This is a genomic window from Streptomyces sp. NPDC093795 (genome assembly GCF_044764665.1).
Taxonomy (GTDB): domain Bacteria; phylum Actinomycetota; class Actinomycetes; order Streptomycetales; family Streptomycetaceae; genus Streptomyces.
This window is the reverse complement of sequence record NZ_JBIWIO010000015.1, coordinates 111,831-167,548: the sequence shown is the minus strand read 5'-3', so window position 1 is coordinate 167,548 and position 55,718 is coordinate 111,831. Positions and strand designations below refer to the sequence as shown.

General features: G+C 72.9%; 52 protein-coding genes and 1 riboswitch (2 of these 53 cut by a window edge). Of the genes, 24 read left to right on the top strand and 28 right to left on the bottom strand.

Features of this window, described 5'->3' with window-relative positions; genetic code table 11:
* On the bottom strand, positions 1-1,079 hold the 5' portion of the coding sequence (locus tag ACIRB7_RS32195; RefSeq protein ID WP_403605880.1) for a CynX/NimT family MFS transporter. Its footprint begins 313 nt before the window's first position; the window shows 1,079 of its 1,392 coding nt (coding positions 1-1,079); the start codon lies at positions 1,077-1,079; its stop codon lies off the left edge, out of view.
* 79 nt (positions 1,080-1,158) lie between these two features.
* On the opposite strand from ACIRB7_RS32195, the gene ACIRB7_RS32190 reads away from it, so the two are divergent.
* On the top strand, positions 1,159-1,944 hold the full coding sequence (locus ACIRB7_RS32190; RefSeq protein WP_403605877.1) for a FadR/GntR family transcriptional regulator: 786 nt from the start codon (positions 1,159-1,161) through the stop codon (positions 1,942-1,944).
* Here ACIRB7_RS32190 and ACIRB7_RS32185 read toward each other — a convergent pair.
* The 5 genes from ACIRB7_RS32185 to ACIRB7_RS32165 all read right to left on the bottom strand — a co-directional run bounded on the left by ACIRB7_RS32185 (position 1,913) and on the right by ACIRB7_RS32165 (position 12,007).
* Positions 1,913-2,299, bottom strand: a complete 387-nt coding sequence (locus tag ACIRB7_RS32185; RefSeq protein WP_403605874.1) for a hypothetical protein — start codon at positions 2,297-2,299, stop codon at positions 1,913-1,915. The genes ACIRB7_RS32190 and ACIRB7_RS32185 overlap by 32 nt on opposite strands.
* Positions 2,300-2,473: 174 nt before the next feature.
* Positions 2,474-3,250, bottom strand: coding sequence for an enoyl-ACP reductase FabI (fabI, locus tag ACIRB7_RS32180; protein WP_351212707.1), 777 nt, complete (start codon positions 3,248-3,250; stop codon positions 2,474-2,476).
* Between the two features lie 4 nt (positions 3,251-3,254).
* Positions 3,255-3,959, bottom strand: a complete 705-nt coding sequence (gene fabG / locus ACIRB7_RS32175) for a 3-oxoacyl-[acyl-carrier-protein] reductase (RefSeq protein ID WP_351212709.1) — start codon at positions 3,957-3,959, stop codon at positions 3,255-3,257.
* Positions 3,960-4,149: 190 nt separating this feature from the next.
* Entirely contained in the window at positions 4,150-5,925 is a 1,776-nt protein-coding gene (locus tag ACIRB7_RS32170) for a hypothetical protein (protein ID WP_403605871.1), read from the bottom strand.
* 1 nt (position 5,926) lies between these two features.
* On the bottom strand, positions 5,927-12,007 hold the full coding sequence (locus ACIRB7_RS32165) for a hypothetical protein (protein ID WP_403605868.1): 6,081 nt from the start codon (positions 12,005-12,007) through the stop codon (positions 5,927-5,929).
* A gap of 200 nt (positions 12,008-12,207) precedes the next feature.
* Between ACIRB7_RS32165 and ACIRB7_RS32160 the strand changes: the two genes are divergently transcribed.
* The 3 genes from ACIRB7_RS32160 (at position 12,208) to tyrS (ending at position 16,457) form a co-directional block, all read left to right on the top strand.
* The gene (locus tag ACIRB7_RS32160) at positions 12,208-13,731 is read left to right on the top strand and encodes a TldD/PmbA family protein (RefSeq protein WP_351212715.1); all 1,524 of its coding nucleotides are present in this window, start codon (positions 12,208-12,210) and stop codon (positions 13,729-13,731) included.
* Entirely contained in the window at positions 13,728-15,119 is a 1,392-nt protein-coding gene (locus ACIRB7_RS32155) for a metallopeptidase TldD-related protein (RefSeq protein WP_403605865.1), read from the top strand. The genes ACIRB7_RS32160 and ACIRB7_RS32155 overlap by 4 nt, the downstream gene beginning before the upstream one ends.
* Before the next feature lie 63 nt (positions 15,120-15,182).
* The gene (gene tyrS / locus ACIRB7_RS32150; RefSeq protein ID WP_403605862.1) at positions 15,183-16,457 is read left to right on the top strand and encodes a tyrosine--tRNA ligase; all 1,275 of its coding nucleotides are present in this window, start codon (positions 15,183-15,185) and stop codon (positions 16,455-16,457) included.
* 82 nt (positions 16,458-16,539) lie between these two features.
* On the opposite strand, the gene ACIRB7_RS32145 is transcribed toward tyrS, so the two are convergent.
* Positions 16,540-16,815, bottom strand: a complete 276-nt coding sequence (locus ACIRB7_RS32145) for a GlsB/YeaQ/YmgE family stress response membrane protein (protein WP_403605860.1) — start codon at positions 16,813-16,815, stop codon at positions 16,540-16,542.
* Positions 16,816-16,985: 170 nt separating this feature from the next.
* On the opposite strand from ACIRB7_RS32145, the gene ACIRB7_RS32140 reads away from it, so the two are divergent.
* Positions 16,986-17,312, top strand: coding sequence for a DUF3099 domain-containing protein (locus tag ACIRB7_RS32140; RefSeq protein WP_403605857.1), 327 nt, complete (start codon positions 16,986-16,988; stop codon positions 17,310-17,312).
* A 137-nt stretch (positions 17,313-17,449) separates the two neighbouring features.
* Entirely contained in the window at positions 17,450-17,680 is a 231-nt protein-coding gene (locus tag ACIRB7_RS32135) for a hypothetical protein (protein WP_403605955.1), read from the top strand.
* Positions 17,681-17,719: 39 nt separating this feature from the next.
* On the opposite strand, the gene moaA is transcribed toward ACIRB7_RS32135, so the two are convergent.
* The 3 genes from moaA to ACIRB7_RS32120 all read right to left on the bottom strand — a co-directional run bounded on the left by moaA (position 17,720) and on the right by ACIRB7_RS32120 (position 20,885).
* Positions 17,720-18,709 (bottom strand): GTP 3',8-cyclase MoaA, encoded by a 990-nt coding sequence (moaA, locus tag ACIRB7_RS32130; protein WP_403605854.1) that lies wholly within the window; start codon positions 18,707-18,709, stop codon positions 17,720-17,722.
* Positions 18,710-18,873: 164 nt separating this feature from the next.
* On the bottom strand, positions 18,874-20,514 hold the full coding sequence (locus ACIRB7_RS32125; RefSeq protein WP_403605851.1) for a cation acetate symporter: 1,641 nt from the start codon (positions 20,512-20,514) through the stop codon (positions 18,874-18,876).
* A complete protein-coding gene (locus ACIRB7_RS32120; RefSeq protein WP_403605848.1) occupies positions 20,511-20,885 on the bottom strand; it encodes a DUF485 domain-containing protein in 375 nt (124 codons plus the stop codon). Before ACIRB7_RS32120 ends, ACIRB7_RS32125 begins: the two co-directional genes overlap by 4 nt.
* A 273-nt stretch (positions 20,886-21,158) precedes the next feature.
* Between ACIRB7_RS32120 and ACIRB7_RS32115 the strand changes: the two genes are divergently transcribed.
* Together ACIRB7_RS32115 and ACIRB7_RS32110 are read left to right on the top strand one after the other, a co-directional pair.
* Entirely contained in the window at positions 21,159-22,697 is a 1,539-nt protein-coding gene (locus tag ACIRB7_RS32115; RefSeq protein ID WP_403605845.1) for a S8 family peptidase, read from the top strand.
* 94 nt (positions 22,698-22,791) lie between these two features.
* Positions 22,792-24,093 carry a CoA transferase gene (locus ACIRB7_RS32110; RefSeq protein ID WP_403605842.1) on the top strand — a complete coding sequence of 434 codons (1,302 nt, stop codon included), beginning with the start codon at positions 22,792-22,794 and terminating at the stop codon, positions 24,091-24,093.
* Positions 24,094-24,141: 48 nt separating this feature from the next.
* Here the strand turns inward: ACIRB7_RS32110 and ACIRB7_RS32105 are convergent, their stop codons facing one another.
* From ACIRB7_RS32105 to ACIRB7_RS32070, 8 genes are all read right to left on the bottom strand, one after another.
* The gene (locus tag ACIRB7_RS32105; RefSeq protein WP_403605840.1) at positions 24,142-25,185 is read right to left on the bottom strand and encodes a zinc-dependent alcohol dehydrogenase family protein; all 1,044 of its coding nucleotides are present in this window, start codon (positions 25,183-25,185) and stop codon (positions 24,142-24,144) included.
* 18 nt (positions 25,186-25,203) lie between these two features.
* The gene (locus ACIRB7_RS32100) at positions 25,204-25,884 is read right to left on the bottom strand and encodes a lysoplasmalogenase (RefSeq protein WP_403605837.1); all 681 of its coding nucleotides are present in this window, start codon (positions 25,882-25,884) and stop codon (positions 25,204-25,206) included.
* Positions 25,881-26,837: a sterol desaturase family protein gene (locus tag ACIRB7_RS32095; RefSeq protein ID WP_403605834.1), complete on the bottom strand. Its 957-nt coding sequence runs from the start codon at positions 26,835-26,837 to the stop codon at positions 25,881-25,883. Before ACIRB7_RS32095 ends, ACIRB7_RS32100 begins: the two co-directional genes overlap by 4 nt.
* Positions 26,838-26,946: 109 nt before the next feature.
* Complete coding sequence (locus tag ACIRB7_RS32090; RefSeq protein ID WP_403605831.1) at positions 26,947-27,672, bottom strand: VIT family protein; 726 nt, start codon at positions 27,670-27,672, stop codon at positions 26,947-26,949.
* A gap of 24 nt (positions 27,673-27,696) precedes the next feature.
* The gene (locus ACIRB7_RS32085) at positions 27,697-28,920 is read right to left on the bottom strand and encodes an amidohydrolase family protein (RefSeq protein ID WP_403605828.1); all 1,224 of its coding nucleotides are present in this window, start codon (positions 28,918-28,920) and stop codon (positions 27,697-27,699) included.
* On the bottom strand, positions 28,920-30,263 hold the full coding sequence (locus ACIRB7_RS32080) for an amidohydrolase family protein (protein WP_403605825.1): 1,344 nt from the start codon (positions 30,261-30,263) through the stop codon (positions 28,920-28,922). The genes ACIRB7_RS32085 and ACIRB7_RS32080 overlap by 1 nt, the downstream gene beginning before the upstream one ends.
* Positions 30,264-30,275: 12 nt before the next feature.
* On the bottom strand, positions 30,276-31,160 hold the full coding sequence (locus tag ACIRB7_RS32075) for an SDR family NAD(P)-dependent oxidoreductase (protein ID WP_403605822.1): 885 nt from the start codon (positions 31,158-31,160) through the stop codon (positions 30,276-30,278).
* Positions 31,160-31,957: an acetoacetate decarboxylase family protein gene (locus tag ACIRB7_RS32070; protein WP_403605819.1), complete on the bottom strand. Its 798-nt coding sequence runs from the start codon at positions 31,955-31,957 to the stop codon at positions 31,160-31,162. Before ACIRB7_RS32070 ends, ACIRB7_RS32075 begins: the two co-directional genes overlap by 1 nt.
* 96 nt (positions 31,958-32,053) lie before the next feature.
* On the opposite strand from ACIRB7_RS32070, the gene ACIRB7_RS32065 reads away from it, so the two are divergent.
* The 6 genes from ACIRB7_RS32065 (at position 32,054) to ACIRB7_RS32040 (ending at position 37,508) form a co-directional block, all read left to right on the top strand.
* Positions 32,054-32,722 (top strand): TetR/AcrR family transcriptional regulator, encoded by a 669-nt coding sequence (locus tag ACIRB7_RS32065; RefSeq protein ID WP_403605816.1) that lies wholly within the window; start codon positions 32,054-32,056, stop codon positions 32,720-32,722.
* Complete coding sequence (locus tag ACIRB7_RS32060) at positions 32,719-33,705, top strand: DEDDh family exonuclease (protein WP_403605813.1); 987 nt, start codon at positions 32,719-32,721, stop codon at positions 33,703-33,705. The genes ACIRB7_RS32065 and ACIRB7_RS32060 overlap by 4 nt, the downstream gene beginning before the upstream one ends.
* A 63-nt stretch (positions 33,706-33,768) precedes the next feature.
* Positions 33,769-34,002 (top strand): hypothetical protein, encoded by a 234-nt coding sequence (locus ACIRB7_RS32055; protein ID WP_351212757.1) that lies wholly within the window; start codon positions 33,769-33,771, stop codon positions 34,000-34,002.
* A gap of 105 nt (positions 34,003-34,107) precedes the next feature.
* Entirely contained in the window at positions 34,108-34,923 is an 816-nt protein-coding gene (locus tag ACIRB7_RS32050; RefSeq protein WP_403605810.1) for an SURF1 family protein, read from the top strand.
* Positions 34,924-34,957: 34 nt separating this feature from the next.
* Complete coding sequence (locus tag ACIRB7_RS32045) at positions 34,958-36,748, top strand: glycoside hydrolase family 15 protein (protein ID WP_403605807.1); 1,791 nt, start codon at positions 34,958-34,960, stop codon at positions 36,746-36,748.
* A gap of 4 nt (positions 36,749-36,752) precedes the next feature.
* Entirely contained in the window at positions 36,753-37,508 is a 756-nt protein-coding gene (locus tag ACIRB7_RS32040) for an SDR family oxidoreductase (protein WP_403605804.1), read from the top strand.
* A gap of 47 nt (positions 37,509-37,555) precedes the next feature.
* Here the strand turns inward: ACIRB7_RS32040 and amaP are convergent, their stop codons facing one another.
* Genes amaP through ACIRB7_RS32015 form a run of 5 tightly spaced genes read right to left on the bottom strand, consistent with a single transcriptional unit; the run spans position 37,556 to position 39,843 of the window.
* Complete coding sequence (gene amaP / locus ACIRB7_RS32035; protein WP_403605801.1) at positions 37,556-38,143, bottom strand: alkaline shock response membrane anchor protein AmaP; 588 nt, start codon at positions 38,141-38,143, stop codon at positions 37,556-37,558.
* A gap of 5 nt (positions 38,144-38,148) precedes the next feature.
* Positions 38,149-38,769 (bottom strand): DUF6286 domain-containing protein, encoded by a 621-nt coding sequence (locus ACIRB7_RS32030; protein ID WP_403605798.1) that lies wholly within the window; start codon positions 38,767-38,769, stop codon positions 38,149-38,151.
* Positions 38,766-39,122, bottom strand: a complete 357-nt coding sequence (locus ACIRB7_RS32025) for a hypothetical protein (protein ID WP_403605795.1) — start codon at positions 39,120-39,122, stop codon at positions 38,766-38,768. Before ACIRB7_RS32025 ends, ACIRB7_RS32030 begins: the two co-directional genes overlap by 4 nt.
* A gap of 3 nt (positions 39,123-39,125) precedes the next feature.
* Positions 39,126-39,317: a hypothetical protein gene (locus ACIRB7_RS32020; RefSeq protein ID WP_403605792.1), complete on the bottom strand. Its 192-nt coding sequence runs from the start codon at positions 39,315-39,317 to the stop codon at positions 39,126-39,128.
* A gap of 52 nt (positions 39,318-39,369) precedes the next feature.
* Positions 39,370-39,843 carry an Asp23/Gls24 family envelope stress response protein gene (locus tag ACIRB7_RS32015; protein ID WP_403605789.1) on the bottom strand — a complete coding sequence of 158 codons (474 nt, stop codon included), beginning with the start codon at positions 39,841-39,843 and terminating at the stop codon, positions 39,370-39,372.
* A gap of 93 nt (positions 39,844-39,936) precedes the next feature.
* Between ACIRB7_RS32015 and ACIRB7_RS32010 the strand changes: the two genes are divergently transcribed.
* Positions 39,937-40,581, top strand: coding sequence for a hypothetical protein (locus ACIRB7_RS32010; protein ID WP_403605786.1), 645 nt, complete (start codon positions 39,937-39,939; stop codon positions 40,579-40,581).
* Between the two features lie 9 nt (positions 40,582-40,590).
* Here ACIRB7_RS32010 and ACIRB7_RS32005 read toward each other — a convergent pair whose 3' ends face one another.
* The 3 genes from ACIRB7_RS32005 to ACIRB7_RS31995 form a co-directional block, all read right to left on the bottom strand.
* The gene (locus ACIRB7_RS32005; protein WP_403605783.1) at positions 40,591-41,391 is read right to left on the bottom strand and encodes an enoyl-CoA hydratase/isomerase family protein; all 801 of its coding nucleotides are present in this window, start codon (positions 41,389-41,391) and stop codon (positions 40,591-40,593) included.
* 128 nt (positions 41,392-41,519) lie between these two features.
* Positions 41,520-41,741 (bottom strand): helix-turn-helix domain-containing protein, encoded by a 222-nt coding sequence (locus ACIRB7_RS32000; protein ID WP_005477683.1) that lies wholly within the window; start codon positions 41,739-41,741, stop codon positions 41,520-41,522.
* 364 nt (positions 41,742-42,105) lie between these two features.
* Entirely contained in the window at positions 42,106-43,704 is a 1,599-nt protein-coding gene (locus ACIRB7_RS31995; RefSeq protein ID WP_403605780.1) for an ABC-F family ATP-binding cassette domain-containing protein, read from the bottom strand.
* Between the two features lie 265 nt (positions 43,705-43,969).
* Here ACIRB7_RS31995 and ACIRB7_RS31990 point away from each other — a divergent pair, with 265 nt between their 5' ends.
* Both ACIRB7_RS31990 and ACIRB7_RS31985 read left to right on the top strand, forming a co-directional pair.
* Positions 43,970-44,860, top strand: a complete 891-nt coding sequence (locus ACIRB7_RS31990; RefSeq protein ID WP_403605777.1) for a neutral zinc metallopeptidase — start codon at positions 43,970-43,972, stop codon at positions 44,858-44,860.
* 68 nt (positions 44,861-44,928) lie between these two features.
* A complete protein-coding gene (locus tag ACIRB7_RS31985; protein WP_403605774.1) occupies positions 44,929-45,330 on the top strand; it encodes a VOC family protein in 402 nt (133 codons plus the stop codon).
* Positions 45,331-45,337: 7 nt separating this feature from the next.
* On the opposite strand, the gene ACIRB7_RS31980 is transcribed toward ACIRB7_RS31985, so the two are convergent.
* Both ACIRB7_RS31980 and ACIRB7_RS31975 read right to left on the bottom strand, forming a co-directional pair.
* Positions 45,338-46,759, bottom strand: a complete 1,422-nt coding sequence (locus tag ACIRB7_RS31980) for a hypothetical protein (protein WP_403605771.1) — start codon at positions 46,757-46,759, stop codon at positions 45,338-45,340.
* Between the two features lie 137 nt (positions 46,760-46,896).
* Positions 46,897-48,024: an alpha/beta hydrolase gene (locus ACIRB7_RS31975; protein WP_403605768.1), complete on the bottom strand. Its 1,128-nt coding sequence runs from the start codon at positions 48,022-48,024 to the stop codon at positions 46,897-46,899.
* A gap of 439 nt (positions 48,025-48,463) precedes the next feature.
* Here ACIRB7_RS31975 and ACIRB7_RS31970 point away from each other — a divergent pair, with 439 nt between their 5' ends.
* From ACIRB7_RS31970 to ACIRB7_RS31940, 7 genes are all read left to right on the top strand, one after another.
* Positions 48,464-49,732, top strand: coding sequence for an anion permease (locus ACIRB7_RS31970; protein WP_403605765.1), 1,269 nt, complete (start codon positions 48,464-48,466; stop codon positions 49,730-49,732).
* A gap of 12 nt (positions 49,733-49,744) precedes the next feature.
* Positions 49,745-49,966 (top strand): hypothetical protein, encoded by a 222-nt coding sequence (locus ACIRB7_RS31965; RefSeq protein ID WP_073806560.1) that lies wholly within the window; start codon positions 49,745-49,747, stop codon positions 49,964-49,966.
* A 121-nt stretch (positions 49,967-50,087) separates the two neighbouring features.
* Positions 50,088-50,220: riboswitch (cobalamin riboswitch) on the top strand.
* A gap of 33 nt (positions 50,221-50,253) precedes the next feature.
* Positions 50,254-51,237, top strand: a complete 984-nt coding sequence (locus ACIRB7_RS31960) for a cobalamin biosynthesis protein (protein ID WP_403605762.1) — start codon at positions 50,254-50,256, stop codon at positions 51,235-51,237.
* Positions 51,234-52,742 (top strand): cobyric acid synthase, encoded by a 1,509-nt coding sequence (locus ACIRB7_RS31955; RefSeq protein WP_403605759.1) that lies wholly within the window; start codon positions 51,234-51,236, stop codon positions 52,740-52,742. Before ACIRB7_RS31960 ends, ACIRB7_RS31955 begins: the two co-directional genes overlap by 4 nt.
* Positions 52,743-52,950: 208 nt before the next feature.
* The gene (locus ACIRB7_RS31950; protein WP_403605756.1) at positions 52,951-54,996 is read left to right on the top strand and encodes a putative cobaltochelatase; all 2,046 of its coding nucleotides are present in this window, start codon (positions 52,951-52,953) and stop codon (positions 54,994-54,996) included.
* On the top strand, positions 54,996-55,604 hold the full coding sequence (gene cobO, locus ACIRB7_RS31945) for a cob(I)yrinic acid a,c-diamide adenosyltransferase (protein ID WP_403605753.1): 609 nt from the start codon (positions 54,996-54,998) through the stop codon (positions 55,602-55,604). The genes ACIRB7_RS31950 and cobO overlap by 1 nt, the downstream gene beginning before the upstream one ends.
* Positions 55,598-55,718, top strand: the 5' portion of a protein-coding gene (locus ACIRB7_RS31940) for a cobyrinate a,c-diamide synthase (protein ID WP_403605750.1). It continues 1,292 nt past the right edge of the window; 121 of the gene's 1,413 nt are visible here — the first part of the coding sequence; it begins with the start codon at positions 55,598-55,600; its stop codon lies off the right edge, out of view. Before cobO ends, ACIRB7_RS31940 begins: the two co-directional genes overlap by 7 nt.

The window sequence follows — 55,718 nt, the reverse complement described above, 5'->3', positions numbered from 1 at the left end:
CCGGTGTACCCGCCGAGGCCGCAGAGGCCGAGGGCGACGACGATCGGGCCCTGGTTCCGCATCCGGGTGGCGAGCCGGGGGATGACGAAGGCGAGCGGCACGCCCATGACCATGGTGACGGCGAGGAGCACGCCCGCGGTGGAGGCGGGGACGCCGGCGTCACGGAAGATCTGCGGCATCCAGCCCATGGTGATGTAGGCGCCGGTGGCCTGGAGGCCGAAGAAGCAGCCGAGGGCCCAGGCGGTACGGCTGCGGGTGACGCGCGGCGGGGCGGCGGCCTCGGTCGGGGGCGTGGGAGTGGCGTTCGTTGCGGGCGCGGCCTTCGCCGTCGGCGTGGCCTTCGCCGTCGGGGTGGCCTTCGCCGTCGGGGAGCTCGCGGTCGTGGCCGTGCGCTCCCCCGTACGGCCCGAGTCGGCGCGGTCGCGCAGGAGGGGGATCCAGGGCAGGACGGCGAGCGCGGCGACGCCCGCCCAGACGCCGAGTCCGACACGCCAGTCCCCGCCGAGGGCCTCCGTCATCGGCACGGTCGCGGCCGCGGCGACGGAGGTCCCGAGGGCGAGCGCCATGGAGTAGAGGCCGGTCATGCTGCCGACGCGGTCGGGGAAGTACCGCTTCACGATGACGGGCATCAGGACGTTGCTGACGGCGATGCCCATCAGGGCGAGGGCGCTGGCGGCGAGGAAGCCGGCGGTGCCGCCCGCGAAGGGCCGCAGGACGAGGCCCGTGAAGATCGCGGCCATGCCCGCGCAGACCACGGCGACGGGGCCGAAGCGGCGGGCGAGGCGCGGGGCCGTGATGCCGAAGACCGCGAAGCAGAGCGGCGGTACGGAGGTGAGGACGCCGGCAACGCTGCCGCTCATGTGGAGGCCCTCGCTGACCTCTTCGAGGAGGGCGCCGAGGCTGGTGATGGCGGGGCGCAGGTTCAGCGCGGCCAGGACGAGTCCAACGGTGACGAGGCCGAGGGTCCAGCGGTGCGCGGGGGCGGCGGGGGCCGTTCCGGGTGGTTCCGTGGCGGCCGCCGGGGCGGTGGTCCTGGCCGTTCGGGCGGCAGGTTCGAGGGTCTTCGGCTCGTCAGGCATGAGGCCATCATAGAATCATGGGATGATTGGTTGTCCAATCTCGAACGACCAGTCCCCAGATGAAGTGGGAAGGTGCTCCATGGCCCTCGGTCACCCCCGGCGCGCAGGCCTCTCCGATCAGGTGATCGCCGAGCTGCGGAACCAGATCACCTCCGGCGAGTGGCCCGTCGGTTCACGCATCCCGACCGAGCCCGAGCTGGTCGAGCAGCTGGGAGTGGCCCGTAACACCGTGCGCGAGGCGGTGCGGGCACTCGCCCACAACGGGCTGCTCGACATCCGCCAGGGCTCCGGTACGTACGTCATCGCCACCAGCGAACTGGCGGGCGTCATGCACCGGCGCTTCGCCGGCTCCGACCCCCGGCACGTGGCCGAACTGCGCTCGACCCTGGAGTCGGCGGCGGCGCGGTTCGCGGCGGCGCGGCGCACCGAGCGGGACCTGAAGCAGCTCGACGCGCTGCTCGTACGGCGCGAGGAGGCGTGGGAGTCCGGTGACGCGGATCGGTTCGTGACCGTCGACGCGGCCTTCCACCACGCGGTCGTCGCCGCCTCGGGGAACGAGGTGCTCACGGAGCTCTACGCCGACCTGGGCGATGTGCTGCGGGAGTGGCTGCGCGACGACGTGGGGCAGGTGCTGCGGCCCGAGAACCACATGGACCACGCGCGTCTGGTGGACGCGATCCGGGACGGCGACGCGGAGCGCGCCGGTACCGAGGCGGCCGGCTACCCCTTCATGTGCCTGCGGAGCCAGGAGGCGGGGCCGGTCGCGGAGACGGTCACGGAGCCGGTCAAGGGGGCTGTCACGGAGGCGGGCAGGGCGGCCGTCGCGGAGGCGGTCACGGAGTCTGGTCCGCCGGCTGGTGCGTGACCCAGGCGGACCGGACCTCCTTCCAGCAGCGGCCGGTGACCTGGGTGTGCGCGGCGGGTTCGACGTCCACGGGGGCGCTGTCGCTGTCGACGTCCCACCAGCGCTCGCACTCGACGTGGAGGCGGACCCGGTCGGTGTCCGGGTACGGGTTGTGGCAGTGGGCCGTGACGCGGGAGCCCTGGACGACGGTGCGGCAGGAGGCGCCGAAGTTCTCCCTCTCCTCGGCCGCGGGGGCGGTGACGGGGAGTTCCTCGGTCGGGGCGGGGGCCGCCCGTACCTCCGCGGCGACGGCTATCCCGGTCAGCAGGACGGCCACGGAGGCGAACGCTCCGAAGCCGTCGCGTATCGCGTGCATGCCCGTACCTCCTCCCCGTCCGTCACAGGAACCGCAGTAGCAGGAACTTCACGCTCTGCCCCAGTCTGGGGTGATTCGCGCTACTTTTCGAGTCGGGCAGGAGTTGCGGAACGGCGAAGGCCGTGGTCCGCCCCGAGGGGCGGGCCCACGGCCCTCTGCGGCTACGGGAGGTCGCTACGCGCCGATCGCGTGCAGACCGCCGTCGACGTGGATGATCTCGCCCGTCGTCTTCGGGAACCAGTCGGAGAGCAGCGCGACGATGCCGCGGCCGGCCGGCTCCGGGTCGGTGAGGTCCCACACCAGCGGGGAGCGGCTGTCCCAGACGGAGGCGAGCCCGTCGAAGCCCGGGATGGACTTGGCGGCCATCGAGCCGAGCGGACCCGCCGAGATCAGGTTGCAGCGGATGTCCTGCTTGCCCAGGTCACGCGCCATGTAGCGGCTGGTGGCCTCCAGGGCGGCCTTGGCCGGGCCCATCCAGTCGTACTGCGGCCAGGCGTACTGCGCGTCGAAGGTGAGACCGACGACGGAGCCGCCCTCGTTCATCAGCGGCAGCAGTGCCATCGTCAGCGACTTCAGGGAGAAGGCGGAGACGTGCATGGCGGTGGCCACGGACTCGAACGGGGTGTTGAGGAAGTTGCCGCCGAGCGCGTCCTGCGGCGCGAAGCCGATGGAGTGCACGATGCCGTCGAGGCGGTCGCCCAGGTGCTCGCGGACCTGGCCCTCGAGACGGGCGAGGTGCTCGTCGTTCGAGACGTCGAGCTCCAGGACCTTGACCTTGTCGGGGTGGGGCAGCTTCTTGGCGATGCGCTCGGTCAGCGTCGGCCGCGGCCAGGCGGTGAGAATGATCTCCGCACCCTGCTCCTGGGCCAGCTTCGCGGCGTGGAAGGCGATGGAGGACTCCATCAGCACGCCCGTGATCAGGATGCGCTTGCCCTCGAGAATTCCGCTCATGTGATCAGTGACCCATGCCCAATCCGCCGTCAACCGGGATGACGGCTCCAGTGATGTACGAGGCGTCGTCGGAGGCGAGGAACCTCACCGCGGCGGCGATCTCCGCGGGCTGCGCGTAGCGGCCCAGCGGCACCTGGGACACGATGCCCGCGCGCTGCTCGTCGGTGAGCACCGCGGTCATGTCGGTGTCGACGAAACCGGGGGCGACGACGTTGAAGGTGATGTTGCGGGAGCCCAGCTCACGCGCGAGGGAACGGGCGAAGCCGACCAGGCCGGCCTTGGAGGCGGCGTAGTTGGCCTGGCCCGCGGAGCCCAGCAGACCGACTACCGAGGAGATCAGGACGACGCGGCCCTTCTTGGCGCGCAGCATCGCTCGGTTGGCACGCTTGACGACCCGGAAGGTGCCGGTGAGGTTGGTGTCGACGACGGACGTGAAGTCGTCCTCGGACATCCGCATGAGGAGCTGGTCCTTCGTCACGCCGGCGTTGGCCACGAGGACCTCCACCGGGCCGTGCTTCTCCTCGATCTCCTTGTACGCCTGCTCCACCTGCTCACCGTCGGTGATGTCGCACCTCACGGCCAGGAAGCCCTCGGGCGGCTCGCCGGAGCGGTACGTGATCGCGACCTTGTCGCCGGCTTCGGCGAACGCGCGGGCGATGGCGAGGCCGATGCCCCGGTTTCCTCCGGTGACGAGAACCGAGCGGCTCAACGGATCACCCTTTCGATAGCGGTCTGGTAGCCGAAAACCTATCGGTAACGCCCCCGGCATGGGGAATCCAGCTCCGACAGTGGCGTAGGGGCGTCACTGTCGGGTCCCTACAGCTCGGAGGCGGTACGGGGCGGCCGCCCGCCGCTCCCCCCGGGGCCGGGCGCCGTCCCTGACGTGGCCCTCCGTGGACCTACGGGGCCCGGAGGTCCGCCCGGGAGAGTTCGGCGCACAGCTCGTCGAGTGTCCGGTCGTACAGCACGGACCGGTGCGCGAGCACGTTCCTCGCGGTGACGAGGAGCCGCAGGAGCCGCGCGTCGGCCGGGGGGAGGGCGAGGGCTCCGCTGACATGGGCCCTGAGCAGCTCGCCCACCTGCAGTTCCAGGAAGGCCCGCTCCGGGGCGGCGCCCAAGTGGGCGGGGGGACGGTCGGCGTACTCGGCGACGAGTGCGGCGACCGGCCGGTTGAGGTGGCCGAGCGCCCGTACGGCGAGGCGCTGCCGGGCCTCCTCGATCCAGGGCGCGAGGACCCGCTGCTGTGCCTGGGAGACCAGGGCGTTGAGGCGGGCCCGGACGTCGGCGTCGCCGGGGGCGGCCGCGGGGGCGGCGTGCGCTGGCTGTGGTGCCGGTGCCTGTGGTGCCTGTGGTGCCTGTGCCGACTGTGCCACCGGGGCCGCCGGGTGCCAGACGGCCACGTGCGCGCGGAGCCGGCCCTCCCAGGAGACGACGGCGCCCGTCGCCCACGCCTGGCGGAGTTCCGCGCCCGGCCGCAGCAGGGCGCCGATCCTCCGCAGCGGCGGGCAGTCGGCCGGGGTGGGGACGGGCGTCCGTGCGAGGCAGTGTCCGAGGGCGGCGGCGAGGGTGTGCTGCGAGCCGTCCCACTCCGCGGCGAGCAGCCGGGCGAGCTCCAGGTCGGGGCCGCAGATCTCGACCACGGTCTCGGTCCGCACCGCACGGTGGATGCGCTCCCTCAGCGGGTCGCGGTCGCGGCCGGAGGTATCGGGCCCGTGGTCGAGGATCGGCGCGATCGCGGTGGCCGTGTCGAGCCGGCCGAGCGCGCCCCACCACCAGTGCACGGCCGTGTCGCCGAGGCCGTGCCGGAGTTCGTCCGGGAGCGATTCCGGCAGGTCACGGAGGCGGGCGACGACCAGGAGCCGGGGGCGCTCACCCGGCGGGAGCCCGGCCGCCCTGACGGCGGCTGCGAGCGACCGGAACAGCCGCTCGACGGCGACGCCGGGTGGGGCGGTGCCGGGACCGGTGACGGGTCCGGGCCCGGGTCCCGTGCCGCCTCCCGCAGGCGCGCCCGTGCCCGTACCGCTGCCGCCTCCCGCACGCGCGCCCGTGCCGGGGCCGGGCACCGTGCCCGTACCCCTGCCGGAACCCGCACGCGCCCCCGCGTCGTCGGCGTTCTCCGCCCACGCGCGGATGCCGACGACCGGGCGGCGGGTGCGGTCGGGGGCGACCAGGGTCGCGATCGCCTCGTCCGCGCCGACCGAGAGTTCCTTGCCGAGGCGGGCGAGGAGGCCGTGCGGGTCGTGTCGGGGGGCGGAGCGCTCCTCCCGGGGCGCCGGTACGCGCGGCGGTCGGCCCTCGAGGGACCAGCCGAGGTCGAGGTCGAAGCCGTCGTCGGGCAGGTCGAGGTAGGGGAGTTCGTCGGCGTCCGCCCACCAGTCCCCTTCCCCTTCCCTCCCCCACTCCCCCGCCGTGTCCTCCGTAGCCGGCTCCGGCGCCGCTTCGCGCGCGCGTGGGGACGCCGGGGCGGGTACGTCCACGCGTACCGGACTGCCGAACAGCGCCCCCCGGTACAGCTCGTCCGCGAGCCCCGACTCCACCATGGCGTCGGTGACCAGCCACAGGCAGTTGAGCCCGGCCGCGAGGTCGGCGGCGACGCCGCGCAACTGCCCCCGTACACCTGGCAGATCGCCCGGGTTCACGGCACGCGTCACCGCGCGGGTCTCCGCCTCCGTCACCTCACTTCTCCCCGGCGGCCGCCCGGGACCGCACCGCGCGGTACGTCACCGGTTCCACCGCGAACCCGTCGGGCGTCTCGTCGAGGACGCCGAGCTGGCCCAGGTGGTGCAGCCAGGCGTCGGTGTCCGCGTCGGTGAGTTCGACCGCCGCCGCCACGTCGTCGCGCGGCACGCCCTGCCCCTCCCCCACATAGCCCGTCCAGGCCGCCAGGAGGTCCAGGTCACGTGCGTCGAGCCCGGAGAGCCGCAGGTGCTCCTCGATGTTGCGGGGGCCCGCGATGAGGGCCCGTATCCGCTCGACGGCGTTGTCGAGGGTCGCCCCGTGCACGGACACGTCCGTCACGGCGGCCTCCATCCAGCGGGGCCAGCCACCGGTCGCGGAGACGAGCCGGTCGCGGTCCTCGCGGGAGACGAAGGGGCATTCCGACCAGGCGCGCAGGGCGTCCGCCGTCCACCGCTCGGGGCGCAGCCACCGTACGGACAGCTCCTCGTGCCCGTCGTCGGCGGCGAGTTCGGCGAGGCCGGCCGCGTCGGCGAGGACCACGACGGAGCGGTTCTCGTTGCCGCCGCTGCGCCGCTCGGTCTGCCGGACGAGACGGTCGGCGGCGGGCCCGGCGTGGACGAACAGGGAGCGGACGGTCTCGCGCAGCTCGGCGGGGGCGGCGCCGCGCAGGTCCGCGACGATCACATGGGCCTTGCGGCGGCGGCTCTTGAGGAGGGCGGCGAGGTCCTCCCCGTGGGTGTACGGGACGACGTCGACGCCCCGGTTCACGGCGAAGGCGGTGACCGCCTGGCGGACGAGTTCGGGCCGGTGGAGCGCGGTGGTGCCGATGATGCTGACGCCGGACTGGGCGGTCTCGTGGAGCTGTTCCTCGGTGAGCGGGCTGTACGTCTGCACATGGCGGGCGTCGCGGCCGAGGATGCGCCGGGCGGCGTGCGGGTTGTAGTCGTAGGGCAGGCCGAATTCCGTCTCGCGGAGTTCGAGTTCGAGCTCCTCGCGGGTGCCCAGCATGTTGACGACGTTGGGGCTGCGGACGGCGAAGCGGGAGCGGTCGCCGAGCTGGATGAGCAGACCGAGGCCGACCATCTCGGTGAGGAAGATCTGCGCCTGCTTGGCGCTGAGCATCTCGAAGCCCTCCGGCCACGCCTCCCGGGCCTCCTGGAGCAGTTCGCTCGCGGAGTAGTCGCCGCGGTAGCTGTCCTTGAGGCTGCGCAGGGCGATGACGAGGGCGAGGACCCGGTAGCGGTCCTCCAGGTTGATGGTGAAGCGGAGCCGCTCGGCGATCTGACGGCGTACGGTCTCCGAGGCGGCGACCTTCTGGACGTCGTCCTCGGTGATCCGGACCGGGCTCCCGGACCAGGTGTACGGGCGGTCGTGGAGGACGCGGACGAGTTCGCGGCAGAAGATCTGCACCAGGTTGGCCTGGTAGTTGGTGATGGCGAGGATCCGCCAGACCAGCTCGGGCCGTTCGAAGAAGTAGCCGAGCGCGGCCATCGGTTCGGTGACGAGCCGGACGGCGGCCTGGGTGCCGAGCGGGCCGACGAGGACGTCGGGGCCGCCGTGCACGGTGGAGACGTTGGAGAGGTGTCCGAAGCGCTGGACCTGGTGGAGACCCGCGAAGACGATCTTGAAGCGGCGCTCGGTCTGCTCCATCAGGCGCTGGAAGTGCATGACGTTGGGGAACGTCGACTCGCTGCCGACGCGGTAGGCGCGGCGCGAGTCGGTGTTGAGGAAGGCGTCCGCCTCGTCCGCGAGGACCAGGATCCGCCGGGTGTCGTCCTCCTCCAGCCAGGCCTGGATGTTGCGGACGACGACGTCGGGGTTGGCCTGTTCCGACATCTTGTTGTTGAAGACACCCTTGCGCTTGAGGTCCTCGACCAGCCGGCTCCAGATCCGGTCGGGGGCCTCCGCGTGGCCGATCTCCGCCTTCAACAGGTCGAGGTAGACGGCGACATGGGCGTCGGCGCGGCTCGGGAAGATCTCCGCGACCCGGCGCAGCAGCGCGGACTTGCCGAGCTGGCGTCCCCCGTAGAGGAACATGCCGCCCTCGCGGCCCATGACCTCCCGCATCTCCTCGTCGCGGCCGTAGAACACCTCGGGCGGGACGAGGCCCGCGACGAACGGCGTGTACGGGTTGTACGCGGCCCAGGGCAGCGTCACCCGCTGGAGCGAGCGGAAGGAACCGGGGGCCCGGGCGGCCATCCAGCCCATCACGGCGGAGTCGACGACCAGCGCCTGCTGGGCGAAGGAGCGGGCGGACTCGGCGAGGCCGCGCCGTCCCTCCAGGCCGAGCGGGTGGAGGTAGAGCACGATGTTGGCGCCGACGTCGGCGTCCTCCAGGTGGGCGAGCGGCCCGTCGGCGGGCTGCTCCTCCCAGATGAGCAGGACGGTGTACGAGGAGGCCCGGGAGCCGAGCGCGGCGACGTACCCGGCGCGTTCGGCGACCCGCGCGCGCACCTTGAAGCGGCGCATGCCCTGGCCGAGGGCGGCCCGCTCGGCCGACACCTGGCCCGGGGAGACGTCGAGGCCGAGGACCCGCAGCAGCCGGGAGAGGTGCTGGGGCAGTTCGCCGCGGCGTCCCTGCGGGGTGCAGAGGGCCGCCCACGACTCCAGGCCGTTGCCCGCCGCGGGGGTGAGCGAGGCGTCGGGGTCGCTGTAGTGGTTCGCCCACCAGTCGGCGTCGACGCCCTCGCCGCCGGCCTTCGGCGCGGCGGGCGCGGTGACGCCGCCGAGGAACGCGGCCAGTTCGGAGCCGTCGTCGGCGGGCCGCGCCGGCAGCGGCTTGTGGCTCGTCGCCAGGGCGAGGAACTCCTGTGCCGTGACCGTGTCCCCCTCGTCGATGAGGCGGGCGATCCGGTCGTGGTCCCCGGCGGACAGCGGCCGGTCGGGGCGGGAGCGCAGCAGGGCGAGGTTCTCGCGGAGCTGCCGGGTGTAGTCCTCGACGAGGGTGACGAGCTCCGCCTCCAGGGTGCGCAGCGAGTCCACGGCGAAGCGGTAGCGGCCCGACTCCTCGCCGTCGACGAACTCCTGGAGGCGGCCGACGAACTCCCTCTCCTCGTCGGCGGCCAGCTGGTTGAGCGTCCGCATCTGGGCGAGCAGCCCGGCCGCCGCGCGATGGCGCTCGGCGACCTCACGCCGCCAGTCCTCGTGGCCCTGCGCGAGCCTCCGGGCCGCCGATTCGCCCCACTCGGGGTCGGTGCAGCCGTACTCCTCGGGCTCGCTCTCGACGGCCGCGATCAGCGCTCTCGCGAGGTGCAGGTCGCCGTCGCCGAGGTAGCGGACGAGCGCGTACTCGGCGTCGGCGGGCGTCAGGAGGGCGGCGATGCGGCGGGCCGCCCTGGGGTCGGCGAAGTCGGGGTCGCCCAGGGCGTCCCGGGGCAGGTCGGGCAGCCGGAGGAGGCAGTCGGCGGGCGGGACGGGGCCGCCGTTCTCGCGGAGCTGGTCGGCCGCCGTGTCCTCGGACCGTACGTGCTCGCCGGTGAGCCAGGACCGCAGCAGCGCCAGCGCCGCGCCTCCCGTGCCGGCCGGGGCGGGCTCCTCGGCGACGTCCCGGAGGACCGAGGCCAGTTCGGGGATGCCGCGGTCGCTCACGCCCTGGTGCGGGCGGGCGGCGGCGTGGGCGGCCTCGGCGCGCATGAGGAGCTCGCCGACGGACCGGCAGGCGGTGTGCAGCTGCCGGAGCGCGCCGGCGGTGATCGGTTCCTTGGCCTGCTTCGACGTACGGAACAGGGCGTCGGTGTCCTCGATGAGCCGGTCGATGTCCTCCGCCCGCCACAGCTCCTCGCCCAGGGCGCGGAAGCCGGGCGCACCGGCGTACTGCGCGGGGCTCTGGCCGGACCACTCGATGACCTCGTTCAACGCGTGGCGCACCGGGCCCGACGGGCCGACGAGGTACTGGAGCACCTGGGACGCCCGCTGGTACTTCATCTTGCGGCGCGGCAGGTCGTCGAGCAGCTGCCGGGCGGTGAGGCCGATCTCCTCGCGGGTGGCGGCCTCCTGGCCCTCGGCGCTGCCCTGGAGCATGCCGGGCTCGAAGACGCGGCCGTCCCTGACGGCGGCGACGAGCACGGTGAGCAGCTGCTGCCAAGGCGCGGTCAGCCCGGACGGCATGACGAAACCGCTGATCAGGCCGTGCGCCCACCGTGCGGTGAGTCCGGTGCGCAGGGCGGCCGCGAGGGCCACGAGATGGGCCTCGCGGTCCTGCGCGGCGAGGGCGGGGTCGAGCTCGTGCGCCATCTGTACGGGGGTGGCCTCGCTGTCCGAGACGCAGCTGAACGCGGCGGCGGCGAAGGCGAGGGTCCGCGCCCGGACGTCACCCTCGCGGGAGGCCACGGTCATCCAGTACGCCTCGGCGACCCGACCGTCCCGCAGCAGCCTGCCGACGGGCGGCTCACCGCCGGTCTCCCAGGGCGCGTACGGGTCCCAGTCGGCCGCCCCGAGCCCGGAGGGCCAGGGCTCGTCCTCGACGGGGAGGGGGGCGGGGGTAGGGGCGGGGGCGGGGGGCGACGCCTGGAGGGGGGCGGGGGCGGGGGTCAGGGCCTGAGCGGGTACGGGGGGCGGGGCCTGAGCCGGTGCCGGGGTCGGGGCGGGGGCCTGAGCCAGTACGGGGGTGGGGGCCGAAGCCTGAGCCGGTACGGGAGCCAGGGCCGGGACCTGGGCCGGGGCGGGCGCGGGGGCCGGGGCGGGGGCGGGGACCTGGGCCGGGGCCGGAACGGGCGTCGGGGCCGGGGCTGCGGCCGGGGTCGTGGTGGCCGCCGCCGTCGAGGCGGGCAGGAGGGCCGGGGGCGGCGGTTCCACCGCGCGGCGGACGGCCTCGATCGCGGAGGCGCCCACCCGGGCCCGGCCCGTCAACGCGGCCGCGTCACCGGTGCCGTGCTCGGTCCGCCCCGACGGGAGCGCCTCCCCGGAGCCCGGGTGCGGGTCCGGGGCAGCGCCCGGGTCCGGGGCAGCATCCAGGTCCGGGGCCGGGGCCGAACCCGCACCCGAGTCCTGGTCAGCGTCCGGGTTCGGGCCCTGGCCCTGGTCCTGACCGGCCGTCTCTGCCGTGCGTACGGCACCGGGTTCCGGGCGGTGCGCCGCGGGCGGGGCCCCGGCGGGTTCCTCCCCCGCCGGGGCACCGAGTTCGCGCAGTTGGGTCTCGGTGCGTTCGAGGTGGCGGCGGAGGTCGGCCGCCTCCTCCTCGTCGTCGGCCCACTCCAGGAGTTCGGCGTACCGGCTCGCCTTGCGGCGCAGGGCGTCGGCCTGTTCCGCCCGTGCCTCCCGCAGCTGGGTCAGTTCGGCGCCCGCGTCGGCGTAGCCGAGGCCCGGCCCCCAGGTGACCCCCTCGGCGGCGAGCGCGGCGGCGAGCCGCTCGCGCTCCTCCGTCCAGGCGGCAAGCCCTTCGCCGGGGGCGTCGACGGGGAGGAGCCCGGCTTCGACGGCGTCCGCCGCACCGCGCAGGACGACGGCCAGCCGCTCGCCGGACCGCTTCAGGAGGTCGAGCGACGCGGGGAGGTCGGCCAGGGGTCGGGGTCCGGACACGGGAACGGCATCCTCACACTCGGGGTTCGTCGTCGGGGAGCCGGAGGGGGAGGCGGGCGACGAGGCGGAGCCGGAGGGGGACTCGAAGCGCGGGCCTATCTCGTGCGCGTCCGGCGGCGGGCTGCTGTCCGCAGCTGTCTGCAACGCCGCCTCGTGCTCCGTCGCCAGCGGCCCGACCGGGAGCCGGCTCGTGGCGGGCAGGAGCATGCCGTACAGCGCGCAGCGGGCGAGCGGCGGGTCGAGCACCCCGAGCATGGCGAGGAGTTCGTCGAGAGTGGGGTCCGTCAGAGCGCGCTGCGAGAACCCGTATTCGGTGTGGAGCGCCTTCACCGCCCAGACGAGCCCGCAGGCGGCGATGCTCGTCAACTGTCCCTGCTGCGCCTTGGCGAGCCGCACCCGGGCCGCGTGCAGTTCCCGCCGCGAGGGCGGGGACGGCGGCCGGTCCGACGTGTGGGCGTGTTTGTCGCCCCGTAAGCAGTGGTGCCAGGTCAGCAGGGATCTGAGTGCATCCTCGTCCAGCGACGACAGCCAGGACCTGACTCCGTTCACCCACCCGTGCATGGCGTCGATCATCTCATCCGATCGACGCGGGTGCTATGCCCGTGCTCTATTCCGACGCCTCAATACGCCGACGACGCAGGCGGGTTGGCGTGGGTCACACCGCGGGCGCACCTCAATGCGCCGACTCCGCGGCCCGTCCCATGATTGACTTCCGGGACAGTTCGACCCCCGCCTTACGATCGCCGAGAGCGAGGCCGCTCGTGGTCCATCAGATCGACCCTACGTTCGTCGCGCTGCCCCTGCGGGCGCTCGCCGACGCGGCGCTCGCCCGAGCGCGCGCGCTCGGCGCCGAGCACGCGGACTTCCGTCTGGAGCGGGTGCGCAGCGCCTCGTGGCGGCTGCGTGACGCCAAACCGTCCGGTTCCTCGGACACCACGGACCTCGGCTACGCGGTGCGGGTGGTGCACGGCGGGGCCTGGGGGTTCGCGTCCGGGGTCGACCTGACCATGGACGGGGCCGCGAAGGTCGCTTCGCAGGCGGTCGCCATGGCCAAGCTGTCGGCGAAGGTGATCGCGGCGGCCGGCTCGGACGAACGAGTGGAGCTGGCCGAGGAGCCGGTGCACGAGGAGCGCACCTGGGTCTCCTCGTACGAGATCGATCCCTTCTCCATCCCCGGCGAGGAGAAGAGCGCGCTGCTCGCCGACTGGAGCGCGCGGCTGCTGCGGGCGGACGGCGTGGCCCATGTGGACGCCTCGCTGCTCACCGTCCACGAGAACAAGTTCTACGCGGACACGGCGGGAACGGTCACCACGCAGCAGCGGGTCCGGCTGCATCCGCAGCTCACCGCGGTCGCCGTCGACGAGACGACCGGTGAGTTCGACTCGATGCGGACGATCGCGCCGCCGGTCGGGCGGGGCTGGGAGTACCTGACGGGCACCGGCTGGGACTGGGACAAGGAGCTGGACGAGATCCCGGGGCTGCTCGCCGAGAAGATGCGGGCGCCGAGCGTCGAGGCGGGGCGGTACGACCTGGTCGTGGACCCGTCGAACCTCTGGCTGACGATCCACGAGTCGATCGGGCACGCCACCGAGCTGGACCGGGCTCTGGGCTACGAGGCGGCGTACGCGGGCACGTCCTTCGCCACCTTCGACCAGCTGGGCAAGCTGGCGTACGGCTCCTCGATCATGAACGTGACGGGTGACAGGACCGCCGAGCACGGGCTCGCGACGGTCGGGTTCGACGACGAGGGCGTCGAGGCGCAGAGCTGGGACCTGGTGAAGGACGGCACGCTCGTCGGCTACCAGCTGGACCGGCGGATCGCGAAGCTCACGGGCCTCGGCCGGTCGAACGGCTGCGCGTTCGCCGACTCCCCCGCGCACGTGCCGGTGCAGCGGATGGCGAACGTCTCGCTCCAGCCGGACCCGGGCGGTCTGTCGACGGAGGACCTGATCGGGGGTGTGGAGCGGGGCATCTACGTGGTCGGTGACCGGTCCTGGTCGATCGACATGCAGCGCTACAACTTCCAGTTCACCGGGCAGCGGTTCTTCCGCATCGAGAACGGCCGGCTCGCCGGGCAGCTGCGGGACGTGGCGTACCAGGCGACGACCACCGACTTCTGGGGCTCGATGGAGCAGGTCGGCGGCCCGCAGACGTACGTCCTCGGCGGCGCCTTCAACTGCGGCAAGGCCCAGCCGGGCCAGGTCGCGGCGGTCTCCCACGGCTGTCCGTCCGCCCTTTTCCGCGGCGTCAACATCTTGAACACCACGCAGGAGGCCGGACGATGAGCCGCGTCAGCAAGCCGTACGAGATCGTCGAGCGGGCCCTCGAGCTGTCCCGCGCCGACGGCTGTGTCGTCATCGCCGACGAGGAGTCCTCGGCCAATCTGCGCTGGGCGGGCAACGCGCTCACCACCAACGGCGTCACCCGCGGCCGTACGCTCACGGTGATCGCGACCGTCGACGGCGCGCAGGGCACCGCCTCCGGTGTCGTCTCGCGGTCCGCGGTGACCGCCGACGACCTGGAGCCCCTGGTCCGGGCCGCCGAGGCCGCCGCGCGTGCCGCGGGGCCCGCCGAGGACGCCCAGCCGCTGGTGGCGGACGTGCCCTCGTCCCCCGACTTCACGGACGCCCCGGCGGAGACCACCTCCGCCGTCTTCGCCGACTTCGCCCCGGCGCTCGGCGAGGCCTTCGCCCGCGCCCGGGCCGGCGGCCGTGAGCTGTACGGCTTCGCCAACCACGAGCTGACCTCCGCCTACCTGGGTACGTCCACGGGCCTGCGGCTCCGTCACGACCAGCCCAACGGGACCCTGGAGCTGAACGCCAAGTCCCCGGACCGTTCGCGGTCCGCCTGGGCCGGCCGCTCGACCCGGGACTTCAAGGACGTCGACCCGGCGGCCCTCGACGCGGAGCTCGCGACCCGTCTCGGCTGGGCGGAGCGGCGGATCGAGCTGCCCGCCGGGCGGTACGAGACGCTGCTGCCGCCGACGGCCGTGGCCGACCTGCTGATCTACCAGCTGTGGTCGTCGACGGCCCGGGACGCGGTGGAGGGCCGTACGGTCTTCTCCAAGCCCGGCGGCGGCACCCGGATCGGCGAGACCCTCTCCCCGCTGCCGCTGACCCTGCGCAGCGACCCGAACGAGCCGGGTCTTGAGTCCGCGCCGTTCGTGATCGCGCACTCCTCGGGCGACGACTCCTCCGTCTTCGACAACGGCCTGCCGATCGCGCCGACGGACTGGGTACGGGACGGGAAGCTGGAGCGCCTGATCACCACCCGGCACTCGGCGGAACTCACTCGGTTGCCCGTGGCGCCCGTGGCGGGGAACCTGATCCTGGACGGTGGCGGCGAGCGTTCCCTCGAGGAGATGGTCGCCTCCACGGAGCGCGGGCTGCTTCTCACCTGCCTCTGGTACATCCGCGAGGTCGACCCGGCGACGCTGCTGCTCACCGGTCTGACCCGGGACGGCGTCTACCTCGTGGAGAACGGCGAGGTGGTCGGCGAGGTGAACAACTTCCGGTTCAACGAGTCGCCGGTGGACCTGCTGTCGCGGGCCTCGGAGGCGGGCCGGACGGAGAAGACGCTGCCGCGCGAGTGGAGCGACTGGTTCACCCGGGCCGCGATGCCCGCCCTGCGGATCCCCGACTTCAACATGAGCTCGGTCAGCAAGGGGGTCTGACCCACCTAGACTGAGACAACTATTGGCCACAGGCATCACAAGCATCACAGGGAGACGGACGACGTGACCGACATCGTCGACGAGCTGAAGTGGCGTGGGCTCTTCGCCCAGTCCACCGATGAGGACGCACTGCGCAAGGCTCTCGCGGACGGTCCCGTCACCTTCTATTGCGGTTTCGACCCGACCGCGGCCAGTCTCCACGTCGGCCACCTGGTCCAGGTCCTCACCGTCCGCCGGCTCCAGCAGGCCGGACACCGGCCGCTGGCGCTGGTCGGCGGGGCCACCGGTCAGATCGGTGACCCGCGGCCGACGGCCGAGCGCACCCTGAACGACCCCGAGACGGTCGCGAACTGGGTGAACCGGCTGCGGACGCAGATCGAGCCGTTCCTCTCCTTCGAGGGGGAGAACGCGGCGGTCATGGTGAACAACCTGGACTGGACCGCCGGGATGTCGGCGATCGAGTTCCTGCGGGACATCGGCAAGCACTTCCGGGTCAACAAGATGCTGACCAAGGACTCCGTCGCCCGGCGTCTGGAGTCCGAGCAGGGCATCAGCTACACCGAGTTCAGCTACCAGCTGCTCCAGGCCATGGACTTCCGGGAGCTGTACCGCCGCTACGGCTGCACGCTCCAGCAGGGCGGCTCGGACCAGTGGGGCAACCTGGTGGCCGGTCTCGACCTGATCCACCGCCTGGAGCCGGGCGCGGAGGTGCACGCCCTCGCGACCCCGCTGATGGTCAAGGCGGACGGCACCAAGTTCGGCAAGACCGAGAGCGGGGCCGTCTGGCTCGACCCGGAGATGACGACGCCGTACGCGTTCTACCAGTTCTGGCTGAACGTGGACGACCGGGACGTCTCGACGTACATGCGGATCCTGTCCTTCAGGTCCCGCGAGGAGCTGGAGGAGCTGGAGCAGCAGACCGCCGAGCGGCCGCAGGCGCGTGCCGCGCAGCGGGCGCTCGCCGAGGAGCTCACCACCCTGGTGCACGGCGCCGAGCAGTGCGCGGCCGTCATCAACGCCTCCAAGGCGCTGTTCGGGCAGGGCGACCTGGCCGAGCTGGACGAGGCGACGCTGGCCGCCGCCCTCTCGGAGCTGCCGCACGCCCGGGTGTCCGCGCTCGGTCAGGTGGTGGACCTGTTCACCGAGGTCGGGCTCGCGCCGAGCAGGTCGGGAGCGCGTCGCACGGTGAAGGAGGGCGGGGCCTACGTGAACAACGTGAAGGTGACCGCCGAGGACGCCGAGGTGACGGCGGAGGAGCTGCTGCACGGCCGCTGGCTGGTGCTGCGGCGCGGCAAGAAGAACCTGGCGGCGATCGAGTTCGCCGGCGCGGAGGGCTGAGGGCCGCCCTCGGCCCCCGTACGCCGGAAGGCCCGGTACGGCACGTGGTGTGCCGTACCGGGCCTTCCGCGTCTTCGATCCCCTAGGTGCGCTGTCGGTTGCCCCTGATCGAGGCCCACAGCATGTCGCCCACCCCGACCACGGCGACGGCGCCGATCAGCTGGAGCAGGTGACGGGTCCAGTCGATGCCCTTGGTCTCGTTGACGCCGATCCAGGTCGCGACCGCGTTGCCGAGAACGCTGCCGAGAATGCCGAAAACGACCGTCAGCCACAGCGGGATCTGCTGCTTACCCGGCAGGATCGCCTTCGCGATCAGACCGAGGACCAGTCCCACGATGATCGCCCACAACCAACCCATCGTCGCCTCCTTGTACGCATGTGGGCCCAGTCTCGTCCCACCGGCCATACGGCGCATGTCGGACAGCGCCATCCGTGCCCCCGGTCTCGTCGGCGCCGGTGAGCGGGCGTACCGTGGAGTCGAGGCCCGGACCGGGAGAGTCCGGCGCGACCGGTGGATGGTGGACGGCGATGTCGAAGCGTGACGGGGGCGAGGTCTTCCGGATCACGGGGGCCCGGCAGGGGCTCGCCGACGATGTGCGGGGGCGACAGCGGCGCTACATCATCTCGATGTCGGTCCGGACGCTCTCCGTGATCGCGGCCGCGGTGCTGTGGAACGTCGAGAGGCATGTGGCGGTCGTGGCCCTCGCCCTGGGCATCCTGCTCCCCTATGTCGCGGTGGTCATCGCGAACGCCGGCCGGGAGTCCACGCCGTCCCTTCCCTCCACGTTCGTCCCCTCTCCGGGGCGCCCCGAGCTCGACCCCGGGAAGCTCAGGAAAAGCTCAGATCAATCATGAAGTTCCGGTGCACCGCACCCAGGGTGCCGTGACATACTTCCTACGCGCTCCGCATCCCCCGTCGGAGCGACGGACCGATGCCGGGCAGCTCCCCCCGTGGCTGCTCGGCATCGCCCTTGCTGGACAATGATCAGGTGATCAATGGTCCGGTGAGTGAAGAGAACCCGATCTGCTCCGCCAAGGGGTGCCGCGCCGATGCCGTCTGGGTGCTCGCGTGGAACAATCCCGCGCTGCACACGCCCGAGCGTCGCAAGACCTGGCTCGCGTGCGAGGAGCACCGCGAGCACCTCTCCCAGTTCCTGGGTGTACGGGGATTCCTGAAGGACGTCGTCCCGCTCGCGGAGTGGGAGTCGGCCCCCGGTCACTGAGTCGGCCGGCGCTCACCGAACCGGCCGGGGGTCGCCGCGTCAGCCGCCGATCGCCGACATCGGACGGTCGGGCTGGAGGAAGCTCGGGTCGTCGAGGCCCGAGCCGGCCTTCTTGCCCCACATGGCCCGCTTCCAGAGCGCCGCGACCTCGGCGTCCGACGCGTCCGAGCGGAGCGTGGCCCGGAGGTCCGTCTCCTCGGTGGCGAACAGACAGGTCCGCACCTGACCGTCGGCGGTGAGCCGGGTCCGGTCGCAGGCCCGGCAGAACGGGCGGGTGACGGAGGCGATGACACCGACCGTGTGCGGTCCGCCGTCGACGACCCAGCGCTCGGCGGGCGCCGAACCGCGCTCGTCGGCGCCTTCGGGCGTCAGGGTGAAGCGGGTGCGCAGGGACTCCAGGATGTCACCGGCGGTGATCATGCCGTCGCGCTTCCAGCCGTGCTGCGCGTCGAGGGGCATCTGCTCGATGAAGCGGAGCTCGTACTCCTGCTCCACCGCCCAGGCGAGGAGGTCGGGGGCCTCGTCGGCGTTGAGCCCGGGCATCAGGACGGCGTTGACCTTGACCGGGGTGAGGCCGGCGTCCCGGGCGGCGGCCATGCCGTCGAGGACGTCCTGGTGGCGGTCGCGCCGGGTGAGGGTCTTGAAGACCTCGGGGCGCAGGGTGTCCAGGGAGACGTTGACCCGGTCGAGGCCGGCGGCCTTGAGGGCGGCGGCCGTGCGCTTCAGCCCGATGCCGTTGGTGGTGAGGGACATCCGGGGGCGCGGCTCCAGGGCCGCGCAGCGCTCGACGATGCCGACGAGGCCGGGGCGGAGCAGCGGCTCGCCGCCGGTGAAGCGGACCTCGGTGACGCCGAGGTCGGTGACCGCGATCCGGATCAGCCGGACGATCTCGTCGTCGGTGAGCAGGTCCGGCTTCGCGAGCCACTGCAGGCCCTCTTCGGGCATGCAGTACGTGCAGCGCAGGTTGCACCGGTCCGTGAGCGAGACGCGCAGGTCGGTTGCCACCCGGCCATAGGTGTCGATGAGCACTGTGGGCCCCCTCCCCGTCTTGCGGTTGCGTGTGGTTCGAGCCTACGTGAGCCCACGGACAACGAGCAGGGCAGATTGTCACGGGACCGGCGAGGCCGCGTCGTAGAACTCTACGACGCGGCCGTCCGGTGATCGCGGACCGTATACGGTCGGCTGCGCTCCGGTCAGTGTTTGATCGCGGCGGCGACCCCGACGCCGGTGAGGGACTTGACCTCCAGCTCCGCGTACTTGCCCGCGTCCGGCTCCTCCTTGGAGAGGAGCGAGCCGAGCCAGCCGAGGAGGAAGCCGAGCGGGATGGAGACGAGGCCCGGGTTCTCCAGCGGGAACCAGTGGAAGTCCACGCCCTTGAACATCGAGGCCGGGCCGCCGGAGACGACCGGCGAGAAGAGGACGAGGACGACGGAGGAGATCAGTCCGCCGTAGATCGACCAGAGCGCGCCCTGGGTGGTGAACCTCTTCCAGAAGAGCGAGTAGAGGATCGTCGGCAGGTTGGCCGAGGCGGCGACCGCGAAGGCGAGGGCGACGAGACCGGCGACGTTGAGGTCGCGGGCGAGGGCGCCGAGCGCGATCGAGACGATGCCGATGAGGACGGTGGACCAGCGGGCGGCCCGCATCTCCTCCTTCTCGGTGGCCTTCCCTCGCTTGATCACGTTCGCGTAGATGTCGTGCGCGAAGGACGAGGAGGAGGCCAGGGTCAGACCGGCGACCACGGCGAGGATGGTGGCGAAGGCGACGGCGGAGATGACGGCGAGGAGGATCGCGCCGCCGGTGGAGCCGGCGCCGCCGCCGACTTCCAGGGCGGTGAGTGGCGCCGCCGTGTTGCCCGCCTTGTTGGACGCCCTGATGGTGTCGCCGCTGAGCAGGGCGGCGGCGCCGAAGCCGAGGACGATCGTCATCAGGTAGAAGGCGCCGATGATGCCGATGGCCCAGTTGACCGACTTACGGGCGGCCTTGGCGGTCGGCACCGTGTAGAAGCGGATCAGGATGTGGGGCAGGCCGGCGGTGCCGAGGACGAGGGCGATGCCGAGGGAGATGAAGTCCAGCTTCGAGAGGGCGCTGGTGCCGTACTTGAGGCCGGGCTCCAGGAAGGCGTCGCCCTTGCCGCTGTTGGTGGCGGCGGCGCCGAGGAGCTGCGAGAGGTTGAAGTCGAACTTCAGCAGGATGAGGAAGGTGATGAGGAGGGTGCCCGCGATGAGCAGGACGGCCTTCACCATCTGCACCCAGGTGGTGCCCTTCATGCCGCCGATCGTCACGTAGACGATCATCAGGACGCCGACGAGGGCGACGATCGCGATCTTGCCGCCGTCGCTGGTGATGCCGAGGAGCAGCGAGACCAGGACGCCGGCGCCGGCCATCTGCGCGAGCAGGTAGAAGATCGAGACGACGATGGTGGAGGTGCCGGCGGCGGTCCGGACGGGCCGCTGGCGCATCCGGTAGGCGAGGACGTCGCCCATCGTGAAGCGGCCGGAGTTGCGCAGCGGTTCGGCGACCAGGAGCAGGGCGACGAGCCAGGCGACCAGGAAGCCGATCGAGTAGAGGAAGCCGTCGTAGCCGAAGAGGGCGATGGCGCCGCTGATGCCGAGGAAGGACGCGGCGGACATGTAGTCGCCGGAGATCGCGAGGCCGTTCTGGAAGCCGGTGAACTGGCCTCCGCCGGCGTAGAAGTCGGCGGCGCTGCGGGTCTGGCGGCCGGCCCAGACGGTGATGATCAGGGTCGCGATGACGAAGGCGCCGAAGAGGGCGATGATCAGCGGCCGGTGTTCGCTGGTGGCGTTGCCCGCCGCGAGCAGGACGGGGGTGCTCATGCGTCGCCCTCCATACGGTTCCTGATGACCTCGGCCTTGGGGTCGAGCCGGTTCGCCGCGTGCCGCGAGTAGAGCCAGGCGATGAGGAAGGTGGTGGCGAACTGGCCGAGACCCAGGACGAGCGCCACGTTGATGTTGCCGACGACCTTGGTTCCCATGAAGCCGCCCGCGTAGTTGGAGAGCAGCACGTACAGCAGGTACCAGGCGATGAAGGCGAGGGTCAGGGGGAAGGCGAAGGAGCGGTACGTACGGCGCAGTTCGCCGAACTCCGCACCCTCCTGCACCTCGACGAACTGTTCCGTCGTGGGCGATACGGGAGCGGATGCAGCCTCCGTCCCGTTTCGGGGCGGCGGGGGTGCTTCGGTAGCCACGGAATCTCCTCGTGACGCGGGGACGGACGGCATGGTCAAGGGGGCCTCACCAGGGGTGCGGGAGCCGGGGTTCCGATCGGAACTCCTCCCCTGCACAACGGCACGGAGGGGGAAGCGAAGCGGTTCACGCGAGGGATTTATTCGCACAGATCTTCATGAAGTCTTCTCAACTCATTGAAGCGCCGGGAAGATCAGCGATAGCTTCACTCGTCATGCACCTGTCCGCGCGCAAACCCGCGCGCGGACAGTACATACGGATGATGTGGAGAACCCATGGCTCATCTGGGATCGAGGCGCGGCCGAGCTCTTGCTCTGCCGGTTGGTCTCGCACTCACGGCCTCGCTCGGCTTCCTTCCCTCCGGCGCTGCCTCCGCCGCGGAACTGAGTGACGCACCGACGTCCGCCGTGGTGACGAACGGGCCGAAGCTGACGTACGTCGTCAACGTCGCCGGGGGTCGCTGGACCGCGGCCTCGGTGAAGAAGGCGATAGCCGCCGCCGGTGGCGAAGTGGTCGTCTCGTACGACCAGATCGGCGTGATAGTCGTCCACTCGCAGAACCCCGAGTTCGCGAAGACGATCCGCACGGCGCGTGGCGTGGTGTCGGCCGGTGCGACCCGTACCGCTCCGCTGTCCGCCCAGACGGACACCGCCGTCGACGAGGGTGCCCAGTCGCTGTCCGCGGCCGAGGCCAAGGCCGCCGCGGCCACGGCGTCGGACGAGCAGGACCCGCTGGAGCCCCTGCAGTGGGACCTGCCGGCCATCAAGGCGGACAAGGCCCACCAGAAGACGCTCGGCAGCAAGCGCGTCACCGTCGCCGTCATCGACACGGGTGTCGACGACACCCACCCGGACCTGGCGCCGAACTTCGACGTCAAGGCCTCCGCCAACTGCGTGTCCGGCAAGCCGGACACCACCGCCGGATCGTGGCGCCCCAACCCGGGCGAGAGCGACCACGGCACGCACGTCGCCGGTACGATCGCCGCCGCCAAGAACGGCATCGGCGTCACCGGTGTCGCCCCGGGCGTGAAGGTCTCCGGCATCAAGGTGTCCACCCCGGACGGCTTCTTCTACACCGAGGCCGTGGTCTGCGGCTTCATGTGGGCGGCCGAGCAGGGTGTCGAGATCACGAACAACAGCTACTACACCGACCCGTGGATGTTCGCCTGCAAGAACGACGAGGACCAGAAGGCCCTCATCGAGGCGGTCACCCGTGCGACCCGTTACGCGGAGAGCAAGGGCACGGTCAACGTGGCGGCGGCCGGCAACTCCAAGTTCGACCTGGCGGCCGACTCGATCCTCGACAACAGCAGCCCGAACGACACCACGCCGGTCCCCCGGGTCATCGACCCGAAGGAGTGCCTCGACTACCCGGCCATGCTGCCGGGCGTCGTCACCGTCTCCGCGACCGGTGCCAAGGACCTGAAGGCGTCCTACTCCAACTACGGTCTGGGTGTCATCGACATCGCCGCCCCCGGCGGTGACCGCACCGAGTTCCAGACCCCGGACGCCCCGGCGGTCAACGGCCGCATCCTGTCGACCACGGTCAACGGCGGCTACAACTACAAGGCCGGCACGTCGATGGCCGCGCCGCACGCGGCGGGCGTCCTCGCGCTCATCAAGTCGACGCACCCCTACGCGAGCCCGGCGGCGCTGAAGGCGCTGCTGTACGCGCAGGCCGACGACCGCGCCTGCACCAACCCGTACGACATCGAGGGCGACGGCAAGATCGACGCCGTCTGCGAGGGTGGCAAGAACAAGAACGGCTTCTACGGGGCCGGTCTCATCGACGCGCTGGACGCCGTCCGCCGCTAGTCGCGGAGGTCCGGTGAGGGAGGGTCCCCGTGTGGTGCGCCACACGGGGACCCTTTCGCGTGGCACACATGGCACGGAGTGCCACACTCCCGTCATGGACAACACGGTGCGCACCGGTACGGAGTTGGTCTGGTCGGCGCTCGGCGGCGACCCCGCCCTGGTCGACCGGGTGTCGTTCACCGGCCCCGCCGGGCTGTTGCCGGCCCGGCTGCCGGTGATGGACCTGGCGCGGGCGACGGTGGCGGCCTGCTCGCTCGCCGCCGTCGAACGGGCGGGGCTGCCGGGGCCTGTACGCGTGGACGACGGGGCCGTCGCCACCGCCTTCGTGAGCGAGCGCCATCTGCGGGTCGACGGGCGGGCGCCGGTGAGCTTCGCGCCGCTCTCCCGGTTCTGGCGGGCGGCCGACGGCTGGGTCCGTACCCACGCCAACTATCCGCACCACCGGGAGGCGTTGCTCGACGCCCTTGGCGTGCCCGCCGGTTCGGTGGAGGCCGTGGCGGCCGCCATCGGGGCGCGGAAGGCCGTGGACGTCGAGACGGCCGTGTACGCGGCCGGGGGCCTCGCGGTGGCCCTGCGGGCGCCCGGGGAGTGGGCGGCGCACGCGCAGGGCCGTGCGGTGGCGGCGCGGCCGCTGCTGACCCGGGAACGGCTCGACGAGGCCCCGCCCCGGCGCCGTACGGGCCGGCTGCGGGTTCTGGACCTGACCCGGGTGATCGCCGGTCCTGTCGCGACCCGGACCCTCGCGCTGCTCGGCGCGGACGTGCTGCGGATCGATCCGCCGGGCAACCCCGAACTGCCCGATCAGCACGCGGACACGGACGTCGGGAAGCGGACGGCGGCGCTCGATCTGGACCGGCGCTCCGACCGGCGTACCTTCGACGCCCTCCTGGACTCCGCCGACGTCCTGGTGACCGGCTATCGGCCGGGCGCCCTCGACCGCTTCGACCTCGACCGGCCGGGGCTCGTCACCGCCCGGCTCTCCGCCTGGGGCGACTACGGGCCGTGGAGCGGTCGGCGCGGCTTCGACTCACTGGTGCAGGTGGCCACGGGGATCGCCTCCCTGGAGGGCTCGGCCGAGGAGCCGGGCGCGCTGCCCGCGCAGGCGCTGGACCACGGCACGGGCTATCTGCTCGCGGCGGCCGTCCTGCGGTCCCTGACCGAGCAGGACCGGGACGGCGGCACCCGGCTCGTCCGGCTGGCGCTTGCCCAGACGGGTCACTGGCTGACGCACGCGCTGCCCCGGTACGAGCCCGAGCGGTACCTCACCGAGTCGGAGGGCCCGCTCGGGCGACTGCGGCACGCGCTGTCGCCCGTCGCGTACGAGGGCGGCCCCGCGGGCTGGTCGCGGCCGCCGGGCGTCGCGGGCGCGGACGCGCCCGCGTGGCTCACGAATTGAGCCACGCGGCTGCCACAACAGGCACAGCAGGCACAGCAGGCAGGGCTGTCACGGCTTGACGAGGACCTTCAGGGCCGTGCGCTCGTCCATCGCCCTGTAGCCGCCCGGGACGCCGTCGAGGCCGACGGTCAGGTCGAAGACCGGCGACGGGTCGATGGTGCCGTCCAGGATGTCCGGGAGCAGTTCCGGGATGTACGCGCGCACGGGGGCGACGCCGCCGCGCAGTGCGATGTTCCGGTCGAACATGACGGACAGGTCGAGCCCGGTGCCGCTGCCGTGGGGGACGCCGACGTAGCCGATGGAGCCGCCGTCGCGGGCGATGGCGACGGCGGTCCGCATGGACTGCTCGGTGCCGACGGCCTCGATGACGCCGTGCGCGCCCTGGCCGCCGGTGAGTTCGCGGACGGCGGCCTCGGCGGCCTCGCCGCGTTCGGCGACGACGTCGGTGGCGCCGAAGAGGCGGGCGATGTCGGTGCGGGTGGTGTGCCGGCCGAGCGCGATGATCCGCTCGGCGCCGAGGCGCTTGGCCGCGAGGACACCGCAGAGGCCGACGGCGCCGTCACCGACGACCGCGACGGTGGAGCCGGGCTTCACGCCGGCGCCGAGGGCGGCGTGGTGGCCGGTGCCCATGACGTCCGAGAGGGCGAGCAGCGCGGTGAGGAGCCGGTCGTCGGAGGCGGCGTCGGCGGGGAGCTTGACGAGGGTGCCGTCGGCGAAGGGGACGCGGACGGCCTCGCCCTGGCCGCCGTCGGAGCCGACCGAGCCCCAGAAGCCGCCGCGCGGGCAGGAGGTCTGGAGTCCCTCGGCGCAGTGGTCGCAGGTGCCGTCGGACCAGACGAAGGGGGCGACGACGAGGTCTCCCGCGGTGAAGCCGGTGACCTCGGGGCCCGCCGCCTCGACGACGCCGAGGAACTCGTGGCCGATGCGCTGGCCGGGCTGCCGGGCGGACTCGCCGCGGTACGCCCACAGGTCGCTGCCGCAGACGCAGGCGCGCAGGACGCGGACGACGACGTCGGTGGGGTCCTGCACCACCGGGTCGGGCACGTCCTCCACGCGCATGTCGAACGGGGCGTGGATGGTGGTGGCGCGCATGGCGGACGTTCCTTGCTGTCAGACGGTTGTACGACGTTCACCGTACATCGCGTGGAGCACTCCCGCCGTCAGCAGGTACTGCGCCCCGATATAGGTCAGCATGACCCAGAAGTCCGGCACCGGCAGCTGGGGCCATTCGGCGACCCCGGTGGCGATGAGGGTGTCGGACAGCAGGAACAGGGCGCCGCCGAGTCCGGCCAGGAACCCGAGGGAGCTCGCGCGGTAGGCCATGGCGGTGAGGAGCAGCGAGTAGCCGGCGACCGGGATCCGCAGGTCGGCGGGGAGGTCGGGCCAGAGGAGCGCGACGGCGCCGACGAGGACGGCGGTGTACGCGGCCGCCAGGGGTACGGACGTACGGCGCCGTCCGAAGAGGACCAGGTAGCAGACGTGTCCGGCGGCGAAGGACCCCATGCCGACGAGGAAGGCCCAGTCGGCGTCGGAGAGCAGGAAGACGTCGCCGCCCCAGCCGAAGAGAAGCGCGACGGTCAGGAGCTTCGGGGCGCCGCGCGTGAGGGCGTACGCGGCGAGCAGCGGCATCAGGAGCGGCTTGGCGAGCTGGTGGCCGAGCTCGGCGCCGGCGAGCAGGGAGATCAGGTCGGCGGCGGCCGCGATCCCGAAGGCGGCGAGGAGCGCGCGGGAGACGAGCGGCCGGGAGAGGGCCGGGGCGGTCGCGCGGGCGGGCGCGGGGCCGGCGCTCACGCGGCGGGCTCCGGGGCGGCCGCGGCGGCCGTCGGGGCGGTGGCGGTGGCCGCGGGGCCCGCGGTGCTCCCGGGCGCCTCGGCGGTCGGCGGTGCGGGTAGCCGGGCGGGGCCGCCGGTCGGTGGTCCTGGCTGCCAGCCGGGGCCGCGGAAGAGCCGGCCGGCCCGTTCGCGCCAGTCGTGTGCGGCCCGGAGGTCGCGGGCGATGGCGGCGTACTCGTGGGTGGCGACCCGGAGCGGGTTGTACGTCTCGATGTTCTTGGTGAGCCCGTAGACGGGCCGGTCGGTCTCGCCGACCCAGGAGCCGAACATCCGGTCCCAGACGATGAGGATGCCGCCGAAGTTCCGGTCCAGGTAGCCGCCCTGGGAGGCGTGGTGGACGCGGTGGTGCGAGGGCGTGTTGAGGACGTACTCGAAGGGCCGGGGCAGTTTCCCGACGCGCTCGGTGTGGATCCAGAACTGGTAGACGAGATTGACCGAGTAGCAGAAGGCGACGGCCGCCGGGTGCACGCCGAGGGCGATCATCGGCAGGTAGAAGGGCCAGGAGGTCACGCTGGTCCACGGCTGGCGCAGCGCGGTGGTGAGGTTGAACCTGCGGCTGCTGTGGTGGACGACGTGGCAGGCCCAGAGGATGCGGATGACGTGGTGTCCGCGGTGCTGCCAGTAGTAGAGGAAGTCCTGCGCGAGCAGCATGAGCGGGATCGTCCACCAGAGGACGGGGACGCGGAGCGGGGTCAGCTCGTAGACGGCGGTGTAGATCGCGACCACGGGGATCTTCCACAGCGCGTCGAAGGCCAGGCTCCCGACGCCCATGCCGAGGCTGGTGGCGGCGTCCTTGGTCTCGTACCCGGCGGCGTCCTCGTCGGGGTGGATCCGGTGGCTGACCATCTCCAGGACGGTGAGCAGGACGAACGCCGGTATGGACCAGAGCACGACATCGGGCAGGTTCGGCATGCCGTCGACGGTAGGGGCGGTGGGCGGGGCAGGGCTAGACGTGGTTACCAACAAGTATGCGAGACGACTTGTCAGCAAGCTTTGGCACCTTCCGACAACGCGGGGCGCGTCAGACCCCGGCCGCTCCCAGCAGCGAGCCCGCGCCGTAGGTGACGGCCATCGCGAGGGCGCCGCCGGCCGTGGTGCGGAGGACCGCGGGGGCGGCGGGTGCCTGGCCGAGGCGGGCGCTCCACCAGCCGGTGAGAGCGAGGGCCGCGAGGACCGAGAGCACCGTGACCCACAGGCGGGCGGCGGGCGGGGGAAGGACGATCGCCAGGAGGGGGAGCAGGGCGCCGGCGGTGAACGCGAGGAAGCTGGCGCCTGCGGCGTGCCAGGGGTTGATGAGCTCGTCGGGGTCGATGCCCAGCTCCACGCGCGCGTGGGCGCGCAGCGCGTCGCGCTCGGTGAGCTGCTCCGCGGCCTCGCGGGCGACCTCGGGGGTGAGTCCGCGGGCGGACAGGAGCGTGGTGAGTTCGTCGAGTTCGGCCTCCGGCCGCTCCCGCAGTTCGCGTTTCTCCTGGGCGAGCGCGGCCTTCTCGGAGTCGCGCTGGGTGGAGACCGAGACGTACTCCCCCGCCGCCATCGACATCGAACCGGCGAGCAGCCCCGCGAGACCGGCCGTGAGCAGGGTCGACCGGGACTCGGTGGCGCCCGCGACGCCGACGACGAGGCCGGCGGTGGAGACGACTCCGTCGTTGGCCCCGAGCACCGCGGCCCGGAGCCAGTTGAGACGGGAGCCGAGACCTCCGCCGTGGGCCTCGTCGTGCGCCTCGTCCGGAACTGGGGGTGCGGTCACGTCAGGAGCGTCGCACCCGGCGGGTCACCAGACGCGGACCGACCCGCCCGGGGCGAAGGCCGGGCTGGTCGCGCCCTCCGGGACCTTCTCCAGGGGCGTGGCGATCTCCGCGACCTCCGGGCCGTGGACGGCGGCGAGGGGGTCGAGGAGGGCGAGGTCGAAGCCGTAGACGCGGGCCGCGTTGCCGCCGACCATGGCGGCGACCTCCTCCTTCGGAACTCCCGCGTAGGCGATCCGGAGGCCTTCCCTGGAGTACGGGGTGGTCCCCTCGTCGTGTGGGTAGTCGCTGCCCCACATGATCTTGTCGAGGCCGATCCGGTGCCGCAATGGCACCTCGTGGGGGCGCATGAAGCTGGCGCCGACGAAGCAGTTGTCGCGCCAGACCTCGCTGGGGCCCTTGCCCATGGAGGCGGCGAGGCCCGCCCCGAACCTCGACTCGGCGGTGGTGGCCCGGGAGGCCGCCGCGACCAGGCGCTGGTGGTAGTAGTCCAGCATGTCCATGATCCCGGGGATCCAGCCGGAGCCCTGCTCGGTGAGGACGAGCCGGAGGCCCGGGTGGCGGCGGAAGGCGCCGCCGAAGACGAGGTGCCACAGGGCCCGGTGGGAGAACCAGGTGGTCTCCACCATGAAGACGGCCCGGGCTGCCGGTTCGTCGCCGAGCGGCGGCGAGGCCGAACCGCCGTGGTGGTTCACCGGCACGTCGAGCTCCGCGCAGACCGCCCAGATCGGGTCGTACGTCTCCGAGTACAGCTCGGGCACGCCCGAGCCCGGCGGAGCGCCCGGCAGCAGGATCCCGCCGGTCAGGCCCGCCTCCTTGGTGCGGCGGATCTCGCGCACCGCCTCGTCGACGTCGTTCAGGAGGATCTGCGCCACTCCCGCGCGGCGGCCGGGGGCCCGGGCGCAGAAGTCGGCGAGCCAGCGGTTGTGCGCCCGCAGGCCCGCCCAGCGGAGCTCGTACTCCTCCCGGGTCGGCGGGGGCGACATCAGCGAGGCGGAGGGGAAGAACGGCGGGACGGTGTTCGGGAAGACGACCTCGGCGACGATCCCGTCGGCCTCCAGCTCGCTCAGGCGGCGCTCGGAGTTCCAGTTGCGGTCGGCGGTGTCGGCGAGCAGGTCCTCGTACGGGTTGACGTAGGTCGCCGCCCAGGCGTCGAAGGCCTCGTGGTGGCGCTTCTCCAGGTACGGCCGGTAGTCGAGGAGGTCGGCGCCGGCGTGGCAGTCGGCGGAGATGACGGTGTACCGGTCCATCAGTTCGCCCCCAGTACGGGGAAGTCGTGGTCGGTCAGCCAGTGGCGGCCGACCTCCCGGGAGCGGGCCCAGGAGGCCTTCACCGCCGCCTGGTCGGCGGGCTGGCCCAGGTCGGCGGGGGTGGGGCCGATCCGCCGGGCTATCGGATCCAATATGCGAATATCGAATCCGAAGACCTCGGCCGCGGCGAGCCCCAGCATCCGGCGGGTCTCCACCACCGGGATGTCGTGGAACGTCTTCCGCAGCCACGCGCGCGTGTCGGGCCAGGTGCCCTCCGGGTGGGGGAAGTCCGAGCCCCACAGGATGTTGTCGACGCCGATCTCGTACCGCTGGGCGAGTTCACGCCGCTTGGTGTTGGTGGCGCAGACGAAGACCTGCCGGTCCAGGTACGCGCTCGGCGGCCGCGTCAGCTCCGCGAACGGGGACAGCTTCTTGCCGCCGTGCGCGCCCAGGTAGAGCCGGTCCATGAACCAGAGCAGGTTCGGCAGCCACCAGCAGCCGGACTCGGCGACGCCGAACCGCAGCCCGGGGTGCCGCTCGAAGACGCCCGACCAGAGCAGGAACCACAGCGGCCTGGCCGGCCACCAGGTGACCTCGGAGACGTAGATGCCGAGATGGTCGCCGTACTCCTCGCGCGGCGCCGCGCCCGAGTGGGTGACCAGCGGCATCCCGGCCTCGGCCGCGGCCGCCCAGACCGGGTCGTAGCGCCGGTCGTGGTAGGGCGCCTTGTCCACCCACATGGAGGGGATCATCAGCGCCCCGAGCCCCGACTCCTTGGCCCGGTGGATCTCGGCGACGACCTCCCCCGGCTCGGCGGTGATCGGAAGCAGCGCCACCCCGCAGTGCCGTGCGGGATTCCGCCCGACGAACTCGGCGAGCCAGCGGTTGTGCGCCCGCGCGCCCGCCATGCCGAGCTCCGGGTCCTGGTCGCCGGAGAGCCCGAGGCCGACGCCGAAGGGGGCGGCGGTCCGGCTGTCGACGGCGTCCGCGTCGGGGAAGACCACCTCGGCCGCCACCCCGTCGCCGTCGAGCTCCTTGAGCCGCTGAACGGGGTCCCAGCCGCCGCGCAGCCCCTCCTCGTTGTCGTGGAACCAGCGGTCGGCGAAGGCCTCGTTGCGCACCCCGAGCCGGGTCATGGCCTCCTGCCGGGCCTCGCGCCCGGCGAGGAACTCGTCGAAGGCACGGTGGAAGCGGGAGTCGAGATAGGGCCGGTACTCCTCGGTGGGCAGCCCGGCGTGGCAGTCGGAGGAGATGATCAGATACGGGTCCCCGTGGTCCCCGCGGTCCGCGTGGTCCGCGTGGTCCGCGTGGTCCCCAATGGTCTCGTGGTCCTCGTTGCTCATCGTGAAGCCCCCTCAGTCGAGGATGAAGCTCTCCAGGTACGACGGGTTGGCGCGGTCGAGCATCGACCGCGAGCGCGCCCGGATCTGCCGGTCGCTGTGCTCGCTCTCCGGCAGCATCCAGAAGCGGTCGGCGCGGATGCCGTCGACGACGTGCCCGGCGACCTCCTCCACCGGCGTGAAGGCGACCTCGTGTCCGGCCTCCTTCATGGCGGCCTCCCACTGGTCGAGGCTGCGGTACGGGGTCCTGCGCGGCCGCTCCTTCGCGTACCGCTCGGGCCGGTTGCGGTGCGACTCCCAGAGGCCGGTGCGGAGCATGTGCGGCCCCGGGAAGAGCACGGACGCGCCCACGCGCGCGTGCTCGGCCCTCAGATGGGCGTAGAGCGACTCGGTCATGGTGACGACGGCCGCCTTGGTGACCGCGTACACGGAGGCGGTGGGCAGCGGGGCGATGCCGCCGTCGCCGGACGAGGTGTTGACGACATGGCCCGGTTCGCCGCTCGCGAGCATGCGGGGGACGAAGGCCTGGATGCCGTGGAAGACGCCCCAGACGTTGACGGAGAAGGCCCATTTCCAGTCGTTCGGCTCGTGTTCCCACATGCGGCCCTCCGCGCCTGAGCCGACCCCCGCGTTGTTGCAGAGGACGTGGACGGCGCCGAAGGTGTCGTACGCGGCGTCCGCGAACGCCCGGACCGCGTCGGCGTCCGAGACGTCGACCGTCCGGGCGAGGACCTGCGCCCCGCTCTCCATCAGCTCGTCGGCGGCCTCCGCCAGCGCCGCCCGCTCGACGTCCCCGAGGACCACCGCCAGACCTTCGGCGGCGAACCGGCGGGCCAGGGCCAGTCCGATGCCGCTCGCCGCGCCGGTGACGACGGCGACCTGCCCCTCACGCAGCTCCATCAGACGCTCCCCTCGGGCGGGCCGTCGAGGATCTGCTGGGGGTCGTCGTACCGCTGGTGGACGTACGGCAGCAGGGCCCGCGCGTCGACGCGCTCGGCGACCGTGCCCTTCTGGTCGGTGGTCTTCTCGCCGATCGTGATCTCGACCAGCCGGCGGACCGGGAGGTCGGCGACCGGGTCGTACATCGACTCGCGCAGGACCACGTCACCGGTGACCCGCTCCAGCTTCCGCACCTTCTCGTTGCGGACGCAGTGGACGAGGACGGGATCGGCGTCGAAACCGGAACCCTCCACGCCGGGCAGGAACTTGAAGTAGAAGTCGGTCTTCTCGACCGGTTCCGGCAGCGGCAGCGGTCCGGAGACCGCGCCGCGGACCTCCACGAACGCGATGCCGTGCCGGGCGAGGGCCGCGCGCACGACGAGCCCGTCGCGCTCGACCGTGACCTCCCCCAGCTTCTTCGGCTCGCCGAAGACCTCGCGACCGCCGACGAGCGCCCGCTCGTGGGTCATCGGCATCACCAGCGGATACCAGCCCTCCCGGTCGCCGTGCGCGGCGGCGACCGCCACCGACCCGGCGCCCAGGGGATAGCCGGCCAGGTCGACCCGGCTGACCGTGGCGCGCACGAGGGGGCGCGCGGTGGGTTTCAGCGGGGGCGGCAGGACCGCCGCGACGACGTCCGGATCGGTCTCCCAGACGGCGACCACTCCGGTGGACCAGATGTCGGGGAGCCTGGCGCTCCGTGCGCGGGCCGCCGCCGCCTCGGCGTCGGTGCGCGCCCCGTACCGTACTCGTGCCATGACGTACCACCTTTCGGGACCGTCGGCCTGTAACACAGTTACACCGTGCGCCCCGAAGGGTAAAGGGGCGCGTACGCAGAGGAGTTGGGGGAACCGATGGCACGCTCCGCGCTGACCCGTGACGAAGTCCTGGACACCGCGGCCGCCCTGGTGCGCGAGCACGGCCCGGACGCCCTGACCATGCGCAGGCTGGCCGCCGAGCTCTCCACCGCGGTGACCTCGATCTACTGGCACGTCGGCAACCGCGAGTCCCTCCTCGACGCGCTCGTCGCCCGCACGGTCGCCGACCTCGGCACGATCCGCCCGCACGGTTCGACTCCGGCCGAGCGGATGGTGTCGGTCGCCCGCGCGCTGCGCCGGGCCCTGCGCGAGCGCCCGCATCTGGTGGCGATGGTCCACGAACGGGGTCTGACGGAACGCATGTTCCTGCCGGCCCAGCGCGCCCTGGTCCACGAGGCCCACGCGGCGGGGCTGCGCGGGGCGGCCGCCGCGCGGGCCGTCCGCGCGGTGCAGTTCCAGGTCGTCGGCTACGTCCTGGTCGAGCGCAACCGCGAACGCGCCCCGGTCCAGTCGCCCGCCGAGGAGGAGCTGTGGCACGGGGAGGACGCCGAGTCCGACGGGCCCCTCGCGCACGCCCTGGCCGCCCCGATCGACACCGAGCGCCTGTTCGCCGACTCCGTACGCGCCCTGGTCGACGGCCTCCTGGCGGGGGCCGCGGGGGACACCCGGGACGGAGTTGTCGGTAGCGGGCCGTATTCTCAGTGACCGTGCTTGACGACCGTACGACAGCAGCGACGTGGCCGGCCGCCTACCCGCAGGGGTACGCGGTCGTCGACGTGGAGACCACCGGACTCGCCCGCGACGACCGGATAGTCTCCGCTGCCGTCTACCGGCTGGACGCCCAGGGGAACGTCGAGGACCACTGGTACACGCTCGTGAACCCCGAGCGCGATCCGGGCCCGGTCTGGATCCACGGCCTGACCACCGACGTCCTGGAAGGCGCGCCGCTCTTCCCGGAGATCGCGGCGGAGTTCGCGGCCCGGCTCGACGGGCGGGTCCTCGTCGCGCACAACGCGATGTTCGACTGGCAGATGATCGCCCGGGAGTACGCGCGCGCCGAGTCGGCCGCTCCGGTGCGGCAGCGGCTCTGCACGATCGCGCTCGCCAAGGAGCTGTCGCTGCCGCTGCCCAACCACAAGCTGGAGTCGCTCGCCGCGCACTTCGGCGTCGTACAGCAGCGCGCGCACCACGCGCTCGACGACGCGCGGGTGCTCGCCGAGGCGTTCCGGCCGAGCCTGCACGCGGCGGCCGAGCGGGGCGTACGGCTGCCGCTCCTGGAGTGCCGGCCGCTGACCGAGTGGGTCTCGTCCCCGGAGCGGCCCCGGATCGGCCATCAGGCCACGGGCCCGACGGCGTACCGGATGAACAGCTGGCGTCCCTCGCGCAGGCGTCCGCCGTGCCCGTACCCCAACCCCGGTCGCTACGAGACGGACAAACCGCTCAAACAGGGCATGCGGGTGGCGTTCTCCGGAGACACCTCCGTCGACCGCGAGCTCCTGGAGGACCGCACCGTCGACGCCGGCCTCCATGTCGCCGGCAGCGTCTCCCGGCTGACCAGCCTGCTCGTCACCAACGACCCGGACGCCGCCACCTCCAAGACGCTCAAGGCCAGGTCCTTCGGCACACCGGTCGTCGACGAGGCCGCGTACACCCAGCTGCTGCGGGACGTGACCCCGGCAGACGGGTGACACCCCGGACCCCCCGGGCGTGCCGAGCTGCGCACGCCCGCCGGGAGCCCCACCCTGTGGCGCATGGCACGTTGTGAGGTCTGCGGAAACGATTACGGCATGTCCTTCGAAGTCCACGCGCAGGGCGTGGTCCATGTCTTCGATTGCTTCGCCTGCGCCATCCACCGCATGGCGCCCATCTGTGAGCACTGCCGGGTCCAGATCATCGGACAGGGCGTCGAGGTCGACGGCAGCTGGTACTGCGGCGGCCACTGCGCCCGCGCGGAGGGAAAGGTGGGCATCGTCGACAGGGTGTGAGGCCGGCGGGGGACGAGGAGCCTGAGGAAACGTTCCGGGACCCTGTCCCGGGCAAGCCGAACCCCCGCCGCGTGCACCCCATGGACCGAGTTGTACGGTCATGGGGTGTACCGCTTCCTGTTGTCCCGGCAGTGGGTGATCCTCACCCTCGTCGCCCTCGTCCTCATCCCGACGATGGTCGAGCTGGGCTTCTGGCAGTTCCACCGGCATGAACGCCGGGTCGCCCAGAACGCCCTGATCGCGGACAGCGTCGCGGCGAAGCCGGTCCCGGTCGAGGAGCTCACCTCCCCCGGCCACACCGTCCCGCGCTCCGACTACTGGCGGCCCGCCACGGCGACCGGCACCTTCGACACCGCCCACGAGGTGGTGGTCCGCCGCCGCACCAACTCCGACGACCGGGTCGGCGTCCACGTCCTGACTCCGCTACTCCTCAAGGACGGCCGGATCGTCCTGGTCAACCGCGGCTGGGTACCGGCCGCCGCCGACCAGCGCTCCTACCCGCCGGTCCCGCCCGCCCCCAAGGGCGAGGTCACGATCACCGGCCGGCTCAAGGCCGACGAGACGACCGGCGCCAGCGGCATCAGGGACCTGAAGGGTCTGCCGGACCGGCAGGTCATGCTGATCAACAGCGCGCAGCAGGCCCAGCTCATCGGCCGCGAGGTGCTCGGCGGCTACCTCGAACAGATCACGCCCGAGCCCGCCGGGGGCACCCTCGAACTGATCCCCGAGCCCGATCACGACTCGATCGGCGCCCACATGGCGTACGCCGTGCAGTGGTGGCTCTTCGCCGCCGGGGTTCCCGTCGGCTGGGTCATCCTGGTCCGCCGGGAGAGGCGCGACCGGGCGGCGGCGGCCGCCGCCGGCACCCCCGCGGCCCCGGAGCGGGACGCGGACGCGATCCAGACCACGGCGTCCCGTTGATTGACCGTCGCCTCTTCCGGGAACAGCCCAGAGCGTGACGCAACGTATCGACGACTACGCCCTGATCGGCGATCTCCAGACCGCCGCGCTCGTCGGCCGCGACGGGTCGGTCGACTGGCTGTGTCTGCCCCGCTTCGACTCGGCCGCCTGCTTCGCCTCGATCCTCGGCGACGAGAACAACGGCCACTGGCGGCTCGCCCCCAAGGGCGCCACGACCTGCTCCACGCGCCGGTACGCGGAGGACTCCCTCGTTCTCGAGACCTACTGGGAGACCCGTACCGGCACCGTGAAGGTCGTCGACTTCATGCCGCAGCGGGACAGAGCACCGGATCTGATGCGGATCGTGGAGGGCGTCAGCGGCAGCGTCGAGATGAGCTCCGTCCTGCGGCTCCGCTTCGACTACGGCTCGGTCGTGCCCTGGATGCGCCGCACCGACGGCCACCGGGTCGCGGTCGCCGGGCCCGACGCGGTCTGGCTGCGCAGCGAACCGCCCGTGAAGACGTGGGGCCAGCAGTTCTCCACCTGCTCCTCCTTCACCGTCGCCGCCGGCGAGAAGGTCGCCTTCGTCATGACCTGGCACCCCTCGCACGAGCCGCGCCCCGCACTCGTCGACCCCTACGAGGCCCTGGAGCACTCCCTCACCGACTGGCGTGAGTGGGCGGCACTCTGCACCTACCGGGGCCCGTACCGGAAGGCGGTGCTGCGCTCCCTGATCACCCTGAAGGCGCTCACCTACGCCCCGACCGGCGGGATCGTGGCCGCCCCCACCACCTCCCTGCCGGAGGAGCTCGGCGGCGTACGGAACTGGGACTACCGGGCCTGCTGGCTGCGCGACTCCTCCCTCACCCTCGGCGCGCTGCTCTCCGCCGGATACGTCGAGGAGGCCGCCGCCTGGCGGGACTGGCTCCTCCGCTCGGTCGCGGGCGACCCGGCCGACCTCCAGATCATGTACGGGCCCGCCGGGGAGCGCCGGCTCCCCGAGACCACCCTGCCGTGGCTGCGGGGGTACGCCGACTCGGCGCCGGTCCGGACCGGGAACGCGGCCGTGGACCAGTTCCAACTCGATGTGTACGGCGAGGTCATGGACTCGCTCTACCGCGCGCGTGAGGCCGGGATCCCGGCGCAGCGGCACGCCTGGAACCTCCAGCTGAGCCTGCTCGGCTTCCTGGAGTCGACCTGGCGCGAGCCCGACGAGGGCCTGTGGGAGGTGCGCGGGCCGCGCCGGCACTTCACCCACTCGAAGGTGATGGCCTGGGTGGCCGCCGACCGGGCGGTCCGCACCCTGGAGGCGGACCCGTCGCTGCCGGGGGACGCGGCCCGGTGGCGGGCCATGCGGGACGACATCCACGCGCAGGTGTGCGCCAGGTCGTACGACCCCGTCCGGAACACCTTCACCCAGTCGTACGGCTCGCTCGAACTGGACGCGGCGACCCTGCTCATCCCCCAGGTCGGGTTCCTGCCGCCGGACGACCCCCGGGTGGTGGGGACGGTGGAAGCGGTACAGCGGGAGTTGATGCACGAGGGCTGTCTGCGCCGGTACAGCACCGACTCGGGGGCGATCGACGGCCTGCCGGGCGGGGAGGGCACCTTCCTGGTCTGCTCGTTCTGGCTGGCGGACGCGCTGCTGCTGACCGGCAGGCGCGACGAGGCCCGCGAACTCTTCGAACGCCTGGTGACCCTGTGCAACGACGTCGGTCTCCTCGCGGAGGAGTACGACCCCGTGACGGGGCGCCAGCTGGGCAACTTCCCGCAGGCCTTCAGCCACATCGGCCTGGTGGGCACGGCCCTCGCGCTGGCCGGGGAGGATCCGGACCCGGCAGGATAGGTCCATGGATCTTGGACTGAGGGACCGTGTGTACGTGGTGACCGGGGCGACGCGGGGGCTCGGGCGGGCCTCCGCCGAGGCGCTGCTCGCCGAGGGCGCCAAGGTGCTGGTCACCGGGCGGGAGGAGAAGACCGTCGCCGAGGCGGTGGACGGCCTCGGGCCCGGCGCGGCCGGCATCGCCGCCGACAACGGCGACCCGGAGACCCCGGCGCGGCTCATCGCCGAGGCGCGGGCCCGCTTCGGCGGCTTCGACGGCATCCTGATCAGCGTGGGCGGTCCGGCGCCCGGCTTCGCCGCGGACAACACCGACGAGCAGTGGGCGGCCGCCTTCGACACCGTCTTCCTCGGGGCGGTACGGCTGGCCCGCGCGGCCGCCGCGAGCCTCACCGAGGGTGGGGTCATCGGCTTCGTCCTGTCCGCCTCGGTCCACGAGCCGATCGCGGGACTGACCATCTCCAACGGCCTTCGCCCGGGTCTCGCCGGCTTCGCGAAGTCCCTCGCCAACGACCTGGGGCCGCGCGGGGTGCGGGTGGTGGGGCTGCTGCCGAGCCGGATCGACACGGACCGGGTGCGGTCCCTCGACGCGCTCTCCGGCGACGCGGACGCGGCCCGCGCGGCCAACGAGGCCGCCATCCCGCTGCGCCGCTACGGCACCCCGGAGGAGTTCGGGCGGACGGCGGCCTTCGTGCTGTCCCCGGCCGCCTCGTACCTGACGGGGCTGATGCTTCCCGTGGACGGCGGGGCCCGCAGCGGCTTCTGAGGGCCCGTGCCCGGCCCCTTTCTACGGGCCCCCGCCCCGGCCCTCCGTCAGGTCACCCGCTTGGCCCGGTGCTTGACCGCCCGCAGCCGCGCCTCGGTGGGCAGGGCGGACAGGCCGGTGGACGTACGCGCGTGGGCGAGGGCCTGGGTGCTGAGGGCGGTCAGGGCGTCCCCCGGGGACGCGTACGGCTCCAGGAGCAGCGCGACCCGGGTGCGGGGGGCGTTCCGGCGTCCGGTGAGGGCGATCCGGGCCCGGGCCACGCCCTCCTGGGCGGCGGCGTCCGCCTCGATCACGCCTTCCAGGGCCCGGCCGCGCAGGACGGCCTCCTCGCCGTCGCCGCTGTCGACGGCGACCTCGGCGAGCCGGGCCCGCCGGAACTGGACGAGCAGCCACCACAGGGCGAGCAGGACGACGAGCCCGAGGACCGCGATGACCACCGGCCACCACCAGCCCTCGTCCCGCCAGCGCTGCCGGTCGGCGGTGGAGAGCAGCACGTCCGAGGGACCCGACCAGGGCCACCAGGACGGTACGGACAGGTCGAGGGCGGCGGCGAGGACTCCCCCGCCGAGGACGACGAGGAGCAGCCCGGCGAGGCCGAGCAGGACGCGGTTGACGCGCCGGAGGACCATCGTCACCGCGCTCACCCCTTCCTGGGCGGCCGGGCCACCCGTACGTTCAGCGCGGGTGGGTGGGCGAGGGCCAGTTCGTCGACGCCGGCGGCGAGGGCCGTCTCCAGGTCGGCGCGGACCTCGTCGAGCGCCCGGAAGTGCGAGACCGCCCGGACGGCCGCCTTGGAGCGGCCGACGCGCACCCGCACGGCCTGCACCCCGGAGACCTCCATGGCGCGGTCGCGCAGGGCGAGGGCTGCGGCCTCGCGGTCGAGTCCGGCCCGTACGTCGGTGTGGGCGCGGCGCATCGGGAGGACGGCCCGCAGGCCCGGCGTGGCCGCCAGGATCAGGAGCCAGAGGCCGAGGACGACCGCGAGCGCGGCCCCGCCGACGATCAGGGCGTCGTCGAGCGGCCTGGTCGCGAGGGCGTCGGCGAGTTCGCGCCGCCAGGCCATGGCGCTGCGGTCGGCTCGTACGGCCGCGACGTCGTACAGGAGGAGTCCCGCCCCGGCGAGTACCAGGGCCGCGACCACGGCGGCCGGGATCCGGCGTACGGCCCAGAAGCGCCGGGCGGGGGCGTCGGCAAGGACAGGGACGTCGTCGCGGTCCGAGTCCGGTGCGGGGGTGGGGGTCGGATCCGTTGCGGTCGTCATGACAGACGCTCCCTCCGCGTGGTCTGCCGGGTCAGCGTGGAGTGGAGGCGCTCCACATGGACGGAGACTTCGTGGACCTCCATGCCGACGAGCTCCTCCACGCGGGCGCGCACGCGGCCCCGGACGGCGCCGCACCTGCGGCCGACGTCCGAGGGGTAGTCGAGTTCGAGACTCACCGAGATGCGGGCGACGTCCCGGTGCACGACGACCGAGGCATGGGGGCGCGAGCCGTCGCCCGGGACGGCGTCAAGGGCTTCCCCGGCCGCCTGGGCGGCGATCTTCGCGACGACCCGGTCGGCGATCGTGGTCGCTCCCCGGCCCCGAACGGGGTCCGGGGCCGATTCCGCTGCCATCCGTCACCGCCGCCGGTCGCCACGTTCGCGACTCCGGAACAGGTCGCCGGGTTCGAGGTCGCCGTCGAGGAAGCGGCCCGCCACGAAACCGACCAATCCCAAGGCCGCGACCAGTACAAACGCCCCGAAGCCGCCGAAGTATCCGGCGAAGCCGAGCCCCATGCCTGCCAACAGGCCGACCACAGCCATAGTCATTCCTGACCCCTTCCTGAGGATCTTCCTGCCCCCTGTGCCCAGCCGTCAGCGGCTACTGGAGCCGCTGCTCCGACTCCTCCTCCTCGTCGGGCAGCTTCACGTCGCTGACCGCGATGTTGACCTCCACGACCTCGAGGCCCGTCATGCGCTCGACGGCCGTGATGACGTTCTCCCGGACGTCACCGGCGACGTCCGCGATGGAGACGCCGTAGACGACCACGATCTCCAGGTCGAGGGCGGTCTGTACCTCGCCGACCTCGGCCTTCACCCCTCGGGTGGCGTTCGACTTGGCGCCGCCGGTGCCGGGTACCCGGTCCCGGACCGCGCCGAAGGTGCGGGAGATCCCGCTGCCCATGGCGTGGACGCCGTCGACGTCCCGGGCGGCGAGGCCGGCGATCTTCTCGACGACTCCGTCGGCGATGGTGGTGCGGCCCCGGGAGGCCGGGTCGCCGCCGCCGCGCTTGGTGACCGAGGTGCGGCGCGATTCGTCACCGGAGCCGGCGCCGAAGTTACTGGTGTCCGTCATTACGTTTCGCCCCTTCTGGGTAAATTCGGGGTTCTTCGCCCACCGTAAGGGCGGTTACCCGGTTTCGCCCCAGGGATACGGCAGGCTGGGGCAATGACGACGAGTGACGGTTGGGCCGCAGCGGTACGGGACCGCCTCGCCCCGGGCAGGCTGTTGCCGCTCGGGACCGCGGCGGACGGCGCGTGGATCACGGAGCGGGCGGCGCGGGAGGTACTGGGCCGGGCCGCTTCGGCCGTACGGGGTGTGGTGCCGGGCGCCCTGCGGATCCGCCCGGATCGGGAGGCGGAGTCAGGGGAGGAGGAGGCCCTGCGGGTCTCGGCCTCGTTCGGCGCGGTGGCCGGGCACCCGCTGCCCGGACTCACCGAGGCGCTCCGGGCGGCTCTGCTCACGGCGGCCGAGGACGAACTCGGGCTCGTGACGGCGGCCGTGGACCTGCAGGTGACGGATCTCCTCGACACGGCGCCGCCGGAGGCGGCCCCTGCCACTCCCCCGCCCGGCGCGACCTCCCCGGCGACGGACGACCCGGTGGCCCTCGCGGCGCTCGGGGTGCCGGGCGTGGCGGCGATGACGGACGCGGTGGGCCCGCCGGTGCGCCGCGGCCCCGACGGGGTGCGGGTCGAACTGGCCGTGACGGCCGGCGCCCGCCCCCTGGACGTGGCCCGTGCCGTACGGACGGCCGTGACCGCGGCCGTCCCGGAGGCGGCCGCGGTCACGGTCGTGGTGTCGGAACTGCGCTGAGGGCAGGCGTCAGTCGCCGAGGCCCGCGAGGTCGCGCAGGCGGCGGGCCTGGGCGGCGCGCTCGGCGGTGCGCTGCTCCTCGTACGAGCGGCCGGCGACGCCCTGGAGGAGCGCCTTGGTCTCGATGACCGCGTCGCGCGGCGCCGCGAGCAGGGCGGCGCCGAGGTCCCGTACCGCCGCGTCGAGCTCGTCGACGGGGACGGACAGGTTGGCGAGACCGATGCGCTCGGCCTCCTCCGCGTGGACGAAGCGGCCGGTGGCACAGATCTCGAGCGCGCGGGCGTAGCCGACGAGCGAGACGAGCGGGTGCGTCCCGGTCAGGTCCGGGACGAGACCCAGGCTGGTCTCGCGCATGGCGAACTGCACGTCCTCGGCGACGACCCGCAGGTCGCACGCGAGGGCGAGCTGGAAGCCCGCGCCGATGGCATGCCCCTGGACGGCCGCGATCGACACGAGGTCGCCACGGCGCCACCAGGTGAACGCCTCCTGGTACTCGGCGATCACCGCGTCGAGGTTCTCGTCGGAACCGCGCGCGAGATCGAGGAAGGACGGCTCTCCGTCGAAGCCCTCGGGCGTGAACGCCTGCCGGTCGAGTCCGGCGGAGAAGGACTTGCCTTCGCCACGCAGGACGACAACCCGCACGCTGCCGGGCAACGACCGGCCGGCTTCTGTCAACGCCCGCCACAGAGCGGGAGACTGAGCGTTGCGCTTCGCCGGATTGGTCAGAGTCACCGTGGCAACGGCGTCCTCGACGGTGAGCCGTACACCGTCCTTGTCGAATACGAGCTCAGAGTCGTCGAGCGTAGTCATGGGGCGCCTCCGGTTCCGGTGCAGCACTGCATCCGATGCTAAGTGACTGCACAGTAACCACCTGGCCCGTCATGGGACCGACCGGGTGGCCACCGAGAGACCCGGTGGCCGGTCGAGCCGCCCCGATGTCAGGCCGAGGCTGTCTTCTTGCCCCGTGTCGCTCCGCCGCGTCCGCGCAGCGTGACTCCGGACTCGCTGAGCATCCGGTGGACGAATCCGTAGGAGCGGCCCGTTTCCTCGGCCAGCGCCCGGATGCTCGCACCGGAGTCGTACTTCTTCTTCAGGTCTGCCGCGAGCTTGTCGCGCGCGGCGCCGGTCACCCGGCTGCCCTTCTTCAGAGTCTCGGCCACCCGTGCCTCCTCATGGGAAGTGCGCTCTGGACTTCTCATGATCACCCCTCCCGTCCGTCCTGGCCACCCATTCGACAAGGTCCATGCCGCCGGGTTGGTGGATGAGTGCGGCGTCGTCACGACCGGAAGCTCACATTCCGGGGGGTCGGAAACACGCCTCCGCGCCGACCGGCACGGGAAGTGCCAGGTCAGCGATGCGGTGGGAACGCACGTACGGCGCGGGTCTGCCGGAAGGATTCGGCAGAGCACCGCGCCGGGAGGTACGAGACGCCCTCACTCAGATGAAGGATCACGCATGAGCCGAATGATCCAGCCCTGCATGATCACTCCGGGCCGCGAGGGGCCCTGAGGGGCCGCTTCCGGGTCAGGCGAGCGCGACGAGGTCCGCGTAGTCCGGGCCCCACAGGTCCTCGACACCGTCGGGGAGCAGGATGATCCGCTCCGGCTCCAGCGCGTCGACCGCGCCCTCGTCGTGGGTGACCAGGACGACGGCGCCCTTGTAGGTGCGCAGGGCCCCGAGGATCTCCTCGCGGCTCGCCGGGTCCAGGTTGTTGGTCGGCTCGTCGAGAAGCAGCACGTTCGCCGAGGAGACGACCAGGGTGGCCAGGGCCAGACGGGTCTTCTCGCCGCCGGAGAGGACCCCGGCCGGCTTGTCGACGTCGTCGCCGGAGAAGAGGAAGGAGCCGAGCGTCTTGCGGACCTGGACGAGGTCGAGGTCGGGCGCGGCCGAGCGCATGTTCTCCAGGACGCTGCGCTCGGGGTCGAGCGTCTCGTGCTCCTGGGCGTAGTAGCCGAGCTTGAGGCCGTGGCCCGGGGTGACCTCGCCGGTGTCCGGCTTCTCGGCGCCGGCGAGCAGCCGGAGCAGCGTGGTCTTGCCCGCGCCGTTGAGGCCGAGGATGACGACGCGCGAGCCCTTGTCGATCGCGAGATCCACATCGGTGAAGATTTCGAGCGAACCGTAGGACTTGGAGAGTCCCTCGGCCGTCAGGGGGGTCTTTCCGCAGGGCGCCGGGTCGGGGAAGCGGAGCTTGGCGACCTTGTCGGAGGCGCGCACCGCCTCCAGACCGGAGAGCAGTCGCTCGGCGCGCTTGGCCATGTTCTGCGCGGCGACCGTCTTGGTGGCCTTGGCGCGCATCTTGTCGGCCTGCGAGTTGAGGGCGGCGGCCTTCTTCTCGGCGTTCTGGCGCTCGCGCTTGCGGCGCTTCTCGTCGGCCTCGCGCTGCTGCTGGTAGAGCTTCCAGCCCATGTTGTAGACGTCGATCGTGGAGCGGTTGGCGTCCAGGTAGAAGACCTTGTTGACCACGGTCTCGACGAGGTCGACGTCGTGGGAGATCACGATGAAGCCGCCGCGGTAGGACTTCAGGTAGTCGCGCAGCCAGACGATGGAGTCGGCGTCGAGGTGGTTGGTGGGCTCGTCGAGGAGGAGCGTGTCGGCGTCCGAGAAGAGGATCCGGGCGAGCTCGACGCGGCGGCGCTGACCGCCGGAGAGGGTGTGCAGCGGCTGGCCGAGGACCCGGTCGGGCAGGCCGAGGGCTGCGGCGATGGTGGAGGCCTCGGCCTCGGCCGCGTACCCGCCCTTGGTCAGGAACTCGGTCTCCTGGCGCTCGTACTGCTTCATCGCCTTGTCGCGGGTGCCGCCGGAGCCGGTGGCGATGCGCTCCTCGTTCATCCGCATCTTCTTGAGGAGGACGTCGAGGCCGCGGGCGGAGAGGATGCGGTCGCGGGCCAGGACGTCGAGGTCGCCGGTGCGCGGGTCCTGCGGCAGGTAGCCGACCTCACCGGAGCGCGCGATGGCTCCGGCGGCGGGGACGCCCTCGCCCGCGAGGCACTTGGTGAGGGTGGTCTTGCCCGCTCCGTTGCGACCGACGAGGCCGATGCGGTCGCCCTTGGCGACGCGGAAGGAAGCGGACTCGATGAGGACACGGGCGCCGGCGCGCAGCTCGATGCCGGAAGCGGTGATCACGGACAGACTCCAGGGCGGTGGGAAACGGCGGAAGGACGAGTGGTGAAGGGCTTCGACGCCGCTAATGCACGGGGAGAATGGCCATACGGCCAGTCTAACGGGCCCCTGCAACTGCTTTTCGGCCATACGGGGTACGGAGGCACGATCGGAGCTTTCTCACATTCCCGCTGATGCTTCCCAAAAGGAGCGAACCGGGAGAGATGGTTCGATACTCGGCGCAGGGCGGCGGCCACTGCCGCGGCGGTGACGCGGAGGGCGGTGGACCGTGCAGTTCGACGACAACGCCGATCTGGACACCTCGGAGGTACGGGACGTCCGGAGCAGCCGCATCCCGGGCGGCAGGGCGACCGTCGGCGGCGGCATCGTCGGCTTCATCGCGCTGATCCTGGGCGTGCTCTTCGGGGTGGGGCCGGATCAGCTCGGGCTCTCCACGGGCGGCGACGAGCCGGCGGCCAGCTCCTCCTCGGCGGCCCAGGTGAACCAGGCATGCCGGAAGGGCTCGGACGCGAACACCCGCGAGGACTGCCGGATCGTCGCCGTCGTCAACAGCGTCCAGGACTTCTGGCGGAGCGAGTACGCGCGCCGGGGCGGCACCTACGGGAGCGCCGCCACCGTGATGTTCAGCCGGCGGGTCGGGACCGCGTGCGGCACCGCGACCTCGGCCGTGGGGCCCTTCTACTGCCCCGGCGACCGGCAGGTCTATCTGGACCTGGGCTTCTTCGAGGAGCTGCGGACCACGTTCGGGTCGAGCGGCGGGCCCTTCGCGCAGGCGTACGTGGTGGCGCACGAGTACGGCCACCACGTCCAGAACCTCATGGGGACCCTGAGCCGCGCCCAGGACGGGCGGACCGGCGCGGACTCCAACGCCGTGCGGGTCGAGCTCCAGGCCGACTGCTACGCGGGCGTGTGGGCCCGGCACGCGACCACCACGCCCGACGACAGGACCGGCCGGCCGCTGCTGACCACGCTCACGGACGCGGACATCCGGGACGGCCTGGACGCGGCGGCCGCGGTGGGCGACGACCGGATCCAGGAGAAATTCCAGGGCCGGGTGACACCCGAGAACTGGACGCACGGCTCGGCGGCGCAGCGGCAGCAGTGGTTCTACGAGGGCTACCGGACCGGCGACATGGCCCGGTGCAACACCTTCCGCTGAGTTGTCGGTGGAGACTGCCAGACTGAGACCCAGATCACATGCGGCTCCATCGAAGGGAAGTGATCGGGATGGCTGAGGCCCCCCACATCTGTCCGACGCTGACGTACGAGGACGCGAAGGCGGCGATCACCCTGCTCACCGAGGGCTTCGGCTTCGCCGCGACCGCCGTGTACGAGGGCGAGGACGGGCAGATCGCGCACGCCGAGCTGTCGTACGGGAACGGCATGGTGATGCTGGGCAGCAAGGGCACCGGCAGCGAGTTCGACAAGCTGATGACCGGCGCGGGCCCGGTGGGCGTCTTCGTGCACGTCGACGACGTGGACGAGCACCACGCGCGGGCGGTCGCCCACGGCGTCGAGATCGTGATGCCGCTCAAGGACCAGGAGTACGGCTCCCGGGACTACATGGCCCGGGACGCCGAGGGCAACATCTGGAGCTTCGGGACGTACACCCCCGGCGCCGCGGAGTAGCCCGCCGTCACGCTCCCCCGGTGTGGACCTGGAAGGCGGCCCGGCGGACCGCCTTGGCCAGGGCCGGGTCCGGGTGGGCGGCGGCGAGGGCGACCAGGACCTGGACGGTACGGGGATGACCCACCGCCCGGATCTCGTCGAGCAGCGCCGGGACCGTGCCCTGCACCGCCGAGTCGAGGTGCCGTACGAGGAGTTCGCTCTCGCCGTGGTCGGCGACGGCCGCCGCCGTGTCCACCCAGAGCCAGGTCGACTCCTCGCGGGTGAGGACCTCCTGGGCGTCGTCGGGGTCGGCGCCCTCGTACTCGGCCAGCCAGAGCAGCGCGTACGGCCGCAGGGAGGGCTCGGCGACGGTGGCCCGCACCTCGGCCTCCGCGGGGGCCCCGACGACCCGGAGCGCCTCGAAGGCGAGGCCGCGCAGCAGGGCGTCCTCGCCCCGGGCGACGGCGAGGAGTTCGCTCACGGCGCTGGAGAGGGTGCGGGCCGCGAGCCAGGCGCGGTACTCGGCGCGGGCCGGTCCCGGGGTGAGCCGGGCGCAGCCGCGGAGCATGTCCCCCGCGGACTGCTCGATGTTGCCCGCGGGGCTCTGCGCGGCGACGCAGATCTGCTCCAGCTTGACCCAGACCGCCCAGTTGCCGAGCGGGGTCAGGGTGGCGTGACGCCCCTCCGCGCCGGGGTCGAGGGTGAGCGCGCCGACGGCCGCCAGGCCTTCGAGCGCCCAGTCGAGGAGGGCGGGAAGCCCGTCGGTGCCGTTGTCCGCGCCGGGGGCGCCCGCCGTCTCGGTCGCCGGGTCGGCGGCCGGGACCTCGCAGCGCTCCTCGCGCAGCTCCTCGACGCGCTGGCCGAGCAGGTCGAGGAGGGCGGGGACGAGGACCGGGCCCTGGGAGAGCTGGAGCAGCGAGAGCACCTGCGGGACGGCTTCGACGACCTCGGCGACGGCGCTCGGCTCGACGTCCTCGGGGGCCGGGTGGACCAGCGACCAGGCGTCGAAGAGGGCGACCCAGCCGCGCAGGACGGCGGAGTCGTCGCGGTCCCAGGCGTGCAGCCGCCAGCCGGGGCGTGCGGTGTCGCCGTGGAGCTCGACGAGCCCGGCGAGGCGGGCCCGGTCCCAGCCGGCGCGGACCTGGCCGGGCGTCAGGTCCAGTGCGGCCGCGGCCCGTTCCTGGGCGGTGACGGGCCCGTGGCCGGTGCCGGCGGCCGCTTCGGCGCCGCGCTCGACGGCGGCCCAGCGGGCGATCCGTACGGCGTCGGCGAGGACGTGCCGGGCCTGGCGGGCGAGTTCCGCGCGGGGCGGAGTGCCCTCGGGCGGCCGCGGCGCCGGCCGGGTGCGCCGGGTCGTCACGGCCCGTCGGGCGGTGGCGAGCGCCCGTGGGCGGACGAGTCGGAGTCTGGAGTTGCGCGCCAATGGTTCATCGGGCTTTCGAGACGTCACGGGAGCAGTCTTCCCGCTGACGGCCCGAAAGCCCAATCGGAATCGGCCGGGCCGCCGGAAGGGGCCCGGGGGCGGGGCCCGGGCGGGGGTTCCGGAAGCGGGCGCGGAGGCGGCGCGGACGAGGTGGCGCGAAGGTTCTAGAGGAGCGGGGTGAGGAAGCGGCGCAGGGACTCCTCGTAGCGGACGGGGTTCGCGTTCCACATGGCCGCGTGCGGGGCCTGCCGCACCGTCTGCAGGGAGACCAGATCGGGTCGGCGGGCCGCGAGTTCGACGGACGGCTCCCAGGGGGCGATGGTGTCGTCGGGGCCGTGCAGGAGGAGGACCGGGACGCGCAGGGCGTCGGGTGCGGAGGCGGCCCTGAGCAGGTCGCCGTGCGGTCCCGTCCTGCCCTGGGCGGCGCGGACGGCGAGCGGGAGCAGCGGGGCCGGGACGTGCCGGGCCGCGGCGAGGTTGCGGATGGTGGCCTCCCAGTCCAGGACCGGGGAGTCGAGGACGAGGCCGGCGATCCGGTCGCGCACCCCCGACTCGGCGGCGGCGCGCAGGGCCATGGAGGCCCCGGTCCCCCAGCCGTGCAGGACGACGGTGGCCGCGCCCCGGCGGATCGCGTACCGGATGGCGGCGTCGACGTCGCGCCACTCGGAGTCGCCGAGCCGGGCCAGGCCGTCCGGGGCCGCGGGTGCTCCTTCGTCGCCGCGGTAGGCGGGGACGAGGACGGGGATCCTGCGGCGTGCGTAGAAGGGGACGACGTTCAGCGGGTGCTCGCGGGTGGTGCCGAGGCCGTGCAGGGCGATCACCCAGGTGGGGCGGGGTCCCGCCACCAGCCACGCGGGCAGGGGGCCGAGCTCGCCGGGGATCTCGACGTCCTCGTGGGCGAGCCCGAGGGCGCCGAGCGGTGTGCCGCGGTGCAGCTGGGGGGTGAACCGGACGCGGGCGCCGGGGCCGAGCGCCCCGAGTTCGACCCGTTCCAGACGCCGGACGACGGTGTCGGCGGTGTGCGGGACCCGGTCGAGGACGGGGCCGACGACGGCGTGCAGGTCGTGGCCCTCGAGTCCGTACGTACCGGGGCGCAGCGAGGCGAGGCTGCGGGTGAGGGTGATCCGTTCGGCGCCGGTGGCGTGCACGGTGAGTCGTGGGTCCCCGGGCAGGGGTGGTCCGGACGGCGCCTTGAGGGCGACGTCGCTGGCGTACCGGCCGGCCGCGACCGCGGCCGCGCCGACACCGAGCAGGGTGGTGACGGCCGCTGCCGTCGCTGTAGCCGGGCGCACGCTCCCAGTGTCGGCAGGGTGGGGGCGGCCTGCCACCGGGCGGACCCGGCCGGGGGCGGGCATGGGCTTCTTCCGGCCATTCCGGGAAGGACGCGAGGGCCCGCCACGGAGGCGTCCGGCGGATCTGACCACCCTCCCCGGGCCACTCCGGCGAGTGACGTGGGTCTCCTCCGCGGGGTCGCCCGGTCGGGTGGTGCGGTCCAGGGAGCGGAACCGGGTGGCCGGGGAGGAACCGGGGCAGGTCGTACGTGCCCCGTGAAGACCGGGATTACCCGGGGTTGCGGGGTGACCGCATCGTGGACAGCTCACCCGCCGGAACCGTAAACGGAATCCCTTGGCACCGGATTGGGTCACCACAGCGCCCGACCCAGTTCACCTTCCGTTCACTCAGGTTGCCTACGTTCGGCTAGCCACTGACGTCAAACGATTGCCTGGGTAAATGGAACACATCACGCTGCTGCTCGCCATTGTGGTCGTGACAGCTCTCGTGTTCGATTTCACGAACGGTTTCCACGACACCGCCAACGCGATGGCCACGACCATCTCGACCGGTGCCCTCAAACCGAAGACGGCGGTGGCCATGTCCGCCGTGCTGAACCTCGTCGGCGCGTTCCTGTCCGTGGAGGTCGCCAAGACGATCTCCGGCGGGATCATCAACGAAGAGGGCATTCGCACAGAAGTGATCTTCGCGGCGCTCGTGGGCGCCATCCTGTGGAACCTGCTGACCTGGCTCCTGGGCCTGCCGTCCAGCTCGTCCCACGCCCTCTTCGGCGGCCTCATCGGCGCCGCGGTCATGTCGGCCGGCTGGTCCGCGGTCAACGGCCCGACCATCGTCACCAAGGTCCTCATCCCCGCGATCGCCGCGCCGCTCGTCGCCGGTCTCGCCGCGATGCTGGCCACGAGGCTGACGTACAAGATCGGTGCGAAGACCGACGCGAAGCACACCGCCAAGGGCTACCGGGTCGGCCAGATCGCCTCCGCCGGTCTCGTCTCCCTCGCCCACGGCACCAACGACGCCCAGAAGACGATGGGCATCATCACCCTGGCGCTCGTCACCCAGGGCGTCGTCGCGCCTGGCTCGAACCCGCCCCTCTGGGTCATCGTCGCCGCCGGTGTCGCGATCGCCCTCGGCACCTACCTCGGCGGCTGGCGCATCATCCGCACCATGGGCAAGGGCCTCACCGACCTCCAGCCGCAGCAGGGCTTCGCCGCCCAGACCAGCGCCGCGACGGTCATCCTGGCCTCCTCGCACCTCGGCTTCTCCCTCTCCACCACCCAGTCCTGCTCGGGTGCCGTGATGGGCGCGGGTCTCGGCCGCAAGGGCGGTGTCGTCCGCTGGTCGACCGCGACCCGGATGTTCGTCGCCTGGGGTCTGACCCTGCCCGCCGCGGGCCTGGTCGGCGCCGGTGCCGAGTTCCTCACCAAGCAGGGCCCCTGGGGCATCGCCGCCGTCGCGGTCCTCCTGGTCGGCGGTTCGGCCGTCATCTGGTCGCTGTCCCGCCGCAAGCCGGTCGACCACCACAACGTCACCGCCGACGACCTCGACGCCGAGCCCGCGGGTGTGGTGACCACCGCCATGGCGGCCGTCACCCCGCCGCCCACGGCCGGTTCCGTCGCCGCCGTCGCGGACGAGGACCTCAAGACCACCATCCCCGCGCCGGTTCCCACCGACCCGGCCGCCCCCCAGGCCCCCGCCGCAGCGGTGTAAGGAACGAACGACATGAAGATCGACTGGGCAGCCCTCGGCTCCGTCTTCGGAGTCAGCCTCGTGGCGACCGTCGCCCTGGTGGGCCTCTTCACCCTCGGCATCATCGGCCTCTCCAAGCAGGAGCAGGCCGCCGCGCAGGGAGGCTCCGCCACCCTGGCCCGCACCGGTGCCTACGCCTGCTTCGCCCTGTGCCTCGCGGCCGTGGCGTACGGCATCTACCTGATCGTCGTCTGACGGTCCCGCAGTCCCCCGGCCGGGCGGTCCGCACCTTCGGGTACGGGCCGCCCGGCCGTCGTGTTTGTGGTGCTTCGCACAGTGACGCGGTGCAGGTCAAGGGTGAGTTGACGGCTGTTCCCGGGCGTGGTGGACTGCCGAGGCCATTACGGCGGCAGTAGAGGAAGTCCGGTGCGAATCCGGCGCGGTCCCGCCACTGTGACCGGATCCGAAGGGTCCGGGAGTCAGGAACTCTCGCCGCCGGTCACGTCGATCCAGGGCGCGGACCCTGAGTGAGGACATGCGCCATGCCCGGCCGCGGCCGCAGACCGTTCCGACCTTTCCGATCCCCCGGTGACTTCGCGTTCGGCGCGGCCGCCGGTCTCGCCGTCGACCTGCTCGTCGGAGACCCCCGCCGCGGACATCCCGTCGCCGCCTTCGGCCGGGCGGCCGCCGCGGTCGAGCGGCGCCTCCACCACGATCATCGCGGCTGGGGCGCCCTGCACACCGCCGTCTGCGCCGGCTCCACCGCCGCCCTCGGCGCGTTCGCCGCACGGGCCGTACGGAACCGGCCGGCCGCCTCCGTGGCGCTGACCGCCGTCTCCGTCTGGGCCGTCGTCGGCGGTACGACCCTGGGCCGGGAGGCCCGCGCGATCGGCGGGGCGCTCGCCGCCGGCGACCTCGACGTGGCCAGGGAACGGCTGCCGCACCTGTGCGGGCGCGACCCGCAGTCCCTCGACGGGCCCGCGATGGCCCGCGCGGTCGTCGAATCGGTCGCCGAGAACACCTCCGACGCCGTCGTCGGCGCCCTCTTCTGGGGCGCGGTCGCGGGCGTGCCCGGCCTGCTCGGCTTCCGGGCCGTCAACACCCTGGACGCGATGGTCGGCCACAAGTCGCCCCGCCACCGCCGCTTCGGCTGGGCCTCGGCCCGGCTCGACGACGTGGCCGGCTGGCCCGGGGCCCGGCTGACGGCCGCGCTCGCGACGGTGGCGGGCGGCGATGCGCGCGGGGCCGTACGGGCCTGGCGGGCGGACGCGGCGAAGCACCCGAGCCCCAACGCCGGCCCGGTGGAGGCGGCCTTCGCGGGGGCGCTCGGCGTACGGCTCGGGGGGACGCTCTCGTACGACGGGCGGGTCGAACACCGGCCGGTGCTCAACGGGGAGGGGCGGCCCGTCGAGGTCGCCGACATCGACCGGGCGGTGCGGTTGTCCCGCCGGGTCACCGGACTGACCCTGGCCGCCTGCGTGGGCGGCCGGTTGCTCGTGAGCGCGTGGAAGCGGAGGAACGCATGAGGGGTGGGGGGCTGCTCGTCGCCGGGACCACGTCCGACGCCGGCAAGAGCGTCGTGACGGCCGGCATCTGCCGCTGGCTGGTCCGCAAGGGCCTGAAGGTGGCGCCGTTCAAGGGACAGAACATGTCCCTCAACTCCTTCGTGACGAGGGAGGGCGCGGAGATCGGCCGTGCGCAGGCCATGCAGGCGCAGGCCGCGCGTGTCGAGCCGACCGCGCTCATGAATCCGGTGCTGCTCAAGCCGGGCAGCGACCGTTCCAGCCAGGTCGTCCTGATGGGGAAGCCGGTCGGTGAGCTGAGCGCCCGCGGCTACCACGGGGGGCGGCAGAAGGAACTGTTCGAGCCGGTTCTCGCGTGCTTGGAGGAGCTGCGGAGCACGTACGACGCGGTGATCTGCGAGGGCGCGGGCAGCCCGGCCGAGATCAACCTGCGGCGCACCGACATCGTGAACATGGGTATCGCGCGGGCCGCGCAGCTGCCCGTGGTCGTGGTCGGGGACATCGACCGGGGCGGGGTGTTCGCCCAGTTCTTCGGCACGACGGCGCTGCTCTCGCCCGAGGACCAGGCGCTGGTCGCGGGATATCTGGTGAACAAGTTCCGGGGTGATGTGACCCTGCTCGAACCCGGGCTCGACATGCTGCACGGACTTACCGGGCGCCGGACCTTCGGCGTCCTGCCGTACGCGCACGGGCTCGGCATCGACGAGGAGGACGGGCTGCGGGTCTCGCTGCGCGGGACGGTCCGCGAGTCGGTCGTGGCGCCGCCGGTCGGCGCGGACGTCCTGCGGGTCGCCGTCTGCGCCGTACCGCTGATGTCCAACTTCACGGACGTCGACGCGCTGGCGGCCGAGCCGGGTGTGGTCGTGCGGTTCGTCGACCGGCCCGAGGAGCTCGTCGACGCGGATCTCGTCGTCGTGCCCGGCACACGCGGGACGGTGGCGGCGCTGGCGTGGCTGCGGGAGCGGGGCCTGGCGGACGAGCTGGCCCGGCGCGCGGCCGAGGGGCGGCCGGTGCTCGGCGTCTGCGGCGGCTTCCAGGTGCTCGGCGAGCACATCGAGGACGAGGTCGAGTCGCGGGCGGGCGCCGTCGACGGGCTCGGGCTGCTGCCCGTACGGGTCCGGTTCGCGCGCGAGAAGACCCTGGCGCGGCCGGTCGGTGAGGCGCTCGGGGAGCGGGTGGAGGGGTACGAGATCCACCACGGGGTCGCCTCGGTCGAGGGTGGGGAGCCGTTCCTCGACGGGTGCCGGGTCGGCGCGGTCTGGGGCACGCACTGGCACGGCTCGCTGGAGAGCGACGGGTTCCGGCGGGCGTTCCTGCGGGAGGTCGCGGCGGCGTCCGGGCGGCGGTTCGTGCCCGCGCCGGACACGTCGTTCGGCGCGCTGCGGGAGGAGCAGCTGGACCGGCTCGGGGACCTGATCGAGGAGCACGCGGACACGGACGCGCTGCTGCGGCTGATCGAGGAGGGGGCCCCGACGGGGCTGCCGTTCGTGCCGCCGGGGGCGCCGTGAGCGCGGGCGCGCTCGGTGCGGGCCGAGGTCGGTGCCCGGGCGCGGGCCGGCGGGAGTGCGCCCGGCCTGCGGCCGGGCCGGGGTTCCCACCCGCACCACCCGTGCGGCAGGACGAGAACAGTGCGGGTGGCCCCTGTGGTCGGTCTCTCGCCGTCGGCGGCCGCAGGCCGTCGTCCGCACATCAGCGATCCGAAGGAGTGACCCACCGATGAGCACCCGGTTTCCGTTCACCGCCGTTGTCGGCATGGACGATCTGCGGCTTGCCCTGCTGCTGAACGCGGTGAGCCCTGCCGTGGGCGGTGTGCTCGTGCGGGGGGAGAAGGGGACCGCCAAGTCCACCGCCGTCCGGGCGCTCGCCGATCTGCTGCCGGCCGTGCCGGTGGTGGCCGACTGCCGGTTCAGCTGTGATCCCGCCTCGCCCGACGCCGGCTGCCCCGACGGGCCGCACTCCGACGCGCCCTCGGCCGAACGGGCCGCGCGGATGGTCGAGCTGCCCGTCGGGGCCTCCGAGGACCGGCTCGTCGGCGCGCTCGACATCGAACGGGCGCTCGCCGAGGGCGTGAAGGCCTTCGAGCCCGGGCTCCTCGCCGACGCGCACCGCGGCATCCTGTACGTCGACGAGGTCAACCTGCTCCACGACCACCTCATCGACCTCCTGCTCGACGCCGCCGCCATGGGCTCCTCGTACGTCGAGCGTGAGGGTGTCTCCGTACGGCATGCCGCCCGCTTCCTGCTCGTCGGGACCATGAACCCCGAAGAGGGCGAGCTGCGGCCGCAGTTGCTCGACCGGTTCGGGCTCACCGTGGAGGTCGCCGCCTCGCGCGAGCCCGAGCAGCGCGTCGAGGTCGTCCGCCGACGGCTCGCCTTCGAGGACGACCCGGCCGCGTTCGCCGCGCGCTGGGCGGGCGAGGAGGCCGAGCTGCGCGGCCGGATCGCCACCGCCCGCGCCCTGCTGCCGCAGGTGACGCTCGGGGACGCCGTCCTGCTCCAGATCGCCGCGACCTGCGCCGCGTTCGAGGTGGACGGCATGCGCGCCGACATCGTCATGGCCCGCACCGCGACCGCGCTCGCCGCGTGGGCGGGACGCACCGACGTCACCTCCGACGACGTACGGCAGGCCGCGCTGCTCGCCCTCCCGCACCGCCGGCGACGCTCGCCCTTCGACGCGCCGGGCCTCGACGAGGAGAAGCTCGACGAGACCCTGGAGCAGTTCAAGGGCGATGGCGACGAGCCCGAGCCCGAGCCGGATGGGCCTGGGGATGGGGGGCCTGACGGTGGCGGTGGCGGGGTTCCGCCGCAGGGTGACGGGCCTGACGGGCCCGCGCCCGAGTCCGCCGAGGCGCCGGAGAACGCCCCCACGCCGGAGAACGCCCCCGCCCCGCAGCCCTCCGGCGCCGGTGAGCGCGCCGCCGTCCAGGCCTCCGAACCCTTCCGTACGAAGGTCCTGAGCGTGCCCGGTCTCGGCGAGGGCGCGGCCGGGCGCCGCTCCCGGGCCCGTACCGAACACGGCCGTACCACCGGATCCGTACGCCCCCGGGGCGCGCTGACCAAGCTGCACCTGGCCGCGACCGTGCAGGCCGCCGCCCCGCACCAGAAGGCGCGCGGCCGGACCGGTCCCGGGCTCGTGGTCCGGCGGGACGACCTGCGGCAGGCGACCCGGGAGGGGCGGGAGGGGAACCTGGTGCTGTTCGCCGTGGACGCCTCCGGTTCGATGGCGGCCCGGCAGCGGATGAGTGCCGTCAAGGGCGCCGTCCTCTCCCTGCTGCTCGACGCCTACCAGCGGCGCGACAAGGTCGGTCTGATCACCTTCCGGGGCCGTGACGCCGAGGTCGCGCTGCCCCCCACCTCGTCCGTCGACGCGGCCGCCGCCCGCCTGGAGAAGCTCCCGACCGGAGGTCGTACCCCCCTCTCGGCCGGGCTCCTCAAGGCCCATGACGTCCTTCGGGTCGAACGGCTCAGGGACCCCTCGCGCCGCCCGCTGCTCGTCGTCGTGACCGACGGGCGGGCCACCGGCGGCGGCGCCGACCCGGTCGCTCTCGCGGCCCGCGCGGCGCGGCTGCACGCCTCCGAGGGCACGGCGGCCGTCGTCGTGGACTGCGAGACCGGACCGGTACGCCTCGGGCTCGCCGGGGAACTCGCACGCGAACTCGGCGGCACCGCCGTCACCTTGGACGAGCTGCGCGCCGACTCGATCGCCGGCCTCGTCAGAGACGTCCAGGGACACCACAAGACCACTGCCAGGAGGGCCGCTTAATGCCGCAGGGACAGCCGACCGCCGTACCCGACGACGGTCTCACCACCCGCCAGCGCCGCAACCGCGCACTGGTGATGGTGCACACGGGCGTCGGCAAGGGGAAGTCGACCGCCGCGTTCGGCATGGCGCTGCGCGCCTGGAACCAGGGCTGGCCGATCGGGGTGTTCCAGTTCGTCAAGTCCGCCAAGTGGAAGGTCGGCGAGGAGAACGCCCTCAAGGCGCTCGGCGAGACCGGCAAGGGCGGCACCGTCACCTGGAACAAGATGGGTGAGGGCTGGTCCTGGATCCAGCGCGAGGTCGCCGAGGGCGATCAGTCGCACGAGGAGAAGGCCCGCGAGGGCTGGGAGCAGGTCAAGCGGGACCTCGCCGAGGAGCGGTACAAGTTCTACGTCCTCGACGAGTTCGCGTACCTCCTCCACTGGGGCTGGATCGACGTCAAGGAGGTCGTGGAGGTGCTCCGCGACCGTCCCGGGCACCAGCACGTCGTCATCACCGGCCGCAACGCGCCGCAGGAGCTCGTCGACTTCGCGGACCTCGTCACCGACATGTCCAAGGTCAAGCACCCGATGGACGCCGGTCAGAAGGGCCAGCGGGGCATCGAGTGGTAGCACGTCTCGTCATCGCCGCGCCGTCGTCGGGCGCGGGCAAGACCACGGTCGCGACCGGCCTGATGGCCGCGTTCGCCGGCCGTGGGCTCGCCGTCTCCCCGCACAAGGTCGGCC

Bases quoted from the DNA above. Each gene is read 5' to 3' on its own strand.
- ACIRB7_RS32190 (WP_403605877.1), top strand. From the start codon at position 1,159: ATGGCCCTCGGTCACCCCCGGCGCGCAGGCCTCTCCGATCAGGTGATC.
- ACIRB7_RS32185 (WP_403605874.1), bottom strand. From the start codon at position 2,299: ATGCACGCGATACGCGACGGCTTCGGAGCGTTCGCCTCCGTGGCCGTC.
- fabI (WP_351212707.1), bottom strand. From the start codon at position 3,250: ATGAGCGGAATTCTCGAGGGCAAGCGCATCCTGATCACGGGCGTGCTG.
- ACIRB7_RS32165 (WP_403605868.1), bottom strand. From the start codon at position 12,007: ATGCACGGGTGGGTGAACGGAGTCAGGTCCTGGCTGTCGTCGCTGGAC.
- ACIRB7_RS32155 (WP_403605865.1), top strand. From the start codon at position 13,728: ATGAGCCGCGTCAGCAAGCCGTACGAGATCGTCGAGCGGGCCCTCGAG.
- ACIRB7_RS32145 (WP_403605860.1), bottom strand. From the start codon at position 16,815: ATGGGTTGGTTGTGGGCGATCATCGTGGGACTGGTCCTCGGTCTGATC.
- ACIRB7_RS32140 (WP_403605857.1), top strand. From the start codon at position 16,986: ATGTCGAAGCGTGACGGGGGCGAGGTCTTCCGGATCACGGGGGCCCGG.
- ACIRB7_RS32125 (WP_403605851.1), bottom strand. From the start codon at position 20,514: ATGAGCACCCCCGTCCTGCTCGCGGCGGGCAACGCCACCAGCGAACAC.
- ACIRB7_RS32115 (WP_403605845.1), top strand. From the start codon at position 21,159: ATGGCTCATCTGGGATCGAGGCGCGGCCGAGCTCTTGCTCTGCCGGTT.
- ACIRB7_RS32110 (WP_403605842.1), top strand. From the start codon at position 22,792: ATGGACAACACGGTGCGCACCGGTACGGAGTTGGTCTGGTCGGCGCTC.
- ACIRB7_RS32105 (WP_403605840.1), bottom strand. From the start codon at position 25,185: ATGCGCGCCACCACCATCCACGCCCCGTTCGACATGCGCGTGGAGGAC.
- ACIRB7_RS32095 (WP_403605834.1), bottom strand. From the start codon at position 26,837: ATGCCGAACCTGCCCGATGTCGTGCTCTGGTCCATACCGGCGTTCGTC.
- ACIRB7_RS32085 (WP_403605828.1), bottom strand. From the start codon at position 28,920: ATGGACCGGTACACCGTCATCTCCGCCGACTGCCACGCCGGCGCCGAC.
- ACIRB7_RS32080 (WP_403605825.1), bottom strand. From the start codon at position 30,263: ATGAGCAACGAGGACCACGAGACCATTGGGGACCACGCGGACCACGCG.
- ACIRB7_RS32075 (WP_403605822.1), bottom strand. From the start codon at position 31,160: ATGGAGCTGCGTGAGGGGCAGGTCGCCGTCGTCACCGGCGCGGCGAGC.
- ACIRB7_RS32070 (WP_403605819.1), bottom strand. From the start codon at position 31,957: ATGGCACGAGTACGGTACGGGGCGCGCACCGACGCCGAGGCGGCGGCG.
- ACIRB7_RS32065 (WP_403605816.1), top strand. From the start codon at position 32,054: ATGGCACGCTCCGCGCTGACCCGTGACGAAGTCCTGGACACCGCGGCC.
- ACIRB7_RS32055 (WP_351212757.1), top strand. From the start codon at position 33,769: ATGGCACGTTGTGAGGTCTGCGGAAACGATTACGGCATGTCCTTCGAA.
- ACIRB7_RS32040 (WP_403605804.1), top strand. From the start codon at position 36,753: ATGGATCTTGGACTGAGGGACCGTGTGTACGTGGTGACCGGGGCGACG.
- ACIRB7_RS32030 (WP_403605798.1), bottom strand. From the start codon at position 38,769: ATGACGACCGCAACGGATCCGACCCCCACCCCCGCACCGGACTCGGAC.
- ACIRB7_RS32025 (WP_403605795.1), bottom strand. From the start codon at position 39,122: ATGGCAGCGGAATCGGCCCCGGACCCCGTTCGGGGCCGGGGAGCGACC.
- ACIRB7_RS32020 (WP_403605792.1), bottom strand. From the start codon at position 39,317: ATGACTATGGCTGTGGTCGGCCTGTTGGCAGGCATGGGGCTCGGCTTC.
- ACIRB7_RS32015 (WP_403605789.1), bottom strand. From the start codon at position 39,843: ATGACGGACACCAGTAACTTCGGCGCCGGCTCCGGTGACGAATCGCGC.
- ACIRB7_RS32010 (WP_403605786.1), top strand. From the start codon at position 39,937: ATGACGACGAGTGACGGTTGGGCCGCAGCGGTACGGGACCGCCTCGCC.
- ACIRB7_RS32005 (WP_403605783.1), bottom strand. From the start codon at position 41,391: ATGACTACGCTCGACGACTCTGAGCTCGTATTCGACAAGGACGGTGTA.
- ACIRB7_RS31985 (WP_403605774.1), top strand. From the start codon at position 44,929: ATGGCTGAGGCCCCCCACATCTGTCCGACGCTGACGTACGAGGACGCG.
- ACIRB7_RS31970 (WP_403605765.1), top strand. From the start codon at position 48,464: ATGGAACACATCACGCTGCTGCTCGCCATTGTGGTCGTGACAGCTCTC.
- ACIRB7_RS31965 (WP_073806560.1), top strand. From the start codon at position 49,745: ATGAAGATCGACTGGGCAGCCCTCGGCTCCGTCTTCGGAGTCAGCCTC.
- ACIRB7_RS31960 (WP_403605762.1), top strand. From the start codon at position 50,254: ATGCCCGGCCGCGGCCGCAGACCGTTCCGACCTTTCCGATCCCCCGGT.
- ACIRB7_RS31955 (WP_403605759.1), top strand. From the start codon at position 51,234: ATGAGGGGTGGGGGGCTGCTCGTCGCCGGGACCACGTCCGACGCCGGC.
- ACIRB7_RS31950 (WP_403605756.1), top strand. From the start codon at position 52,951: ATGAGCACCCGGTTTCCGTTCACCGCCGTTGTCGGCATGGACGATCTG.
- cobO (WP_403605753.1), top strand. From the start codon at position 54,996: ATGCCGCAGGGACAGCCGACCGCCGTACCCGACGACGGTCTCACCACC.